Origin of the sequence: Bacillus sp. USDA818B3_A, from assembly GCF_009928415.1 — a bacterium.
Classification (GTDB): Bacteria; Bacillota; Bacilli; order Bacillales; family Cytobacillaceae; genus Neobacillus.
The window spans coordinates 35512-93182 of record NZ_JAABNN010000017.1 but is presented as its reverse complement, the minus strand read 5'-3'; the positions used below and the strand labels follow the sequence as shown (position 1 = coordinate 93182).

47 protein-coding genes and 1 riboswitch (1 of these 48 running past the window's edge) are annotated in these 57671 nt (G+C 39.6%); of the genes, 8 read left to right on the top strand and 39 right to left on the bottom strand.

Annotated features, from left to right (window positions below):
- The 6 genes from GXK58_RS20775 to GXK58_RS20750 all read right to left on the bottom strand — a co-directional run.
- Window positions 1–201, bottom strand: partial view of a UxaA family hydrolase gene (locus GXK58_RS20775; RefSeq protein ID WP_160725094.1) — the beginning only. It extends 924 nt beyond the left edge of the window; only the first 201 of its 1125 coding nucleotides appear in the window; its start codon is at window positions 199–201; its stop codon lies off the left edge, out of view.
- A gap of 53 nt (window positions 202–254) precedes the next feature.
- Window positions 255–1385, bottom strand: a complete 1131-nt coding sequence (locus GXK58_RS20770) for a 2-keto-3-deoxygluconate permease (protein WP_160725093.1) — start codon at window positions 1383–1385, stop codon at window positions 255–257.
- Between the two features lie 195 nt (window positions 1386–1580).
- On the bottom strand, window positions 1581–2540 hold the full coding sequence (locus tag GXK58_RS20765) for a fumarylacetoacetate hydrolase family protein (RefSeq protein ID WP_160725092.1): 960 nt from the start codon (window positions 2538–2540) through the stop codon (window positions 1581–1583).
- A gap of 36 nt (window positions 2541–2576) precedes the next feature.
- On the bottom strand, window positions 2577–3527 hold the full coding sequence (locus GXK58_RS20760; protein WP_160725091.1) for a U32 family peptidase: 951 nt from the start codon (window positions 3525–3527) through the stop codon (window positions 2577–2579).
- Window positions 3528–3721: 194 nt separating this feature from the next.
- Window positions 3722–5188: an alpha-ketoglutaric semialdehyde dehydrogenase GucD gene (gene gucD / locus GXK58_RS20755; protein WP_160725090.1), complete on the bottom strand. Its 1467-nt coding sequence runs from the start codon at window positions 5186–5188 to the stop codon at window positions 3722–3724.
- Between the two features lie 122 nt (window positions 5189–5310).
- On the bottom strand, window positions 5311–6093 hold the full coding sequence (locus GXK58_RS20750; RefSeq protein WP_160725089.1) for an IclR family transcriptional regulator: 783 nt from the start codon (window positions 6091–6093) through the stop codon (window positions 5311–5313).
- A gap of 777 nt (window positions 6094–6870) precedes the next feature.
- Here GXK58_RS20750 and GXK58_RS20745 point away from each other — a divergent pair.
- Window positions 6871–7377, top strand: coding sequence for a hypothetical protein (locus GXK58_RS20745; RefSeq protein ID WP_160725088.1), 507 nt, complete (start codon window positions 6871–6873; stop codon window positions 7375–7377).
- A 921-nt stretch (window positions 7378–8298) separates the two neighbouring features.
- Here the strand turns inward: GXK58_RS20745 and GXK58_RS20740 are convergent.
- The 7 genes from GXK58_RS20740 to GXK58_RS20710 form a co-directional block, all read right to left on the bottom strand.
- On the bottom strand, window positions 8299–9078 hold the full coding sequence (locus tag GXK58_RS20740; RefSeq protein ID WP_160725087.1) for an acetoin reductase: 780 nt from the start codon (window positions 9076–9078) through the stop codon (window positions 8299–8301).
- A 191-nt stretch (window positions 9079–9269) separates the two neighbouring features.
- Window positions 9270–10517 (bottom strand): dihydrolipoamide acetyltransferase family protein, encoded by a 1248-nt coding sequence (locus GXK58_RS20735; protein WP_160725086.1) that lies wholly within the window; start codon window positions 10515–10517, stop codon window positions 9270–9272.
- 13 nt (window positions 10518–10530) lie between these two features.
- A complete protein-coding gene (locus tag GXK58_RS20730) occupies window positions 10531–11589 on the bottom strand; it encodes an alpha-ketoacid dehydrogenase subunit beta (RefSeq protein ID WP_160725085.1) in 1059 nt (352 codons plus the stop codon).
- Window positions 11590–11607: 18 nt separating this feature from the next.
- A complete protein-coding gene (locus GXK58_RS20725) occupies window positions 11608–12555 on the bottom strand; it encodes a thiamine pyrophosphate-dependent dehydrogenase E1 component subunit alpha (protein ID WP_160725084.1) in 948 nt (315 codons plus the stop codon).
- Between the two features lie 23 nt (window positions 12556–12578).
- Window positions 12579–13931 (bottom strand): dihydrolipoyl dehydrogenase, encoded by a 1353-nt coding sequence (gene lpdA, locus GXK58_RS20720; protein ID WP_160725083.1) that lies wholly within the window; start codon window positions 13929–13931, stop codon window positions 12579–12581.
- A 267-nt stretch (window positions 13932–14198) separates the two neighbouring features.
- Window positions 14199–16178, bottom strand: coding sequence for a sigma-54-dependent Fis family transcriptional regulator (locus GXK58_RS20715; protein WP_160725082.1), 1980 nt, complete (start codon window positions 16176–16178; stop codon window positions 14199–14201).
- A gap of 342 nt (window positions 16179–16520) precedes the next feature.
- Window positions 16521–17186 carry a DNA-binding response regulator gene (locus GXK58_RS20710; protein ID WP_160725081.1) on the bottom strand — a complete coding sequence of 222 codons (666 nt, stop codon included), beginning with the start codon at window positions 17184–17186 and terminating at the stop codon, window positions 16521–16523.
- A 409-nt stretch (window positions 17187–17595) separates the two neighbouring features.
- Between GXK58_RS20710 and GXK58_RS20705 the strand changes: the two genes are divergently transcribed.
- Window positions 17596–18753: an N-acetylmuramoyl-L-alanine amidase gene (locus GXK58_RS20705; protein ID WP_160725080.1), complete on the top strand. Its 1158-nt coding sequence runs from the start codon at window positions 17596–17598 to the stop codon at window positions 18751–18753.
- A gap of 227 nt (window positions 18754–18980) precedes the next feature.
- Here GXK58_RS20705 and GXK58_RS20700 read toward each other — a convergent pair whose 3' ends face one another.
- The gene (locus tag GXK58_RS20700; RefSeq protein WP_160725079.1) at window positions 18981–20243 is read right to left on the bottom strand and encodes an oligosaccharide MFS transporter; all 1263 of its coding nucleotides are present in this window, start codon (window positions 20241–20243) and stop codon (window positions 18981–18983) included.
- A gap of 15 nt (window positions 20244–20258) precedes the next feature.
- On the bottom strand, window positions 20259–21251 hold the full coding sequence (locus tag GXK58_RS20695; RefSeq protein ID WP_160725078.1) for a glycoside hydrolase family 43 protein: 993 nt from the start codon (window positions 21249–21251) through the stop codon (window positions 20259–20261).
- 662 nt (window positions 21252–21913) lie between these two features.
- On the opposite strand from GXK58_RS20695, the gene GXK58_RS20690 reads away from it, so the two are divergent.
- The gene (locus tag GXK58_RS20690; RefSeq protein ID WP_160725077.1) at window positions 21914–22996 is read left to right on the top strand and encodes a GntR family transcriptional regulator; all 1083 of its coding nucleotides are present in this window, start codon (window positions 21914–21916) and stop codon (window positions 22994–22996) included.
- A gap of 125 nt (window positions 22997–23121) precedes the next feature.
- On the opposite strand, the gene GXK58_RS20685 is transcribed toward GXK58_RS20690, so the two are convergent.
- From GXK58_RS20685 to GXK58_RS20675, 3 genes are all read right to left on the bottom strand, one after another.
- Window positions 23122–23934, bottom strand: a complete 813-nt coding sequence (locus GXK58_RS20685; RefSeq protein ID WP_160725076.1) for an SDR family oxidoreductase — start codon at window positions 23932–23934, stop codon at window positions 23122–23124.
- Window positions 23935–23951: 17 nt separating this feature from the next.
- Window positions 23952–24791 (bottom strand): aldo/keto reductase, encoded by an 840-nt coding sequence (locus GXK58_RS20680; protein ID WP_160725075.1) that lies wholly within the window; start codon window positions 24789–24791, stop codon window positions 23952–23954.
- A 64-nt stretch (window positions 24792–24855) separates the two neighbouring features.
- Window positions 24856–25782, bottom strand: coding sequence for an aldo/keto reductase (locus GXK58_RS20675; protein WP_160725074.1), 927 nt, complete (start codon window positions 25780–25782; stop codon window positions 24856–24858).
- Window positions 25783–25945: 163 nt separating this feature from the next.
- Between GXK58_RS20675 and GXK58_RS20670 the strand changes: the two genes are divergently transcribed.
- Window positions 25946–26272, top strand: coding sequence for a winged helix-turn-helix transcriptional regulator (locus GXK58_RS20670; protein WP_160725073.1), 327 nt, complete (start codon window positions 25946–25948; stop codon window positions 26270–26272).
- A gap of 479 nt (window positions 26273–26751) precedes the next feature.
- Here the strand turns inward: GXK58_RS20670 and GXK58_RS20665 are convergent, their stop codons facing one another.
- Together GXK58_RS20665 and nagZ are read right to left on the bottom strand one after the other, a co-directional pair.
- Window positions 26752–26940, bottom strand: coding sequence for a hypothetical protein (locus GXK58_RS20665; protein ID WP_160725072.1), 189 nt, complete (start codon window positions 26938–26940; stop codon window positions 26752–26754).
- A 904-nt stretch (window positions 26941–27844) separates the two neighbouring features.
- Window positions 27845–29245 (bottom strand): beta-N-acetylhexosaminidase, encoded by a 1401-nt coding sequence (gene nagZ / locus GXK58_RS20655; RefSeq protein WP_160725071.1) that lies wholly within the window; start codon window positions 29243–29245, stop codon window positions 27845–27847.
- A 312-nt stretch (window positions 29246–29557) separates the two neighbouring features.
- Here nagZ and GXK58_RS20650 point away from each other — a divergent pair, with 312 nt between their 5' ends.
- A complete protein-coding gene (locus tag GXK58_RS20650) occupies window positions 29558–30541 on the top strand; it encodes a hypothetical protein (protein WP_160725070.1) in 984 nt (327 codons plus the stop codon).
- Window positions 30542–30829: 288 nt separating this feature from the next.
- Here GXK58_RS20650 and GXK58_RS20645 read toward each other — a convergent pair whose 3' ends face one another.
- Together GXK58_RS20645 and GXK58_RS20640 are read right to left on the bottom strand one after the other, a co-directional pair.
- Window positions 30830–32443, bottom strand: coding sequence for a DUF1593 domain-containing protein (locus tag GXK58_RS20645; RefSeq protein ID WP_160725069.1), 1614 nt, complete (start codon window positions 32441–32443; stop codon window positions 30830–30832).
- A gap of 228 nt (window positions 32444–32671) precedes the next feature.
- On the bottom strand, window positions 32672–32881 hold the full coding sequence (locus tag GXK58_RS20640) for a spore germination protein GerPB (protein WP_160725068.1): 210 nt from the start codon (window positions 32879–32881) through the stop codon (window positions 32672–32674).
- Between the two features lie 743 nt (window positions 32882–33624).
- Here GXK58_RS20640 and GXK58_RS20635 point away from each other — a divergent pair.
- Window positions 33625–34581 carry a hypothetical protein gene (locus GXK58_RS20635; RefSeq protein WP_160725067.1) on the top strand — a complete coding sequence of 319 codons (957 nt, stop codon included), beginning with the start codon at window positions 33625–33627 and terminating at the stop codon, window positions 34579–34581.
- Window positions 34582–34932: 351 nt separating this feature from the next.
- Here the strand turns inward: GXK58_RS20635 and GXK58_RS20630 are convergent, their stop codons facing one another.
- The 10 genes from GXK58_RS20630 to GXK58_RS20585 all read right to left on the bottom strand — a co-directional run bounded on the left by GXK58_RS20630 (window position 34933) and on the right by GXK58_RS20585 (window position 46412).
- Complete coding sequence (locus tag GXK58_RS20630) at window positions 34933–35466, bottom strand: D-lyxose/D-mannose family sugar isomerase (protein ID WP_160725066.1); 534 nt, start codon at window positions 35464–35466, stop codon at window positions 34933–34935.
- 48 nt (window positions 35467–35514) lie between these two features.
- Entirely contained in the window at window positions 35515–36399 is an 885-nt protein-coding gene (locus GXK58_RS20625) for a class II fructose-bisphosphate aldolase (protein WP_160725065.1), read from the bottom strand.
- Window positions 36400–36414: 15 nt separating this feature from the next.
- Entirely contained in the window at window positions 36415–37431 is a 1017-nt protein-coding gene (locus GXK58_RS20620; RefSeq protein ID WP_160725064.1) for a carbohydrate kinase family protein, read from the bottom strand.
- Between the two features lie 84 nt (window positions 37432–37515).
- Window positions 37516–38514 (bottom strand): ABC transporter permease, encoded by a 999-nt coding sequence (locus GXK58_RS20615; RefSeq protein WP_160725063.1) that lies wholly within the window; start codon window positions 38512–38514, stop codon window positions 37516–37518.
- Window position 38515: 1 nt separating this feature from the next.
- Window positions 38516–40006, bottom strand: a complete 1491-nt coding sequence (locus tag GXK58_RS20610) for a sugar ABC transporter ATP-binding protein (protein ID WP_160725062.1) — start codon at window positions 40004–40006, stop codon at window positions 38516–38518.
- A 165-nt stretch (window positions 40007–40171) separates the two neighbouring features.
- Window positions 40172–41128, bottom strand: coding sequence for a sugar ABC transporter substrate-binding protein (locus GXK58_RS20605; protein ID WP_160725061.1), 957 nt, complete (start codon window positions 41126–41128; stop codon window positions 40172–40174).
- A 312-nt stretch (window positions 41129–41440) separates the two neighbouring features.
- A complete protein-coding gene (locus tag GXK58_RS20600; protein WP_160725060.1) occupies window positions 41441–42670 on the bottom strand; it encodes a response regulator transcription factor in 1230 nt (409 codons plus the stop codon).
- 37 nt (window positions 42671–42707) lie between these two features.
- A complete protein-coding gene (locus tag GXK58_RS20595; protein WP_337248203.1) occupies window positions 42708–44495 on the bottom strand; it encodes a cache domain-containing sensor histidine kinase in 1788 nt (595 codons plus the stop codon).
- Window positions 44496–44514: 19 nt separating this feature from the next.
- Window positions 44515–45519: a substrate-binding domain-containing protein gene (locus GXK58_RS20590; protein WP_160725059.1), complete on the bottom strand. Its 1005-nt coding sequence runs from the start codon at window positions 45517–45519 to the stop codon at window positions 44515–44517.
- Window positions 45520–45902: 383 nt separating this feature from the next.
- Complete coding sequence (locus tag GXK58_RS20585; protein ID WP_160725058.1) at window positions 45903–46412, bottom strand: DUF6241 domain-containing protein; 510 nt, start codon at window positions 46410–46412, stop codon at window positions 45903–45905.
- A 454-nt stretch (window positions 46413–46866) separates the two neighbouring features.
- Here GXK58_RS20585 and GXK58_RS20580 point away from each other — a divergent pair, with 454 nt between their 5' ends.
- A complete protein-coding gene (locus tag GXK58_RS20580; protein ID WP_160725057.1) occupies window positions 46867–47730 on the top strand; it encodes an ROK family protein in 864 nt (287 codons plus the stop codon).
- Between the two features lie 247 nt (window positions 47731–47977).
- On the opposite strand, the gene GXK58_RS20575 is transcribed toward GXK58_RS20580, so the two are convergent.
- A complete protein-coding gene (locus GXK58_RS20575) occupies window positions 47978–49195 on the bottom strand; it encodes a hypothetical protein (protein ID WP_160725056.1) in 1218 nt (405 codons plus the stop codon).
- A 595-nt stretch (window positions 49196–49790) separates the two neighbouring features.
- Window positions 49791–49874, top strand: a riboswitch (cyclic di-GMP riboswitch).
- Window positions 49875–49910: 36 nt separating this feature from the next.
- Here GXK58_RS20575 and GXK58_RS20570 point away from each other — a divergent pair.
- Window positions 49911–50054 carry a hypothetical protein gene (locus GXK58_RS20570; protein WP_160725055.1) on the top strand — a complete coding sequence of 48 codons (144 nt, stop codon included), beginning with the start codon at window positions 49911–49913 and terminating at the stop codon, window positions 50052–50054.
- 186 nt (window positions 50055–50240) lie between these two features.
- Here GXK58_RS20570 and GXK58_RS20565 read toward each other — a convergent pair whose 3' ends face one another.
- The 6 genes from GXK58_RS20565 to iolE all read right to left on the bottom strand — a co-directional run bounded on the left by GXK58_RS20565 (window position 50241) and on the right by iolE (window position 57299).
- A complete protein-coding gene (locus GXK58_RS20565; RefSeq protein ID WP_160725054.1) occupies window positions 50241–52025 on the bottom strand; it encodes an acid phosphatase in 1785 nt (594 codons plus the stop codon).
- Between the two features lie 131 nt (window positions 52026–52156).
- The gene (gene kduD, locus GXK58_RS20560) at window positions 52157–52912 is read right to left on the bottom strand and encodes a 2-dehydro-3-deoxy-D-gluconate 5-dehydrogenase KduD (RefSeq protein WP_160725053.1); all 756 of its coding nucleotides are present in this window, start codon (window positions 52910–52912) and stop codon (window positions 52157–52159) included.
- A gap of 23 nt (window positions 52913–52935) precedes the next feature.
- Window positions 52936–53769 (bottom strand): sugar phosphate isomerase/epimerase family protein, encoded by an 834-nt coding sequence (locus GXK58_RS20555; protein ID WP_160725052.1) that lies wholly within the window; start codon window positions 53767–53769, stop codon window positions 52936–52938.
- Window positions 53770–53803: 34 nt separating this feature from the next.
- Window positions 53804–54634 carry a 5-dehydro-4-deoxy-D-glucuronate isomerase gene (kduI, locus tag GXK58_RS20550; protein ID WP_160725051.1) on the bottom strand — a complete coding sequence of 277 codons (831 nt, stop codon included), beginning with the start codon at window positions 54632–54634 and terminating at the stop codon, window positions 53804–53806.
- 87 nt (window positions 54635–54721) lie between these two features.
- Window positions 54722–56233, bottom strand: a complete 1512-nt coding sequence (gene arfA, locus GXK58_RS20545; protein WP_160725050.1) for an arabinosylfuranosidase ArfA — start codon at window positions 56231–56233, stop codon at window positions 54722–54724.
- Between the two features lie 175 nt (window positions 56234–56408).
- Complete coding sequence (gene iolE, locus GXK58_RS20540; protein ID WP_160725114.1) at window positions 56409–57299, bottom strand: myo-inosose-2 dehydratase; 891 nt, start codon at window positions 57297–57299, stop codon at window positions 56409–56411.
- Window positions 57300–57671 lie beyond the last annotated feature (372 nt).

The window sequence follows — 57671 nt, the reverse complement described above, 5'->3', positions numbered from 1 at the left end:
TACCATATTTTTCGTTAATTTAAAGTCATCACCTAGCTGCGCACAGCCATTGCCATGAACAAAAGGAACCGCTCCCGGAACCTTTTCGGCAATTTCCCGTGCCACCACACTAGAACAGACCACAGAACAGATCACTCCAATATGATTCCTGATTCCTGCCTTCCCATCATTTCGCTTGTACCCATTAAAAGAATAGTCCAACGATATCGCTCCCTTCATTTTCATCAAATAGATAGTAGAAATACTGCAAAAAATCAACCCAGATTTTCTTCGATACTAGTTTTCATTCCGGTTGTTTGCACCTCATCGTGGAACTCTACTTTCCCATCGATGCCGCGTCTCCTTTGATACTTATCAGCCAAGATAACCGCAATCGGAACTAGAAAGGCCGTCGTAATCGTCGAAATGGAGATTTGTGCCGATGCTACTGCCACAAGACCATGATATACTTCAGCATCAGCAGCAGACATTAATCCTGAACCGCTGGCAACCGTTGCAGCCGCTGCAATCGCTGCAGGTGTGGCCACGGCATTTCCGGCCGTAGAAGCTTCCGCCCAAGGGGCAATAATACTTTTTTCACGGAACAACTTGAAGGTAAGAGCCATCGTACCACCAGAAAATAGAACAGTCATCAGTGCAAGAACCACCCCAGCTCCAACTACCTCAGGGTTAAAGAAGCTTGCCAAATTCATACCGGCCCCTAATGCAAAAGCAAAAAATGGAATAACCAACGTTTCTCCAGCCGCTAGAAAGCTGCGGATTTCGTTATCTAAATTTCCTAACAACATTCCGATTAAAATCGGCAATAAGACAGCGATAAAAGCAATAAGCGGGAAGTTGGCACCCATCATACCAAGCGCCATCAAGGTAAAGAACGGCCCGTCATTCAGGGAGAGAATAGCCGTTGCTCCGACATCCGAACGATTTCCGTATTGTCCCGTCAACGCCGCAAACATTCCCCCATTTCCATTTGTCATTGCGGCAATAATCGCCATCGTCGATAGACCAAGGAAGCCATGAACGGGGTCGGACAGTATTCCCCAAATCATCCCGATGGCAAACCCAGCTAAATACTTGGAGGTCGTCAATAACACACCCTTCTTAAGTGCTTTTCCGCCGACACGGAGATTCATTTGGCTCCCAGCGCAAAACAAAAATAAGGCACACAGGGTGGAAGCACCATCCTTAAATAACGCCTGTGTAAAACCTCCAATTTTCATAAACTCATAGTTTCCATCCTCATTAGGGGCAACTCCCAGTGATTTGAGAAGATCCATTATAAAGGGAAGATGCAGTTGATCAACCGTATTAAACAAGGCTCCTGCTAGTAAAGGGACAACCATGAGGCCGCCAGGGACTCTATCAATTATTTGCTTGATTTTCATTCTTTCACTCTCCTGTTTATATTTATAGATTTGAAAAAACAGCAATGTAACCGTTTGCAAATAATCTATAGGATTTCTGTTCATTCTTAGAAGAGAGTGGAGGCTGACTCGTAAGCAGGTTCACCTCACAACTCCATCGTATGGGGTCTAAATGCTTATTCTGAGCCAGCCGGTTTAAAAAAATCTAGAAGAAATTCACTTAGAGGTTAAAAGGGTCTTGTCTGATGAATGTTGGATGTTTTTTGAATCATTTTTTACATGATTAGTCAGTGTGCCAATTTTTTCAATGGAAATCGATACTCTGTCCCCTTCCTTCAACCACACTTGCGGATTTCTGCCCATTCCTACTCCAGGGGGTGTTCCAGTTGCAATCAGATCACCCGGTTTTAATGTCATGCTCTGAGATAAATAGGAAATGATAGTAGGTATCTTAAAAATTAAATTCAAGGTGTTGGATTGCTGCATGATTTCATCATTCAGTGTGAGCGAAATATCCAGCTGATGCGGATCTCCGACCTCTTCTTTTGTGACAATCACTGGTCCTATCGGTGCAAAGGTATCCGCAGACTTTCCACGAGACCATTGGCCGTCTGCAAATTGAAGATCTCTAGCACTGACGTCATTCATAATCGTGTAACCAAACACATAGTCCTCCGCTTCCGCTTCTGACACACACTTTGCTTCTTTTCCGATTACAATCGCCAATTCTGCTTCATAATCGACTTGCTGGGAATTAACAGGCAGGATAATGGCGTCCTTTTCGCCAACAATGGTATTGGCATACTTTGAAAAAATAACCGGTGAGGTCGGCGGCTCCATATTGGTTTCTTTGCAGTGGTCTATGTAGTTTAGGCCGACACAAATGATTTTTTCCGGCTGCGAGATCGGAGGCAAAACTTCGACATCAGCCAAAGATCCGATAGAAAGGTCCACCTTTTCTGAATCATTCACATAACTTGTAAGAAGGGCTTCTATATAAGGAAGCATGGTTTCACTTTGTTCAATAAACTGCTTCATATCATTGGGAATCGTACAGCCTTGTGTGATCTGCCCCTTGTAACGTTCATTCAATTCCACTACAGATAACACTTGATCTCCTGCTATTACGACGCCAAGCTGTGAACCCGATTCACTACGGTAAGTTACGAATTTCATCTTCCATTCCTCCTAGTAATTTTTCAAGAAATGCAGTTATACACTAGCCGTTGCAGATACAATCTTTGGAATCCCTAGTCCTTCGGCACCTAGTTTGGATGTTTTGGCCTCAGGATAATATCGTTCAATCATTTGGACGCCTAGCGCCGCACGGCGGACACGTTCTTTCACCAGTGAAATGTTGGTACTCTCCCATTGTTTTCCGGATGGGTACACATCTGGATGATTCCGCAGACCGAATTTGATGTACACCGGTGCTAATACACGAATAATTTCCGGAATTTCATAATAGCGGAGGAAACCGCCTAAATTGTCCGGCACTTCTACATATAAATCGATTGGGATATCGATCGACTGGCGGATAGCCGCAAGCTTATGTAGCGTTAAGGCAGTAGGAACATTGTAAGTGCCTGCCCCGAGGTCCTGCATTAACTTGACTGACACTGGATTGGCGGCGCCCATTTGTACCGATACCTTTACCACAAAGTCCTCCGGAAGCTGGCCCTGTTTTTTCATTTCCTTTGTCAGCAGCAAGAGGCCTTCATCCGCCACAAGTGCTCCCCGCAGTCCGAGTCTGGCACCTCTTTTTAAATCCTCCATCGCATAAACCAGCTGATCGGCCCCCTCGTGACGCAAGGCAATTGATTTTCCACCATCCGTCAGCGGCTGGGCACTAATATCCCAAGTGCCCCTTGGTCCCACAAACAAACTAAGTTCCATTCCTCTTTCGGCTGTCAGACGGCACATCTCTAAAATTTCTTCGTCTGTTTGGAGCATAATTCCGCTTCCCTGCGATACCCGGTGAATCGTTAAACCATAGTGGTCGATTTCATCTAACATCTCTGTTAATGCGATTGGTCCTTCTACACTAGGAAGTTCAATCCGGTATTGCGCCCCATCTGGAAATGTTTTGGTGGAAGTGGGCAGGTCTCTTAAATCAGTTGATGGATAACCAAGTTTTTCTAAAAGTTCTCTGGATTCTCTCATTTCTTTACCTTCTTTCGCGATAGTTTAATAGTGAAGCGCTTTCTTTATTGTTCTATTAAATACTAAGAGATTTCTATATTCCTTTGCCCCAGATCTGGTCAACTGAATATAGTAGAAACCCCTTAGCCAAAGACTCCCGAAAAAAAGATTATGTCTGCACGGCTACACTGGAACCGCTAACTTTCTTGCTTTTCTTACCCTTTAATAAAGACAGTTTTAATTGCCGTGAAAAATTCTTTTGCCGCCTCTCCTTGTTCGCGGGAGCCTGTGCTGGATGCTTTCATCCCGCCAAACGGCGCCTGCAGCTCGACCCCTGCGCTCTCCGCATTGATTCGGACAAGACCCGCTTCGATTTCATCAATAAATTCCAGTAGCGTTGCAATATTAGTTGTAAAAATAGATGCACTCAATCCATATTTCGTATCATTGGCAAATTCAATCGCTTCTTGTAAATCAGCTGCTTTGATAAGAGCCGCAACCGGACCAAAAATTTCCTCTTGGGCGATGGCCATTTCAGGTTTCACATGTTCAAAAATGGCAGGTGTAACATAAAATCCTTGACTATACTCCCCGCCGGTCAACGTTTCTCCACCGTAAATAAGTGAAGCGCCCTCTGCCTTTCCCTTTTCAATATAGCTTCGCACTGTATGGAACTGACTTTCACTGGCACATGGCCCCATCCATATTCCTTCTAGCAAACCATTGCCGACGGTTATTTTTTTCGTGGCTTCTATTAATTTCTCTTTAAAGTCTTCGTAAACGGCACTTTCCACAATGACCCGACTAGAAGCGGTACATTTTTGACCGGTGGAACGGAATCCCCCGCTGATGACAGCTTCAACCGCGGCATCTAAATCGGCATCCTTTGTCACAATCACAGGATTTTTGCCGCCCATCTCCAACTGGAATTTAATCCCCCTTGCAGCCGCTGATTTTGCCACTCCTGCACCAACCGTTTCCGATCCGGTGAAGGTAATAGCATTTAGCAGTGGATGATCAATCAAGCCCTGGCCGATGATGGCCCCGGAACCGGTGATAAAATTTAACACACCAGCTGGAAAGCCTGCTTTTACAAAGCATTCAACTACCTTTGCGGCCGTTACAGCCGCCTCTGTTGCCGGTTTGAAAACGACGGTATTTCCATATACAAGAGCGGGTGCAATTTTCCAGATTGGAATGGCAACAGGGAAATTCCATGGAGTGATGACGCCAACAACTCCAAGTGGAGCTCTCTTCGTGAACATTAATGCCTCCGAATCAGAAGATGGAATCACATCCCCCTCCTTCCTCATACCTTCCCCAGCATAATAACGAAGTATGGCCACGCCACGGGCGGTTTCGCCTTTAGCCTCCGGAAGGGTTTTACCCATTTCTCTTGTTAATGTTTCAGCAATCTCATCCAAGTTCTCTTCTAAAATATTTGCAGCCTTAAATAAAAGCTGGCCGCGGGCAGCCTGCCCCAGTTTGCGCCAGTTTTTTTTCGCCTGATGGGCGGCAAGGACAGCTTTTTCAAGGTCTGCAATGGTAGAATTTTGCACAAAGCCTACGATTTCTTCTTTGTTTGCCGGATTAATACTGGGGATGACTTTCTCAGATGCTGATTCCTGCCATTCATTGTTAATAAAATTTTTAAACGCTTTCAAATTTGTGTCAATTAGCATTAAAATCCCACTCCCTTTGGCAATAATGTATTTGGATCTTTTGCTTTATATATGCCGGCCTAAGCCGGTTTTAAATGTATTCGTTTTTTTGCGGCCTGGACTTGGACATAGCCTAATTAGAACTATTTATTCGGTTCTTTACTTTGGGAGGCGGCATAGCCGGCAAGCTGTGATAAGCGGCTGGCTAGCTGGAGGATTTCCTCTTTTGCCGCCTCTCTCTTCTGTTCCCAGCTATTGGTCATCATCGTAAAACTAACACTAGCGATCATTTTATTCTCAAAGTTATAGACCGGCGCTGCTACACAATGAAATCCTAAAGAAGCCTCCTGATTCTCGATGGCATAACCATTTTTCTTCGCCTCTTGCAGGTTCTCATAAAGCGTATCGATGTCTGAAATCGTGAACTCCGTTTTTTTCTTCAACGGTTCTTGAAGAATTTCTTTCAGATCTGCTTTAGAAAATCCCGTTAATTGCATTTTTCCAATGGCGGAGGCATGGGCAGGAAAACGCATACCAGGGTCTGTAACCAAACGGACGCGTGAATCCCCTTCCATTTTTCCCAAATAAATGACATCGCCTTCCTCTAAAATCCCTAATTGGATATGTTCATTTATTATATGAACCGAACGAGCAGCCTCTTTATAGAAGGACTGAACAATATTAAACTGTTGAAAATAAGCTGAACCAATCCCCGCCAAGGCAGGACCTAAAGAGTAAGTATCACCTTCCCCCTTGGTGACCCACTTTAATGTTTCCAACGTATTCAGCAGGGAAAATAGAGAGCTTTTATTCATTTCCAGTCTTTTGGACAACTCAATCAACCGCAGCTGATTGGGAAACTCTCCAATAAGCCTTAACACCTTATCAGCACGCTCAATCGCTGGAACCCAATACTTTTCCTTCATAAACTATCACTTCACTTCGAAAGGTTTATTATAGTAAACCAGGTTTTAAATATTAAACTACTAAAGTCATTCTATCATACTAATATGAATTTTCAAATAATTTTTAGAAAAAAACTTAGGTTGCAGTCAAATACTTACAACAAATAACCCCTCCTGCTTTTCACGAACGACAATGTTTCGACCAATCCCCCCTATTTACTAAACTACTCAAACGTTTAATTAAAACAGCCGAAAGGTTTGTAGTGTATGGTTTTCTCTTAGAAACCAGAAAAAAGATTGTCGATAAAAGTTGGCGTATTTCACAGAAAAAAACTTAATTTCCCGGAAAATTCTATTGTTTTCGATTGAACTAACTTTATACTTGAATTTCTCCAATAATTCGCCATTAATCAAACATTTGTTTAAAAATGAAATAATCACCGCTAACTCTGAATTCCTCTCTCTAGCTGTATGAAAGAAATGTCGAGAGCTGATAAAAGAACGATGGCAAATCGCCTCCCGATATAAAGTCATATCGGTTGTATTGAGGATTGTTTTTCAAATAAAAGTACTTTGGAAATGCCCAACGAAGGGTTCCCATGGTTTTCCAAACACCACCAGAACCGTGCCTTCTCCTTCCCATGCCTCCGCTTAATCAAATAGAAACTAAATATGTACATTTACTTTGAAAATGGTTTCAAAAAAATATTCTCTGGGTACCCCTATATCGACACTCTTTTTAATTTAATTGCAATATATTTTAACTAGAAGACAAAGTGATAAGAGGGGGAATTTTGCATGAAATTACAAGGATTAATGAAGGTATTCTTTTCTGTATTAATGATTTTTACATTACTGCTACTGCCCTCACAGTTTTCACAGGCAACTGCAAAAACAAACATTACAAACCCTCCCAAAACGGAAAAGGCAACCACCTATATTACTTCCTTCAAGCAGGTTAATGGGAAATGGGTGGGAAAATTTGATTACATACAATGGTATTTCGGTAAGTCTGCTAATAAGGAATTTTTCAAGGATTGTAAATGCCAGAAAGAAATGGATGGTGCCCCAGATGGGTACTGGATTCGAAACGTTAATCCAAAGATACGTACCTTTACCATTTCAAATAATGCCCAATATATCTTACAGACACGTAGTTTATACGAAATTAAATGGAATGAAAAAGTAACTAAAAGTCAGTTTATTACCTTTTTGAAACAGAGGGATAAGCAACATCAAATTCCTTTCCATCTAGAGATAAAAAATGGGGTTGTAACAAAAATTACGGAACAATATATACCTTAAAAGAATAAGCTCATTATTTCTGATACTACAGAGATAATGGGCTTTTTTTAATAAAATAAAAAGAGACCAAACTAGGCCCCTTCTGCTCTAACCGATATCTTCAAATATTTTTTCAAATTCACAAGAAAAGGGCCAACTTTCTGTTTAGCTTGGACTTAGAAAGTTAACAAAGATAATGGTAGTTTCAATATCATGAAGAAGACCTTCACAAAGTGTTCTTAACGGCATTTTTAATATTTAAACATTATTAAAATAGTCAATGGATGGGACCTTTCATACTTTGAATTTTATAGAAGATTAGGTGAAGGGGTAGAATGTTCATAGTAAGGTTCAACATGATTAATCCTAAGTTCAGTTACTGTATTAAACTTAAAATAATAATTAATAGGATGGATATAAAAATACCAACCAATTTTAGTGGTTTAGGCAGCTTTTTAACAGTATCCTTGCATCCAATATTGGATCTATTTCCTTCGAATTATTTGTGATTTAATAAGAAGTCTTATCCTTAATTGAGTGACCAGCGGTAGTTAAAATAAGCGGAGGTTTTCCGGTTATACTGTAGAATAGGGCTCAATTCGGGGTATATAAGCGGAAGTTTTCCGATTAAACAAAGGAATATGAACCATTTTCATGTTTTTCGAGTCAATAGTCGGAATCTCTCCGTCTATTTAGGCTATTTTCAGCGATATTTCAAAATTAAGAGAAATTTCTCCGCTTATTATCAAGCTCGCATTAGCGTCAAATAAACTTGTACATCTTACGGGTGCTGGTTTAGTAAAATAAAGAATTTCAAAAAAGGGCTTAAAGATATTTGCAACTTTAAGCCTTTTTAACTGTGAAGTTTATGTGATTTGCTATTTGATTTCGTCTTTCTTTCTTTTAGTAAAGCCTCGAAACCTTCTTCGATTACTGTAAGAATTAATTGAAAACCATGCCACCATCAGTTAAAATATTTTGCCCCGTAATATAATTAGAATCGGATGATGCCAAGAAGGAAACTAAATTCGCCACATCATCAGGAGTTTGAGTACGCCCAATTGCAATTCCCTCTGCAAATTTTTGGAATGCCTCACCTTTTTTTGTACCCATATGCTCCATCATTTTCTCATCGAGACGTTCCCACATAGATGTCCCTACAATTCCAGGACAATAAGAATTAACGGTGATTTTATCTTTTGCGAGTTCCTTAGCAGCAGCTTGTGTTAAGCCTTTAACAGCAAATTTCGATGCCGAGTATACACCTAACATTTCAAAACCTTCCTGACCAGCTATGCTGCAGGCATTAATAATTTTGCCGCCAGTTCCTTGCTTTTTCATTTGATTCGCGGCTGCTTGAATGCCGTATATGACACCTTTAACATTTATATCAAGAACACGATCTACAGCATTTGGATCTGCTTGAGAAAGTGGGGCCACCTGTCCTTCAATACCAGCATTATTAATAAACACATCAACACTGCCAAATGTATCTACTGCTTTTTGAACTAGCGCTACTTGATCTTCTAATTTAGAAACGTTTCCTATAAATGAAGTTACATTAACACCTTTTTCTTCAAATTCTTTAACCGCTTCACTTAAGATTGCTTCATTAATATCGCTAAGTACAATCGAAAAGCCATCTTTTGCCAGGCGTTCTGCTAACCCTTTACCAATTCCTTGACCTGCACCAGTAATTACTGCAACTTTTTGTTTAGTCATTATGATTCCCTCCAAAAATGTTCTTATGATTTCATAAAAAAATCTATTAAATCTCAATAGATTAAACCCTATTGATATAAGATTTTTCTCTTGCCATTGCGCTACCCTTTTTAGCTTAAAATGATCCTATGTAAAGAGAGATTAACAGTAGATGGCTATTCATTAACTGTTAATCTCTTTTAATACTTTTACTAGAGAACCAGTAAATAAGGTGTCTCAATATATTTAACTAGGGCATTTAGGAATTCTGCTGCTAGAGCCCCATCAGCTATTTGATGATCGAAGGTGAGACTAAATGGAATTTTCTTAACCGATTTCACTTTGCCCTCTTCATCTAAGACTAATTCATCCTGGAAGGCCCCTACTCCTAAAATACCTGTTTCTGGTGTATTCAATATAGGTGTAAAGTACTCAATTCCACTGGCCCCAAGGTTGGTAATCGTGAATGTTGAGCCAGTTAGTAAGTCTCCTCCTGCCTGACCATTTCTTGCTTTCCCCGATAGTTCTTTTATTTCTTTTGCCAGCGTGCCGATTGTTTTCTGATGGGCATTCTTAACGACAGGGACTAACAAGCCATCGTCTAAAGAAGTGGCAATACCTAGATGAACCTCATCAAACTCTGTCAATTTGCCATCCTGGTAGTGGGAATTCATTTTCTTCAAATCTTGTAAAGCTAGAATCGTTGCTCTAGCAACCAATACAGTCAAAGTAAGTTTGACATCTAAATCAGCAGACGCAATTTCTTTCCTTAAAACTTGTTGGAAATCAATTAATCGATCAGCATTTGCCTTTCGATGTAAAGTCAATTGAGCGGTTTGTCCCAAACTTCTACGCATATTGCGAGCAATCGCTTTTCGCATCGGACGAAGACCTTCACCTGCGGATTCATAAGCGGTTTCATAATTGACAGCAGGTGCAGCTAGGGCTGCGGCAACTTGTGACTCTGCTTGATAATCGTAACCGCCCGCTAAAACACGTTGGATATCTTGTTTAGTAATCCTAGCGTTTCCACCAGTACCCTTAATGAAATCAATATCCAGATTATTTTCTTTAATCATTTTTCTCGCTAATGGAGTAATGAATATCCGGTTACCTTTTACTTTCTTTCCTTCGGCTGCCTTCACTTTAGCAGGTGGATCAACCTCTAAAGTGGCTGTTGCTAATTGCTCTACTTGTAATTCATTCGTTACAGCCACTTCGCCCTCTTCTCCAATCACAGCTATTGGAGCGCCGACTTCTAGCTGTTCTTCGACCTCCGCATTTTTAACAAGTAAAGTACCCGATATTGGAGATTCAACTTCTTGGTTTAATTTTTCTGAACTGATCATTAAAACCGCTTCGCCTTCGTTAACAGGATCTCCCACTTCTTTATACCATTCAACAATGGTACCTTCAGTCATCGTCATTCCTAATTTAGGCATTACGATTGTTTCACTCATTCCGCTTCACCTCCTATTTCATTACAAGTTGTTTTTTCAAGTCAGAAATTAATTCTTCTGCAACAGTCAATACCTTGTTTGCATCCGGAATATAGGCCTGCTCCAAATTATATGCAAACGGTACCGGCGTATTTGGTGCACAGACCGTTTTAATCGGACCATCTAAATAATCAAAGGCTTTATCCGCGACTACTGAGGCAATATCTGTAGCTGTGTTGTTATGTGGATTGGACTCATCCATAACGATTAATCTTCCCGTTTTCTTCACCGATTCCAACACAGTTTCTTGATCCCAAGGGGCAACCGTCCTTAAATCAATGACTTCCACTGAGATTCCATCTTTATCTAGTGTATCTGCCACTTCATGGGCTACCCGAACCATTTTACCAATCGCCACAATTGTAAGGTCCGTTCCTTCTCTTGTCACATTGGCCTTACCAATTTCAATGGTATAATATTCTTCAGGTACCTCCCCTTTCATGCCATAAAGGGTCTTGTCTTCTGAAAAAACAACTACGTTATCTTCCTCAATAGCTGCTAACATCAATCCTTTTGCATCATATGGATTAGAAGGAACAACCACTTTAACACCTGGAATCGCACCAAACATCCCATACAAAGTTTGAGAGTGCTGCGCAGCTGCACCAGCGCCCGCACCATGGACCGTCCGAACTGTAAGAGGGATTTTTGCTTTTCCACCAAACATATAGCGCATCTTGGCTGCTTGATTTAAAATTGGGTCCAAAGCGAATCCAACAAAATCATTAAACATTAATTCAGCAATTGGGCGTAAACCTGTGGCAGCAGCTCCGACTGCCGCACCAAAATATCCATGCTCTGCGATGGGTGTGTCGATGACACGTCCTCTACCGAACTCTGTTACCATCCCCTTCGATAATCCGAAAACCCCGCCGAATGCATCATCATGACGTCCATCGTCTTTGACTAAATGGTCGACTTCAGCACCGCCAGCAACATCCGTACCAATTAAGATAACAGTTTCGTCTTCTCGCATTGCCTGTGTCATCGCTTCAGTAATAGCAGTCATAAAAGTTACTTGTCTTTTTGTCATTTTTCATTCCCCCTCTTCTTATGCAAAAATATCCGTATATAAAGTTTCTAAATCTGGCAGTGGGCTTGCTTCAGCAAAAGCTACTGCCTCTTTGATCGTTTCTTTAGCTTGTACTTCAATACCATCCGCTTCTTCTGCAGTCATCCAACCATTCTGAAGCGCCTTTTCTCTGAATTCGAGAATGGGATCGCGGTCTTTATTTGGATCATTATCCGTTTTATATTTTTGTTCATCCCCTTCAAAGTGACCATATTTCCGGTATGTATCACATTCAATTAGGGTAGGGCCGTTACCTGACTTTGCCCTTTCGATGGCTTCTTTTGTAGCATTGTAAACAGCCTCAACATCCATGCCATCCACACGTACACCTGGCATATTATAAGAGGATGCTCGTTCATAAACGGTTTCAGATGCACTTGCATATCTAAATGGCGTACCCTCACCAAATTGGTTATTTTCACAGACAAAGATGACCGGTAAGCTTAAAATAGAAGCTAGATTTAGACCTTCATGGAATGTCCCTTCATTTGACGCTCCATCACCAAAGAAGCAGACCGCGACATTGTCTTTTCCTAAAGTCTTAATGCTAAGAGCGGCACCAGCTGCTAAGCCGAAACCACCCCCGACAATTCCATTGGCACCCAGCATTCCTTTACCAACGTCAGCAACATGCATGGATCCACCTTTTCCTCCACCTAAGCCATCTTTTTTACCCATAATCTCTGCCATCATGCCTTTGATATCGCAACCCTTTGCAATCGCATGTCCATGTCCACGATGGGTACTGGTAATATAATCTTCATCATCTAATAGTGCCATGACTCCTGTTGCAACAGCCTCTTCCCCTGCATACAAATGGACAAATCCTGGAATTAAACCTTTTCCGAAAGTACGATGCACATCCTCTTCAAAAAACCTAATCTCATTCATCTTTTGATAAATCCAAAGGACTTCTTTCTTTTCCATTAATTATTCCTCCCTTTATTTGTTTACATATGAATTGCTTGTTTGAGTAAAGCGTTTGCATTTTCTCCGATCGCTTCAGAAATGGCAGGATGGGCATGCACCATGCTTGCTAGTTCATTCATCGTGCCTTCTGAGTGCTTCATGGCCAAAATTTCTCCAATTAACTCTGTTGCATTCGCCCCCACAATAACGGCACCTAGTATTTCCTCATATTGATGATCCGAGATAATTTTGATAAATCCTTCCGTTTCTCCCATCGCAATGGCTTTCGCGTTTCCGGAAAGGTTAGATGTGGTTATTTTCACATCATATCCGGCATTCCTGGCTTGTTCTTCATTGAGCCCGAATGAGGCGATTTCAGGATGGGTATAGACACATCTAGGAATTTCCGTTTGATCTAGGGGTTGAGGATAATCGCCATTCATGGCCTGAACCGCAATCAGACCTTCGGCACTTGCTGCATGTGCCAATTGATAGCCTCCTACCAAATCCCCCACTGCATAAACGTGTTTTTTGCTAGTTTCATAATCACCATTAACTGCCACAAACTTGTTCGATGCATCCATTTGTAGGTTAAGTCCTTGTGCTACTTCAATATTTGGTTTTCTTCCAGTTGCCACCAAAAGAGTGTCAAATGGAATTTCTTGATCCGCTAATATGATCTTCCCTTTTTGTACTTCCTGGATTTTGGCCTTTATAATGGTTTGTATATTTTTCTTTTGCAAGTGCTTTTTAATGATTTTTCGTGCGTCAAGGTCTTCGGTTAATAGAATGTCAGGAGCTACTTCGATAATGGTCACCTTTGTTCCTAGTGGAGCCATGGCGAAAGCTAACTCTATGGAAATGACCCCGCCCCCAATGATCGCCATGGACTTTGGCAGTTCCTTCAAGTCAAAGAATGTATCGGTAGTGTGATAGTTTATTTTATCCAAACCATTAATAGGAGGGATAAACGGTGTGCTTCCTGTTGCTAATAAAATATCTTTACCTCTGATTTTGACGTCTCCAATGGAAACAACTAAAGCATCCGAAATTGACGCTTCTCCTTGAAAAAGGGTAATGTCGTTTTTCTTTAACAGATGATGAACACCACCGGTTAACGTCTGTACGACTTGATCTTTACGTTTCATCAATTTTGGAAAATCAATCGATATTTCGCCGGTTTTAATGCCCCAGCTATTTGCCTTTTGAATTTCTTCAACCATTTCACTATGTTTCAAAAGGGCTTTTGATGGTATGCAACCGACATTCAGACAGGTTCCACCTATTTTCTTTCTTTCGACGATCGCTACCTTTTTGCCTAATTGAGCAGCCCGGATGGCGGAAACATATCCCCCAGGTCCTGCACCAATGACAACTAGATCAAACTCTTTCATTCCTGTTCATCACCTTCATTCGTTTTAAATGGAATGTTTTCTTTACACTCATATATAATGCAAGTACCGTGCCAACTTTTAAAAAGTGTTGAAAATGTTGTCATAACAACGCCGTTCCTCTGCCTTTGTACTTTCCTTCATCTAAAAGTATTGTATCAATGAGACGGATTGTGTCTCAGGTGTCTCATTGTCTCATTTTCTTGAGACACAAAAAAACTCCATTTGATCCTTCCCATCTGAGAGAGGTATAAATGGAGGTTTTTTATTTTATATTTTCGCTTTCCAATCTTCCGCGGTCAGCTGATACTGTTTGATTTTTCGGTACATGGTGGCGCGAGAGATATCAAGGACTTTTGCAGCGCTCGTAACATTTCCATCCTCCTTAATCATCGCTTCAATAAGTCTTTCCTTTTCGTCTAGTTTTACCGGGCCTTCAAGCAATTCCGGAGGAAGGTAGAATGGCAAGAGACTATTTCCTTCCATATTAAAAAGAGATTGTTGAATCACATTTTTTAATTCCCTGATATTCCCTGGCCAATGATAGTGTGTCAGGTAATGCATGGTATCTGCTTGTACGACAATATCACGTTTCCCAAATTCCCCACTCATTTTTTTTAGGAAGTGATGGACCAATGCAGGGATATCTCCGCTTCTTTCACGTAAAGCAGGAATTCTCAAGCTTATCACGTTAAGACGATACAATAGATCCTCTCGAAATTCACCTTTTTGGACAGCTTCCTTTAAATTTTTATGAGTAGCCGCAATGACACGTACATCCAGCGGAATCGGTTTGTCCCCGCCCAGTCTAGTGACCACCCTTTCTTCCAATAACCGAAGCAGGTGGACTTGTAAATCTAACGGCATATCTCCAATTTCATCAAGGAAGATCGTACCTCCCTGAGCCAATTCAAACTTTCCAGGACTTCCTTTCGATTTCGCTCCCGTAAAGGCACCTGATTCATAACCAAATAATTCACTTTCTAACAATCCATGTGGAACAGCCCCACAGTTAATGGCTACAAAGGGTTTATCAGTCCGCTTACTGGCCTGATGGATGGATTGGGCAAAAAGCTCTTTTCCTGTCCCCGTCTCACCTGACAGAAAGACAGTGGAATCAATCATCGTCGCTTTCCGCGCCTTTTTTACGATATCTGTAAACTCCTTTGAAGAACCGATCATGTCATCAAAGCTATATCGTGTTGATCGAGAAATTCTAGAAGGGATTAAGTTAGGTTTTTGCGGTTTTGAGATAGGATTTTCTGTGTTTTTCCTAAAAAAGATAACGGCTCCGAAAATCTCGTCTTGGAAAGTGACAGGATAGATGGAGCATATAAATTTTTGCTTGTTTTTATGATTAACACTTACCTCTTCTCTTAAAATCTGTTGTCCATTATGTAAAACAAACTCTACGAAACTATTTAACTTAGGTATGCTATTTAACGTTTTTACTTCATTTAGAAGGGAGTGTGATTTGGCAGCAGCATTTTTTTCGACAATACTCTTTCCACCATCCACTATAAAAACAGCATCTTCCACACCTTCCAATGCCGTATTTAAAAATAAATGATTACGTAAAGCATATTTGAAAAAATATTGATTGATAGACTTGGAGATCTGATTAGCTTCCGAAAAGATAAACTTAATGTTTTGCTGATTCAACTGTTTATTGCATCCTGCAATATTAATCACGCCTAGCAGGTCATTTGTAAACGGATACAAAATAGGGAAAGCTGCACAAAACCATTCATGGTTCTTTTCGCAATAATGTTCCGAAAACAAAACTTGCGAGGACTGTTTGGTTTTCAGAGCAAGCCCCACTGCGTTTGTTCCTGCTGATTTCTCAGTCCAAGTTCCCCCAGTGAGTATATTAATTTTCTCCGCTTTCTTCAAGATATTCTTTTCACCCTCAGAATACAAGACTGTACCATGATTATCTGCAATGGAAAACATCGTTCTAGATTCATCTAATATACCAGATAAATTTTTAATCTGCGGAGTAGCAACCGTAATCAATTCCTTATTTTTCTCCAGCCGGTTCTCTAAATCAGTTTGAGTAATAATTTCATTAATTTTTTTTTGAAAAGGACTAATACCAAGCTTCTTTGAATTTTCCCATGAATTGATGATGTCCATACGAATCTCTTCGCCCGTATATTGTCCCATTTCTAGATATTGCTTCCAAATTTTATTAATAGAAAGGTTAAATTCCATGGATCCAACTTTATCATTTGTAAGTGTCGGTATCATAAAATGCCTCCCGAAATATCTAAAATATTAAGAATATTATAACACAAACTAGTAATAATTAGGAGGCGTTCGTTGGTTTAGGAGATTTTTAGAGGGATACACTGGTTAGCGCTGCTTTTTCATCTCACTTCCTTTTAAGCAGCCAGCGGAAGTAAAATAAGCGTAGATTTTTCCGTTATATGGAGAATGGAGCCCATTTCGGGGTAAATAAGGGGAGGTTTTCCGACTATGCAAAGAAAAATCCGACATTTTCGCGTTTTTCGAGTCAATAGGCGGAATCTCTCCGTCTATTTCAGCTATTTTTAATGATAATTACTTAATAAGCGGAATTCTTACGTTTATTTATCTGATCGGGTGCTTAACATGATCCCCCACCCGGTAAGAGCGAATCCGCTTGATCCCAGATGCGGTAATCAACATCTTTTTGTCGACTAGTTGAGAAAGTACTTTTTTTACCGTCTTGTCACTTAGCTTCAAATATTCCTCGACTTCTTTAGGGGATATGGCTTCTCCTTTTCGAATCGCCAGCCGAACCACTTCCTTTTCGACAAAGGACAGAGATGTCTGGTCCAATTCATCTCCCAGCCATTGGCCAATCACTTGCTGAACAATCTGTTGACATCGACGAGGCTTTTCTTTAACTTGGTCATAACAAAAGCGGATTACGGTCCATCCGTCAATCACCAGCTGGTTTTGACGTTCAAGGTTGTCGGAAAATTGCCATCTGCTTATGTTCTTTAGGTGAGGGCCATACCCGTCGACCTCAAGGCAAATCCGGATGCCGGGACGAATATAAGCAAAATCCAAATACCTTTTGCCATCCTTGAAATCATTGACTTCATATTCTGGATGAAGATATCGGAAATGGTAAAATAAAGGCCACCACACTTTCTCCAAAAACAACCTTTCAGCCTGGGTGTGACCCTCTTGTAAGCGTCGCAACCGTTCACCGGTTCTTGCCTGTAAGTGAGCATTCAAAAAGGCCTGATATTCTTCTTCAAATCCCATAGAATCCCTCTCCTGTTATCTAATGTTCATATCTATTACAGTACTTATTATTCAATTATTTATTTATTTGAAATTCGGATAGATTTTTAAAATCACTGATTTTCAATGCGCATGAAAAAAAGAGGTTAGTGTAGTGGTTTCAGTTTTTAGAGAAAGTAAAAGGCAAATAAGGACTTGCGGGGCAGCTAATATAAATTGAATATCTAGAGAAGAATTTGAGGCTAGAGCTATTTTCAGTTTAATAGAATTCCTACATTTGTCAATCTATTATCTTGATATTTCTGTCAATACCATACTACTTACTTACCATTTCTATTTTCGTTAAGAAAACTTTTAAAGATTTGATTATTATTTAACAAAAATCTGTCCATGCTAGTTTTAGAGTCTTAAAAACAGGGAGGTTGCTAACATGCTAACACCTAAAATTCGGAACAACGGACTAATTAAAATTCTGACAATCCTTAGTGCTATTACAGTCCCTTTTTTGAATAATCAGGAGCCGGCTAATGCGGATAAAGCTTCTTCTGAGGTTACCGTTACTGTACCTACGCTAAATGTCAGGGAATCTGCTGATATGTCAAGTAAGGTCATTAGCCGTGTTCATCAAGGAGATACGTTGGAAATCATACAGAAGCGGAATGATTGGGATCAAATTAAACTAGCAAACAATCAAACTGGCTGGGTATACGATGCTTACATAACGCCGGCTAAAACGACCGTTGGAACCATAGACACCTATTCTTTAAACGTCCGGGAACATCCAAGTGTATCTAGTAAAGTCGTGGGTTATTTGAAATTGGGATCAAAAATAACCATCCATGCGGAACAAGCTGGATGGGCCAACATTGTTTCCTCATCCGGTGTGAGCGGGTGGGTGAACGAAAAATATATCTCTAAAGATACATCTAGCAGTCAGCTCACACAACCTGCACCCACAGCAAAGAAGAAGTCTGGTACTACAACAGAATTGAAAACAGCTAAGGCTTCAGATGTCCCCACCGCGCTTACGCCAAATAGCCAAAAACCGTTGAAGGGAAAAACCATTGTACTTGACCCGGGACATGGCGGGAAGGATAGAGGCACAACCAGTATCACTGGGACACCTGAAAAATCATTAAATTTACCAACAGTTGAAGCGGTGAAACAAAAGCTTGAAAATGCAGGGGCCCAAGTGATATTGACACGAACCAACGATACCTTTATTTCCCTAGAGCAGCGTGCCAATGTGTCCAATCAAAACCACGCGGATGCTTTTATCAGTTTTCATTACAATTGGTCCAATAACCCATCGGTAAGCGGCATAACTAATTTTTACTATCAAAAATCTAGTAACCCATTAGCCACAGCTATTTTGAACCAAGTTGCCAAAGAAACAAAATTAACGAACCTTGGAACAAGATTCAACAACTTAGATGTTCTGCGTAACAATAAACAACCAGCTACTTTAATTGAACTCGGCTTCCTCTCCAATCAACAAGATGATTCGACCGTTGAGAGCTCTAATTACCGTAATAGCGTTGCTCAAGGAATCTATCTAGGACTAATTAATTTTTTCCAATCAAACTAAGAAGCATAAACTAAATATCTATAACTAAAGTTTGCGATTCTTCATTAACGAAGGATCGCTATTTCCTGATTAAAGATTATTCGGCAAGGACAACAGAAAAAAAGAAGCATCCATTAGACACTTCCCTTTTCTTAAGAAAAAATAGATTACCAAGTTAAAAAATTTTATAAATAAGGCTGTCTCATTTAAGGTGACAGGCACCCGATGAGACAGCATATGATCATTGCTTAACTTGCTAATTCCTGTCCTAGTTGTTTCGCTTTTTGGCTGTGAGTTTTTTCACTTGCCATAATCAATCCGCCTGCGATGACAAATGCTAGAATGATGATGGACATCACCACATAGGAACTTTGGAATCCGATGGCACCATATAAGACTCCCATTAAAGAGGAGAAAATCGTAATACCAATCTGTTTTGCAAAGTTAAAAGCAAGCATATATACGGTTGCTGACAAACGAACATCAAAGACGCTTGTAATATATTTCATAATAGAGATGAGCATTAATGGCATTTCAATCGCTGCTAATAATCTCCAGAATGAGAGCATCCAAACCTCAGTAAGGAAGGCAGAGCCTAGTACACGGACAAATAAAATGATACCTGCGATGATTAACCCATTTTTTGCACCAATTTTATTGATGAACCATGGTGTGATAACCATAAAGCCTGCTTCCATAAAAATCTGAACAGAGGTAATCCGGCTGAAGACAAGTTCTCCTTCTGATTGATCACCGAAAAAGCTTGCAAAATAGTTCGGGAATTGCTGATCGAATACATCAAACATCGTTGCAGAACCGATGATAATTAAACAAAGTCCCCAGAAACTTTTATTTTTAAAGACATTCATCATACTTTTCTTAGTTACAGGGGGTTCTTCTACTTTTGCAGCAGCTGATTTTACTCCGCCATCATCCTCTTTGTTCACGCGAAGCGCCCATAATAATACACCAAGTAAAATCGCGGAGCACGTAGAAGCCCAGAAAATACTGAATGGGTTTTGAACAAACATGATTCCGCCGATAAATGCCGCTGTACCGCCTGCAATGGATCCGAATAAGCGAACATGTCCATATTCATAGTTGTTCACACGAGTGGAACGCTCAATATAGGCCTCAACCACCCCTACGCCTCCATTTAGACACAGGCTTAAGTAAGCACCGCCAACAATGGCACCAAATATAGCATTCATCTGAAGAAGTGGAATAAAGGCAAATTGGACAAATGGTCCTACAAACAATAGACATAATACAACAAAACCAAATAAGTACTTTTTCAATCCCAGTTTATCTTGAACCACACCATAGATTGGCTCCAGAACTAAAGCGGTTACCGCCATAGCTGAGAATACAAGCCCGGAAATACTGGTATCCAAATGGGCTGTTTTATGCAGCCAAAAGGGCAAGAAGCCGAAAATTAATGCCCATATCATAAAGTAGAAGAAGTACATTCCTCCAAAGTTCCAAAACTTTAACTGTTTTAAGTTGTTCATTTCTTTCACTCCCTTTTATTTTAAGACTTCTGTTGTTTTTGGTGTCCACCTAGTATCTGAAACCGGAACGCCGAAAACAGGATTTCCCTCTTCATCCCAATCAATTTTTTGAGCTCTGGCATGACGATTTGGTTCATAAAGCGGATCTCCGACAAGCTCCGTGTAATTGCGCGCATGATAGACCAAAATAGTCTCTTTCCCATCCTCTGATTCAGTAAAGCTATTATGCCCTGGCCCGTATTGGCCATTTTGCGGACAGCTTTGGAAGACTGGTTCCTGACATTTTGTCCAGGCTGCCGGGTTTAATAGATCATCCTCTTCATTGGCAGTTAATATTCCCATGCAGTAATCTACACCAGTGGCACTGCCCGAATAGGTAATAAATACTTTTCCATTTTTAATTAAAACTGCCGGACCTTCATTTACCCAAAACCCTTGAATTTCCCAATCCAGTTCAGGTTTAGTGAGCATAACTGGCTCAGTAGCCAGTGTCCATGGGTTTTCCATCTTTGCGATATAGAGATTGGAGTGACCCATAATCTCCACATCCTGCTGTGCCCAAACGTAGTACTGTTCTCCTTTATGGAAAAAAGTTGTGGCGTCTAGTGAGAACGTTGACATTCCAGTCTTCACTTCACCCTTTTCTTCCCAAGTTCCTTCCAATGGGTTATCGGATGCGTTTTCAAGAACGTACATTCTGTGGTTAAAGGTATCATCATCAATATTGGTGTCAGGAGCAGCCGCAAAATAGATATACCACTTTCCATTTGCGCGATGAATTTCTGGTGCCCAGATTAATTGGCTCAGTGCCCCGCTATCGTGTTTTCGCCAAACAACAAATTCTTCCGCTTCCTGCAGATCATTTAGATGTTTTGCTCTTCTTAACACAATGCGATCGTATAGCGGATAGGAACCTGTAAAATAGTAGTACCCATCTGAATGTTTATAAACAAAAGGATCTGCCCGTTGTAAAACAATTGGATTCATGATTTCTCGTGTCATTTTCATACATCCCTTCAATTATTTTCAAGGAAGGCGTTTGCATATTTTCATTTACTAGACTGATAGACTTCCAAAGTCTTCTCTCATTAAGATTATTGAAAATTAACCCTTTTCAAAGAAATATGGCGCCTGGTTTATTTTTTAATATTTAGATAATGGGAAACGTTTCCTTACAGATAGATAGTATCAGTTGAACGTACAAGTGTCAACAAAATAGTCAATAAACATAATTTGTACGTATAAGGATTAAAAGATTATAGCACGTTACTATTTCTCCCATAAAATTCATACATTTTAATGAACGAATAACCCGTCATTTTAAAGGGACTACTGCCTATTTTTTATCTGATTAGCCCTGTCTTTGCTTCCATGGCATCATCTTATTATTAATTAACAGCTGATAAAGTTTGCAAATATATTTTTTACTAGAATATTAATCGAAAGGATAGGTAATCTTATTAATTTATACGTACAACTTATTAGAAAATCCATTTTTCAAAACAACTTGTACATACCACACTATGATAGATATTGATTTATAATTAACTTTGAGGCAGAATAATATGAAAAGGCTTTATTTCTAAATGACTAATTTGGTACGAACCTATTGATTTATTTAAGGATATAATTTTAACAAATCTATGTTTATAAAAGGCAGATGAAAACGGTTGATACCTAAATATATACAAATTAAAAAAGGAATCCATTCTTGGATTCTGGAGGGACGGGTAAAATCAAACGAAAAATTACCCACAGAATCAGAACTCATGAAGGAATTCGAAGTAAGCCGCCATACAGTAAGAAAAGCCATTGGAGAACTGGTTTCAGAAGGATTACTTTATAGTAGACAAGGCGGAGGTACCTTTGTAGCTGAGCCCACCGAGCGGCCAAATAGGAGACCACTTAAAACCATTGCAGTCATGACTACCTATATTTCAAGTTATATATTCCCGGCCATTATTTCAGGCATTGAAAACACACTCTCTAATGCAGGTTATTCATTATTGTTAACAAGTACCAATAATGACGTACAAAAGGAACGGATCGGACTTGAAAACTTCCTATCCAATCACATTGATGGCTTAATTATTGAGCCTACTAAAAGTGCCTTCCATAACCCCAATATTGGGTATTACTTAAATTTAGAAAAAAATAAAATCCCCTTTATTATGATTAATGCTTCCTATGAAGGCATTCATGCACCTACAATGAAACTGGATGATTTCAAAGGGGGATGTTTGGCGGCAAACCATTTGATTGAATTAGAACATAAAAGAATTTTAGGGGTTTTTAAAACAGATGATAATCAGGGAGTCAGCAGGCTGAATGGTTTTATACATGCCCATCGTGAAAAAGGACTTTTTCCTGAGCCAAGTATGTTAGTCACCTATACTTCCGAGAACAGCAGGGATTTACTAGGAGAAAAAATAAAAAGTCTGTTAGAAAATAAATTAGGACGTCCATCAGGAATTGTTTGCTATAATGATGAAATCGCCCTTTTTGTATTAAACGTGATGAGAGAACTCGGGCTAAAAGTTCCTGTCGATATTTCTCTAGTTAGTTTTGATAACTCAGACTTAGCTCTGCTTTCTGAAGTAAAATTAACCTCCATCGATCACCCAAAAGAAGAAATGGGGAGTGTGGCAGCTCAAAACTTAATTGATTTAATAGAAAAAAGAAAAAAGTGTATGGAGCCCATTATATTTGAACCTAAACTTATCGTAAGAAGTTCAACAAAAAAGGTAGAATAATCAAAATAAATGCATCCGCTTACAAAGAGCGGATGCATTTATTTTTTTTATCACTGCCTTCTTTAATTAATCTCTCTCCCCACTCTATCGACCTAATAGCTAATATGTTTTTTTATTACTTGAACTTATTTCTTTAACCGCAGTTTATAGAAGTCGGAATCACTTGCGTTAGCAGCAACTGTTTTTAATTGCTCTAAATCATCATAAACAGACACGACGCGACCGACATACTCATCTAGTTCCCCTGCCGCCATATAATAAGCAAACTGGGGTGCTTGATGCGGCGGTACATCTATGTTTTGCTCGAATAATGACTCGATTCCAGTTAAATACGTTTGTCCTACTCCTGTATATCGCTGGTAACGTGTCATGTCTGTATCGTTTAAACCTGGATCTAATGCAAATACTTTGACCGGAGTTTCTGCTAATTCTTCCACTAGGTTTTCAGTTAATCTGGCAATTGCTGTTTTGGAGGTTCCATAGCCATTACCATATTTAAATGCACCAATCGTTCCGCCGCCAACTAGATTAATCATCCTTCCAAATCCTTGATTTAACAAAACAGGAACCACCGCTTGGACACAGTGAAACGTTCCAAATAGATTCGTAGAGACATCATTAATCCAATCTTCTTGTTTCACTTCCCAAGTAGGACCAATGGCCATGAAAGCACCGGCATTATTAATCCAAACATCAATTCGACCATATTTATCGATAACATTTTCAACTACTTGTTGGATCTCCGCAGGCTTTGTGACATCCATAGAGAACATCGAATGATCGGAAGAAAATTTCTCGAGCTCTGTTTGAACTTCTTTTAATTTTTCGGAATCTCTGCCCATTCCAACCACGAAAAATCCTTTTTCTGCAAAAAATAAAGCGGTATTACGACCGATTCCTCTTGTTGCACCTGTTATAACGACTACTTTCTTTTCCACTTTGAGTTTCCCTCCTATTAATCTCTGCCAACCACTTCAGGGTCACCGAACTGACGCTTATTCTGGTTAAGCGTGCTGATTTGCTCTAAATCTTCTTGAGTAAGTTCAAAATCAAAGATATCCGCATTTTCAGTAATACGATGCGGTTTGATTGATTTTGGAATCGTCACGACACCTGTTTGGATATCCCAGCGCAGGATCACTTGGGCAGTAGACTTATTGTACTTGTTTGCAATCTCAACTAAGACTGGGTCGTTAAGAAGACCGCCTTGCATAAGAGGGGACCATGCTTCAAGCTGGATTTCATTCTTTTTACAAAAATCATGTAATTCCTGTTGATTAAAGACTGGATGGTACTCCACTTGGTTGACCATCGGTTTAATTTCACAGTTTGCAAGAAGGTCTTCGAGATGGTTAACATTAAAATTACTTACTCCAATGGCACGGACGCGCCCATCTTTATAAAGTTTCTCAAGTGCCTTCCATGTTTCAAGATATAATCCTTTAGAAGGTACTGGCCAGTGAATTAAATAAAGGTCTAAATAGTCTAAACCTAATTTGTTCAAGCTAGTTTCAAAAGCTGCCAAGGAAGATTCATAGCCTTGATCGCCGTTCCAGACCTTCGTTGTCACAAATAACTCTTCACGAGGTACGTTCGATTCAGCTATAGCTTTACCTACTCCCTCTTCATTTCGATAAATTGCTGCAGTATCAATGCTTCTATACCCGACCTCAAGGGCAGTCTTGACGGAATTAACGACTTCCTCTCCTTCTTGTACTTTGAAAACACCAAACCCCAGCCAAGGCATTTTTACACCATTATTTAACGTAGTAGTACTTAGTAAATTGTTTGTCATAATTCCATTCTCCTCACATTTATAAAAAATGATTATTTTCTGCACCTAAATTCTATTACTCTATTTAAACTTCCACCGCTTGTGGATGCTGATCGGATACCAATTCCAAGTCTGCAGCCAGTGCATTTAATTCAACTTGTTCTACATTTTTACAGCCTGGGATTACACTAGTAACAGCTGAATGCTGTAGGCACCAGGCAAGTGCCCATTGAGCCATATTGACTCCTTCTGGGACTTCATTCCGCCCAATTTCTTCAACTAGTTTAAGCTGTTTGAACACTTCACTTTGTTCATGGTTATTCCGAACATCTTTTTGATCAAACACTGCACCCGGCTTATACTTTCTGCTTAAATAACCGCTTGCTAATGGAACCCGTGCCAGGACCCCAAGATTTTGCCGTTCACAGGAAGGAAAAACTTGTTCCTCTGGTTTACGGTCTAACCGGTTATATACAACCTGAATCACACTGGCATTGACTTCCGTTGCCAAGTCCGTTTGATAGATATTTTCGTTCGAACCGATGGAAATTCCTAGATGACGGATTTTTCCTGCCTTCATCTGCTTGTCCAAAATAGTCCATAATTCTTCATTTTGAAAGACGTCATCACTGCCGGAATGAAATTGATAGATGTCTACATAGTCTGTTTGAAGAGCTTTTAACGAATCATCTAACTGCTTCACTACTTCACTAGCAGACCAATGATTGGTACGGGTAAAGGATTCATGGAAATGGTGGCCGAATTTTGTTGCGACGATCCAATCCTCCCTTTTTTGATTTTTTAAGTAACTGCCGATAAATTTTTCAGAAAGGTGATCACCGTAACATTCGGCTGTATCAATCAAATTAATTCCCATTTCCTTGGCCTTGTCTAAGATTTCATCTACTTCTTTTTGTGTGAAATCTTTTCCCCATTCGCCGCCATATTGCCAAGTACCGATTCCTACAACAGAAACGTTTAAATCTGTTTTCCCAAGCTTACGGTATTTCATTTGGTTCATCTCCCTCTCTTTCCATATGTATAAAAAAACGTTTACAAAAAAAGTATACGTTTTCTTTTTTTGAACAACAACCACTGAAATATTTTTGATATACTATCCTTAATGTTAATTACTATTAAATTTATAGTTACTATAAATGAGAAAGAGGTAGTCTATGAGTGAAGTAAAAGAAACGGCATCCTTAGAGATTGAATGTTCCATTGAAAAAGCACTTAGTGTCATTGGCGGAAAGTGGTCCTTTCTCGTATTAAAAGAGTTATTCGAAGGAAAAAAACGGTTCGGGGAATTACAAAAAGCTATTTCAAAGATCAGTCCAAAGGCCTTAACTGATACGCTAAGACATCTAGAATCCAACGGTGTTTTAATTCGCACTGTTCACGCGACAGTACCAGTCACAGTCGAATATACACTTACTGAAAAGGGACAATCCTTACATACCATCATAAAAGAAATGAAATACTGGGGTTCATACTGGGCATAGTATAAAAGCTTCATTTCTCGGTGAGTGGCAGGGAGTGAACAGGAAAGAGAATAATTTTTTTAAGGCTGCCTAGGCAGCCTTTTTCTTCAAATTCTCATTTTTAAATTGCTTAAGGACGATGATTGTCTGCCAAATCCAGAAGATTTTCACCTGAGTCCTAAAGGATATGAACTTTTAGCAAATAGAATTTTTGAAACGTTAAAGTGATTACGAAAATAGCATAAACTTTTTACATTCTGGTAAACTTGAACTTTAGAAGTATATATAAAAGAGATAAATAATTTCTACAATTAAAACTGACCTCTAAAGGTCAAGCTTTTCCTGGCCATTTTTTCAATCGCAATGTTTCTAAAAAAGTCCCCTTTAGGCAGAATAAAATATATGTATTCCTTTAAGGGAATGAAAAAGACCACATAACTTCTATCATCTTCAAAGCTTTCATTAACGGCATGCTGGGCACGCATACAAAAAGGAGAGGTTTACTCTCCTTCTTCTACTACGATTTTATATCTGTGTGACACTAACTGGGCATCATAAACCTCACGTTCCACGATATAGAACGTCTCACCGTTTTCGGTTACCACCACTTCACTAGGGCTCTTATCAACCTGTGCATCTACCAAGCTTTCATATGGTGCCCCAAGGAGTTCAATTACATTATTAGACATACATATCACCGCCTTTTTGCTATCTTATCAAAATATTGCAAAAAGTAAAGTGAAATTAACAGTTAAATCCCCTTTAGGTAGACGGTTAGAACATATATATATTTGTTGATTTTTTGCTGCAGCGGCAATCTGCTTTAATACTGGTGTTGGAATTAGCCATGATCATCATAATTCTCTCACATATGGCTAGACTAACAAAAGCGCAAACCAATATTTAGCAAAGTTCCATGAGCTCGGCTTCCTCTCGAATCAACATGATGATTCGACAGTTGAAAGCTCTAATTACCGTAATAGCGTTGCTCAAGGAATCTATCTAGGACTAATTGATTTTTTCCAAGCAAAGGAAGCAGCATGGTGACATTCATCCTGATTTTTTTATCTAATAGAGTCCTCATAGTTATCAATTGTTCTTAGGAAATAGCCGGTCTTCTATAAAACCAAACAAAGCTCGGGAAATCTTAATGGGTTTACTTAAAGGTGCAAACATTGTAAAAAATAAGCGGAGATAATTCGGTTAGTCTACAGAATTGAGCTCGATTGGAGGTATATAAGCGGAAGTTTTCCGATTAAGCAAAGCAAAATTAACCATTTTCACGTTTTTCGAGTCAATAGTCGGAATTCTTCCGTCTATTTAAGCTATTTCAGTCCTATCTTATAAATAAGAGGAATTTCTCCCCTTATTTATAAAATTCTGCTTTAGCTTCTAATGAACTTGTACAACTTACGTGTTGTTTTGTGAAAAAAAGAAAATTTTAAAAAGGCGTGGGATATTTCATCTCTACGCCTTTTTTAATGTGCATTATACTGTGAATTGTGTTGAGAAAATTTATGCTTTAGATTAGGTTGCGTGCTTAACCCCTTTGCACCTCACAAGTAAACCCGTTGGGGGAATCTACCCCTTGTATTATTTTAGCTTTTCAATTTTCTCCAAATGTTCGGGACTCCTAACTACCTGGTCTGCCTTTGTGATGGAGACAGGCTTGTTTGTTAGATGCTCCAATTTATATGTGAGAATTCGCTTAACCGATTGATTGATTCGTTCTTCACTAAGTTTCCCCGTTTGGACCGCTTTGATAATGCCGTTATATAATTCCACCTGATGGTCATATTCATGGCAGACTAACAGAAGATCTGCTCCTGCATTGACTGCCATATATCCTAATTGCTCATAGGAATAATACTTGCTGACAGCCCCCATATCCAAATCATCAGTAACCACGATCCCTTGAAATCCTAGACTTTTCCGCAGCAAATCTTCAATAATTATCTTTGATATGCTCGCCGGATATTCCGTATCAAAAGCTGGATACTTTACATGAGTCACCATGACAAAAAACTGATTTTCCTTTTGCTGGGCAATCAATTGCTTGAACGGAACCATATCCACGTTTTCGAGCGTGCTTTTATCCACCTTTACGATAGATTCGTCCAGATGTGGATCAACAACCACCCGGCCGTTTCCAGGAAAGTGCTTAACTGTTGCCGTTACCTGAGAATCATTCAATCCTTTAACTTCCTCTAATCCATAACGCGCGGCTTTATCAGGGCTGCTGCCGAATGACCGTTCATCCTGGTCGGATAAATCAAGAACCGGAGCAAAGTCAACTTGAATTCCCATAGCAGCCAGTTCCTCACCGTTGAGCTTGGCAATATCATACACATCTTCAAGCGACGCATTTTGACCCAGCTTTTGCTCGGACGGGATGGGTGAAACTTGATCTCTCATTCTGAGAACGGGTCCACCTTCCTGGTCAAGCCCTATCATCATCGGAATCGAATTTTCATTACTCTCTGCATCCTGCTTCAGCTTATTCGTTAGCTCGGCCACTTGTCTTGGCGATTGCATATTTCGGTCAAACAGAATCACGCCGCCAACCTTTTGCTCACGTATTAGATTGATAATATGATCATCCTCTTGTTTTCCATAAAAACCGACCATCAACATCTGCCCGACTTTTTCAGATAGAGTCATCTTTTCAATCAACGCATTCACTTTATCCTCTGTAGTTTGCTGATCTTTCCTCTCAGTCGGTTTCGTGTTAGATACCGTACCGTTCCCTTTGGATGAATTAGAATCTTTCTTCCCAGAATCCTGACTAGAGACTTCCCTTATATCATTAGGCACTACTACCTTTGTCTCTTGGCCCCTTTTTAAAAACTGCGCCGTACCGAAACCAGCCAAAAAAAGCAATACAACAATCAGCCAAAAAACATATCTTTTGTTTTTCTTTCTTCTATTCATTCTAGTCATCATTTTAGTATATGAATCTAATTTTTTATGTCTGCCTTCAAAAATTAGATTCATTTTCCTTCCTACACCTGTACCAATGTTTCTCGATTTTCCTTTTCGTCATAACAGGTTCGTTAAAATGAAAAATACAGCACTGGTGGCATTTATTTTTTGAATATCTGAGATCTCAACATCACTTCGGTAATTGGCTTTCAAACCACTTTCCCAGTTAGTAAAATTATATTTGCTCCTTCCGACAGTTGACAATAAGCCAAAAGCAGCAAACGTCACGTTATACCTTGTATGCTTTACTAATAATATATTTAATATTAAAAATTGTGGTAAAATAAATCACAGTAAGTTAGATATAGAAAAGGGGGGTTTGTTATGAAAATACATAGAAAGTATTTTGAGTTTTCTCTGTTTCTTATTGTAGTTTTATCTATTACTATATTTGCGTATTCAAAAATGTTTGAAGATCAATCTTCGAAAACAGTGAATGCCTCTATTGAAAAGAAAACCACATCTACAAATCCTGAGATAAAAGAATCTAGTTTAATAATTGAAACTGCCACTGCTACCCAAGAGGAGCAGATGATCTCAATAGATCTCAAAATCAAAAATAAAAACGAATCTGCCCAGGTTCTTAAGCCTGAATTATTTTCCCTGATTAGCAACACGACTGTCCTTTCCCCGAAAGAGACATCTGATATACCTAAACAAATACCGGCTCAGACCGAAGTTGAGTTTAAATTAATTTTTGATGTGAAAAATATGGAAGGGACGGTTCCGATTAAGTTAGGATTTCAAGCTATAGGATCCTCCGAACCTCAGCAATTCTACCCATTAGGAACCATTAATATTAAAAGAAGCGTGAGCACCCGTCCGACTTCATCTAAACCGAACAGTACAACGACGAAAAGTCCGCAGAAAAAACCTAACACCGAAATTACCTTGCATTCTCAATCCATTGGACCCATACAGGTATTAGTCCCTGATGGCTGGATTAAAAGTCCTCATGAAGGCGGTGACTTTGGAGGTTTCCAGTTTATGAATCCTAAAGATAAAAATCAGCAAATGTTGGTTGTTTATTCGGCTTGTGCTGGATGTGGGTACCCTAAAGCGGATTCGTCTCAAAAACCAGACCCAGTTAGTTTAATTCCTGAAACACCTCTTGACTCTTTTGTCTTTAATAATGGCCTGGCAGCTGGATACTCCTATAAAGTAAACGGGAAGCCCTATACAGGAAATGGGGTTGTTAGGATGAAGCGTTTGAAAGGCTATGCTTTTGTTGAAATCATGCTGCCTGATTCAAAGAAAACCACTGCTGCAAAAATATTAAATAGCTTTAAATTTAATGGGGTACATTAAATAGGATTATCATGAGATAAAATAAGTGATGAGAAAATTACGAACAACCACAAATGAGAAAGTTAATCCTTCATCTAATTTGTAGTTTCTTACGGACACATGCGATTCTTCATTACCGAGGGATCGCTTTTCCTTTATTAAAGAGCATTTGGCAAGGACGAAAGAAAAAAAGAAGCATCGATTAGACACTTCCTTGTGTAAGTTTTTATTAAGTTTTCTTCGAATGACTACAGTGACGGTTCTCCTGCTTCCAAAGGAAGCATAAGAACCGTCCCCCATGACTCTCAATTATTTCACAGTTAAAATAACCCGTTGATAATGTTTTAGATTGTGTGCTCCGTCATCTTGTACTTCCGCAACAATGTGAATCGTATCTCCTGATTTTGCATCTTTTGGTACGGTAAATGTCACAGTGTCTGTGTTACTACCTTTCAACGAGATGCTGTCGGTAATTTCCCCCTCTGCCAAATCGCGGTGAATTCCAAGCTGCAAGGTTCCGGCCATATCTTTCGTTGTCTCTTCCTGTGATCCCTTCCAATCCTGGTAAGTATCGGCTTCAAAGTATCTCCACCAACGATAAGTCAACTTATCTCCATCCGAATCTTTCCCTTTCGCATGAAGGGTTATGGTTTGTCCCTTTTTAACATTTAGATCTAACCCCTCTTTAACTGTAAGGGTAGGATTATGGTTTGCATCTTTGTACTTGGTTGCTGTCACCCAATCTGCCCGAGCGGCAAAATCATCTTGGATATCGTCAAAAAAGCGCAGTAAGGAATATTCTGCTTCATATCGGTTTGTATACACATCATAATCAAGGACGGTATTTTGGTACAATTTATTATTTACCGCGCCAAACCGGCCGCCCCATCCACCATAAGATGGATCTTCCAAGCTTCTTAATCCATTGTCGATTAGATAAAAGAACGATGGCGAATCGCCTTCCGATATAAAGTCATATCGTTTGTATTGTGGATTGTTCTTCAAATATTCTTCACTACCGCGTTGTTCCTCCGGTAATTCACCCGGAATCATCTTACCGTCGCCCATTAAAGCATATAAATCCATCAAAGTACCATGCCCATGTTGGATATTTTCATAATTCCATGCACCCTGCAACTTACTGTTAACTTCGTCCGTATGGTACTTCCACGCATAGGCGAAATGCCAGAAATTTGACTGGTCATTGATAATTCGGATATCCGGCCAGTTCTTCGCAATATACGAGGTGTAGCTGTCATCCTGATCTAGAATGATATAAAGAACCAATTTATCGCTGACTCTTTTCTTGATATCCGCCCATTGCGGGGTATTTTCATATTCTTCTTGGATTGATTTTAATGCCCTGGCAGTCGTGTTTGTGCCGCCCCATGTCTGGACATATAAATCAGAATCATCATTATCTAAAAATAGGTTCTTTAAAAATTCGGATCCTTCCGTTACTTTTTCCATCTCACCAGCAGCAGAAATATTCCCGACCTTCGTCACACTGCTAAGATAATCAGGTGTTGGAAATCCTTTCGCCTGCTTGGTTAAATTCGGATAAGCTTCACCATAGGCATTCAACATATTCGTTAACCAGTCAGTCCCTGTCCATCTATACGGTTTAATACCGCTTTCTTCATCACCCGCATAATGATACACAGAGCTCGTCAGGACAATCCCCTTGATATCCATCTCATTGGAATACAAAAGGGCCCGAAGCATCGAGTTCATATCATCGACTTCACCGTCAGTTGTAATGACTGTTCTCGCTTTAGAAGATTGCTTCTTTTGTTTGGCTTCAGTACTGTTGGTGTTACTCTTTCCCTGACTGGCCCCTCCTTGATTTTGATTCGAAAAACCAGTTGCAAAAAACACACTACATAACAACAAAATACTAAACAACAAAGACCTCTTTTTCATGCTTCCCATCCTTCTATTTTATTTATTATGTAAAATAGGAAAAAAAATAACCTAGACAAATGCAAATACATGCATTTGTCTAGGTTATGCCCGTTAGGTAACATTCCTATTTCATAAATTTAATTAATCCTACCATGATATAAAAACGCTTGCAATAGTACTTTTGAAATGCCAAAAGGACGGTTCTCAAGGTTTATCCAAAAACCACCAGAACCTTCCCTTTGGTCCTCATTTCTGCCGAATGGCTGCTTGTAATGGGACAGAAAATTGTAAAGGACCTGATATACCCACTAATGAAGATCCTACTGTAGTATAAGCAATTGGAGTTTTTCGTGGCACTTTCCCTGCTCCACTACCAATTTGCAAAACTCCCGCATTGACCATCGCACCGATCTTTAAAAAACGGATATCAAATGTTTGTTGTAGATATTTATCCATTTCCATCACCTCTTATAACTATATGCTTAAGAGTTAGGTTCCATTCAGGTATTGAATGTTTACCTCTATATCCACAAAAACGACACCCCTACGACTAGATTCCCTATGTGCTATACTATTCAATCGTTTGATTGAAATCTCTGTAAGCACTGCCCTATTCATCATCAGCCTGCCAAGGATGAAAAAAATTGTAGAAACTCAAAAGGGTTTTTCCTACCTAAAAACCTCTCCTTCCACAATATTAGACTGATTTCTCTTGAACTTACACGTATCTACACACTTCCCCCATTTTCCACATTACACAAATGTTTGATTAAAAATGGATTCACCACGCTATAATCCTGATTTTTGACTTCCAAAGCTCTAAAAAGAATGTCATTAGCTGTCTACGATAGAACCCTAAAATTAGGATATGAAATTTATTCATTTGTTAAAAGAATTTATGTACCAGTAAAAAGTAATCGATCTTATGTAAGGATACACAGTAAGCACAGGGAAGGCTCTCATGCTTCGGAAGCATGAGAACCATACCCCGTGCATGGCCCTCTCCGAACCTCTAAATATATCAATTCAATTCCATTCGCATAATATACCCCTTCCTAATTTTATTTTGTTACCTTGTAAGATTACTTTGTATCCAATAATTATCATTTAAATAGGTTGTTTTGCCTACTACTCCCTATCCATATTTAGCAAAATCAGGTATAAAGGAATAAGGTATAAACTCTAAGGGGGTATATAAATTGAATAAAAAACTATTACCGATTCTATGTTTAAGTATTCTAATCCTAGTATCCTGTACGTCTAAGGAATTTACCGGAAAACTGGAATCCGGTAAAACAGCATTAGAGAACCAAAAATATGAAGTTGCACTAGCTGATTTAAGTAAAGCAAATGAACTGGAGCCGCAAGATATAGAAACAAAGGAGCTCCTAGAAATCTCTAAAAATATGATAGATATAAACGATGCAGTAGCCAAAGGTGAATCGGAAGCAGCATTGTTCCTAGTAAAAAAAGTATTAGATCATAGTCAAATTAGTAAGAAGGTTACTGTCCATGTGAATAAGATTCAAACAGATTTAGAGGATACCATTCAACAAACAATTGGTTTAAAAGATATCATTACTAATGGAAAAGCACTAATAGAACAAAAGAAGTATGATGATGCCCTTGTCATCCTTCAAAATGCGAAGTTAACTAATTCCACAAATGGGGCCATAACAAATTTAGAAAATGAGATAAAACTTCTACAAGCGGAGGCAGAAAAAGCAAAGGAGCTTGCCATTGCCCAACAAAAGCTTGAAGAGGAAAAAAAGGCTGCTGAAGCTGCAAGGAAGTTAGCTGAAGAAAATAGATTAAAAGCATACGGTGGCAATTGGGGAGATGCGAACTTTTATTCAGAGGGTGGTAACGGTTTATCCATAACGTTTAAGAACTCATATACAGCTGCCGTTGCAATCCAGTCCGTTTCTTCCCCACCTGCAAATAGAATAGCCGACATTGAGTTTACAGCAAAGTTCTCAAAAGATGGTACAGCAACTTTTACTTTTGATGATGATGGCTGGTTCTCTAAAGGTAGAGGAACCATTAAACTAGCCAATAATTTAGTCATTGTATCCATTACCATTACAGAATCCTTAGGCGATAATTGGAGTATTTTTGAAGGAACCAAGACTTTTTCCCGGGATAAATCTAAATAGTTTACATAGTAAACAAAAAAGAAACAGAAAAGAGTGGGTTTTTAAGAAATTGGAAAGAGTGTTAAGGTGTTATTTTTAAATATAATGCAAATCCTGACTTGAAGGATAGCTCCGGGCAAAATGCGTTGATGTATGTAACGATTTCAAATGCCACTTTTTGTTACCTATATGTTAAAGGCCGGTGCTGAGCTTTATAGTGAATAGTGAATAGTAATAGTGAAGGCAATTCCACTCTGGATATTGCAAATACTTGGTCAGAGATAAAATCGTTACTTCATTATTAAAATATGGAGCTAAATAGAAGACGTACAAAAGCCGCTAATTGGAAGCGGCTTTTAGTTTGCTGTTTTATCATTCTGGTATTCTTTTTATTCTCGGGTCTGTAAATACATCACTTTCATCTGTACTTCTTGTCGAGAATTCAGACACTACCGCCCCTTCGCTTCCTGCTTTAAACCAATGAAGTGTATTAGGATAAATCGTATATTGCTCTCCTGGCTGTAAAATGATTTCATTGAATACGGTATAGTACTCCTCATCCCCTTGCGGAGGATTCATTGTACGATTTTTTGCTTCTTCCCCTTCTACATATAGATATACTGTTCCATATCGACATCTAAACGTCTCTTCTTTTCCTTCATCAAAATCCCTTTTAGGATGCTTGTGTTCAGGACAAGTTTGATATGGCAGCAAGGCCAGTTCTTTCGCGCAAACCAGATCGGTATTAACATATGTAATCAACTGTAATCCTGTATCCTCAATTTTATTTAATCCAAAGTCAGCTACCTCTAAGCCATTCTTCTCTTCTTCTGTCAAAATGATATTGGCTTTGTCGAACAATTCTAAAGACTTGTCTTTTACTCTTTCAAGTTCTTGTAGATTCATGCTTCATTCCTCCTTGGACGGATGATCATTATCAAAACTGATAACACTCTAATTTCCTACAAACTGACTCCTATTTGAAAATATCCCCATAGCTCTTTTTACATCTTTTTTGATAGCCTCTTTGGCAGCGACCGTAAAGTCATGATAGAAAAGATTTTTGTGATGATCGATATAGTCTTTTACAGCTAGTGCACCTGCGTTTGCAGCATAACTATAGTAGTTAATCTTTCTTACACCGGAATGAATGACGGCTGTATAGTCTTCTTCGCTTAATCCGGAACCGCCATGCATCACAACTGGTCTTTTAATATTCTCTGAAATCAATTTTAGTCGTTCTACATCAAGATTTGGCTCCTTGATATACATTCCATGAACGGTTCCAAAGGAGGCAGCCAATGCATCAATTTCTGTTCTCTCAACAAAATCTTTTGCCACTTGCGGGTCTGTATAATAATCCACTGAGTCACCTTCACTAAGATGCTCTTCCCCTTGGGTTTCTTCACCGCCAATACCGGATGAAGTCATCATTCCAAGCTCCGCTTCGACTGAGACGTTATGTTCATGTGCATATTTAACGACTTCGTCCACCGTTCTGATATTCTCCTCATAACTCATATGTGAAGCATCAATCATCACGGAGCTAAAACCGATGTCGATCGCTTTTTTGACATTTTCGAAATTTGAGCCATGATCAAGGTGTACGACTACCGGAACACTTGCTTTTTTGGCAAATTCCACGAGAATCGGACCCATGATTTCGAGCGGGGTAATTTCAAAATGCACCTCAGCATGTGACATGATAATCGGAACCTGTAATTCTTCTGCCGCTTCAATGACAGCCCTTGCAGATTCCAACGTCGGGCAGTTAAACGCACCAACCGCATAATTACCTTCTTCCGCATTTGCTAGAACTTCTTTTAATGTAACGAGCATAATTAAAATCCCTCCTTAAAGTTCTCTAAGTTCTCTTTTCGGAAATTCCTTATACATGTTGACAAGCTGTTCGTAGCTTCTAACTCCGGACGTACTGTCCTCCTCAGATAAGGAAGAGGCTGCAGCCGCGGTGCCTAATTTCATAGAATCAGGGAGGTCCAACCCTTTTAATGCTCCGTATAATACTCCAGTCACATAAGCATCCCCTGCACCCACTGTTCCTTTGATCCAGTGCCGGTCCAGCAACAGGGAAGGGATACTATAGGTAATGGACCCGTCATATCCAAAGCTGCCTTCCGGAGTATGAATGACAACCCAGTCTTTGACTCCTAGTTCCATCAATTTAAAAAGAGTCTTTTTTATATTTTTAATGATTAATGCACCCGATGAATCTCGTAAACTGATACCCACACTTTTGCCTGCTTCGAGTTCATTGATTACACAGTAATTTGTATACTTTAAAGCTGGCGGGACAAGTGTTTCATACCGGTTACTATTTTCACTGACAATATCAATCGACGTTTTAATGCCCAGATCTTGTGCTTGTTTCAAGACCTTTGCCATCTTTGTCCCAAACTCAAGATCCTCTTGATCTAATGATTCTAATAAAAGAATGTAGGCTATATGGAGAATCTTCGAGTTCAGCATTTCCAACTCGATCATCTTCTCATCAAATAAACTTGAATTCCCTCGGTAGGTAAAAAAGGTCCTGGTATGGTCATTCTCATCTTGAATCACATCTGTAAAGGGAGTATCTCCAATCACCTTCACATGGCTCATATCGATGTTTTTATAGTTTCCTAGTTTGTCTTTTAGAAAATGACCCTTATCATCGTCTCCAAGAAGTGCGATGATCTCAATCGGCAGGCTGTGATCCATTTTTGCCAACGTAATCGCACAGTTGGAGACTGCCCCTCCATTTGACCTTGAAATGCTTCTGATCGTTGTCAATTCAGATTTATTGGGATAACTTTCAATTTTCTTAATTTCATCTACAGCAATTGTTCCTGCAAATGCAATTCCCTCATTCAATTGATCACCCTCTTAGTGATCATAGCCCTAAAATCATTTGCCCATTGATAACTTCGTTTCATCCATAGGCTATAGAATGATAGACTATGCTCTTCTTTTTTTAATGACATCCGCATAAACAGCCACTAATATGACAATCCCTTTAACAATATATTGCCAAAACGAACTTACTCCCATCAGGTTTAATCCATTGCTTAGTACACCAATAATGAGAGCACCGATTACAGTGCCGCCAATCCTGCCGTAGCCGCCTGTCATACTCGTTCCACCTAGAACAACTGCGGCAATCGCGTCAAGTTCTGCTCCAGTTCCTGATGTAGGCTGCCCTGAGAACATACGGGAAGCCAGAACAATCCCCGCTACAGCAGCCATTAAACCACTGAATGTATACGCAAAGAACTTTACTTTTTTGATATTAATACCGGCAAATTTAGCCGCTTCTGCATTTCCGCCGACTGCATACATATAGCGGCCAAGCTTGGTTTTATTCATGATTAGATAACATACGACTAATAGAATAATTAAATATAATACCGGCATAGGTAATACTCCGCCAATATAACCGGAACCAATGGAGTTAAACGATTCTGACATGACCCTGATTGGTTTTCCATCAGTGATTACATATGCGGCTCCCCTCGCGATATTCATGGTTGCAAGGGTGACAATGAACGGAGGGATGACAGTGGTAGCTGAAACATAACCATTCACAGCACCAATTAACATTCCCACTAATAGACCCACAGCCACTGCGACAATAACCGGTGCTCCTAATAAGGCAATCAGTCCAGTTGTTACCACTCCTACTACCGCCATGATGGATCCTACCGAAAGGTCAATACCGCCTATGATAATGATCATGGTCATGGCTAAAGCCAAATATAGATTAGTAGATGTTTGTCTTAATACATTAAGGAGGTTATTAGAATTTAGAAAGTTGGGATTGACCATCGATATGACGATGCATAAGACTAGTAAACCTATGATGATTCCCATATTATTTCGAAAAAAGTTTATGATCCCACCCCCGACATTTGGAGCGGAGTGGGCTTTCTTATTAACATTGATAGACACTTGAGACATGTCAATTACCCCCAGTCGCGTAATGCATAATGGTTTCTTGGTTAAAACGATCTTTATTCAATATCGTTTGGATTTTGCCTTTGCACATGACGGCAACTCGATCACTCATATTAATCACTTCAGGCAGTTCAGAGGAAATCATGATAATAGAAACGCCCTCTTTGACTAACTGGTTCATGATAGAATAGATCTCCGCTTTTGCCCCTACATCGACACCTCTAGTAGGTTCGTCCAGAATTAAAACTTGCGGTTTAGTGGCCAGCCATCTCGAAATTAAAACCTTTTGCTGATTTCCACCGCTTAGATTCTTTACTTCCTGGTCCGGGCTTGGCGTCTTAATCTTTAAGTCCCTTATATAGTTATTTGTTTCATTGCTTTCATAATTAGAATTAACCTTGAAGAATTTCATGAATTCATCCAGTATCTTGATGGTTAAATTGTATTGAACTGACTGCGTTAGGAATAACCCTTCTTCTTTACGGTTTTCCGTTACATACGCAATTCTGTTCTTTATGGCATCATTTGGATTTTTAATTGTTACTTTATTTCCTTTTACAAATATTTCGCCCTGTTCGAAAGGATCCAAGCCGAATATGCATTTCATAAGTTCTGATCTGCCGGCGCCTACTAATCCGGAAAAACCTAGGATTTCACCTTTCCTGAGTTCAAAACTGGCATTTTCTACAACGCCCTTTTTCGTTAAGTTATTAACTTTTAAGACACATTCACTTGATGCTGAAAAGTCCCTGACGTAGTAATTGGTCAGTTCCCGGCCTACCATCATAGCGATTAATTTATCATTTGTTGTATCTTTTGTTATAACTGTGCCTATATAAGTACCATCACGCATGACAGTGATTCTATCAGTGATCTCAAATAATTCATTCATTCTATGAGAAATATAGACCATTCCAACGCCTTGCTCTTTTAAATTTCTAATCGTTTTAAATAAGAATTCCACCTCTTTTTCCGTCAATGATGAGGTTGGTTCATCCATTACAATGATTTTTGAATTAAAGGATACCGCTTTTATGATTTCAATCATTTGCTGTTGAGCCACATTTAATTTATTCACCGCTGTATCTGCAGATAATCCCAAGTCAAAATCGTCTAAAAATTTTTGAGCATTCTCATACATGGTCTTCTGATCGATAAACCCCGTTTTTGTTAGCGGTTCACGACCTAAGTAGATATTTTCAGCTATCGATAAATAAGGGACTAAGCTGATTTCTTGGTGAATAATGCTTATGCCATATTTTTGGGCATCTTTTACACCACTAATCTGAACTTCATCCCCATTTATAAAGATTTGGCCTTCGTCAATGCTATAGATGCCATTCAATATTTTCATTAGCGTTGATTTACCTGCACCATTTTCCCCAAGAAGTGCATGAACTTCGCCCAATTCCAGGTCGAAGTTTGCGCCCTTTAAAGCATAAACCCCAGGAAACCGCTTTGTTACACCTTTCATTTCCAACAGTTTAGCGCCCATATTTTCCACCTCGTTAAATTAGAAGGGGTGACCCATACGCTCAATCCTAGTCAAACTAGTACAAAATAAAGCTATTTCAGCTTGTATTCAATATACTTGTATGAAGAAGGCCGGCACTTAAGTTTTCTTAGTCACCCATTCATCTAAATCATTATTTACTGCTGCTTACTGCCATCCATCTATACCGTATTTATCGACATTATCTTTGTTGATTAAGAATGTTTCTACTGGATTTCTCTTCTCAAACTTTTTACCTTTTAGCACTTTGTATGCTACATCAACTGATTCTTTTCCGATTGAAATTGGTGATTGTGCACCTGTTCCAACAAGTGGTCCGCCTTCTTTAATTGCTGCTTTGGCATCAGGAGAACCATCTACCCCATAAATGGCAATATCGGATTTATTCGCGGCTTTTGCTGCTGCTAAAGCACCTAACGCGGTTGGATCATTTCCGCCCATGATTGCAACAATATCAGGATGAGCTTGTAGGATATCTTCGGTGATACCTAGAGCTGTTTGTAAATCTCCTTTAGCATCTTGCTGTGCTACAATTTCAAAATTTTTCCCTTTAATGGCTTCCATAAACCCTGCAATTCTATCATTGATAGAATTCATTGTAGGACTGTCAAGGACCGCAATCTTTCCGCCATTTGGAAACCTTTTTACAAGATCTTCTCCGTCTACTCTACCTGCATTTTTGTTATCAGAACCAACGTAAGCGGTAACATATTTAAAGTCCTTAACTTCTGTATCATAGTTGATAATCGGAATATTGGCTTCTTCGAGCATCACTAATGCAGGTCTAATACCTTCCCAATCCACAGGATTTAAGAAGATCCCATCAATTCCCTGAGCAATCATGTCTTCAATTTGATTAATTTGAAGTTCCACGTTCATTGCTGGATTGGTGGTAATTAGCTTGTCGCCATTCGCCTCTACCTTTTCGCGGATGGACTTTTCAAGCACTTGGAAGAACGGATTGTTCTGTGTCATAGATGTGTAACCAAAAACGTAATGTTCTTTAGACTTTCCAGCAGATCCACTAGATTGATCGCTTTTGTTACATGCAACTAACCCAAAAGCCAGCAATGCAACTAAGAAAATGGAAACTAATTTTTTCATTGGTATGCCCCCTCTTTACTATGTAAATAAATTTTTCTGAGACAGGATGTAAGCCCTTTCTCTTAAAAACATCATAACAAGGGCAGCCGAACACGTCTTTTCGATTAATTAACAATTTTTATAAAAATTTAACTTTTATTAAGCGCTTACGTTTTCTTTATAAAAATATAAACATAAAAAGGGCGGCACACTGCTGCTGGCAGGTGCTCACCCTTTTTATGTTTATCGAACTTTTGCAGTACACTTTTTATTCATTGTTTTGGCTCTGTTAAATGGGGCTGTTTATTTCCGCTTCTGGAACTGACAACTTTTTTAGCTGTTAGTATTCAGCATTGACGGCAGTGCAGCACCTTTTCGATATTGATTGGGAGAAACACCAACAACCTTCTTAAAAGCAGTGCTAAAATAATGCTGAGATTCATACCCGACTTGTTCAGCTATTTCATATACCTGCAAATTGGTAGAATTCAGCAGCTTGATCGCTTTTTTTATTCTCATTTCGGTAACCAAACCTGTAAAGGAAGTTCCCAATCCTTGTTTAATCATCCGGCTTAAATAGACAGATGAAACTTGTAATTGCTGGGCAATGGATTCCAGGGTCAGCTCAGGATTCGTATATTGCTGGCATATATAATTTTTTGCCCGTCTTACCATAGGAGAAATGTGTGACCCCTCATGAACCTTCGTTTTACAATTCTCGTAAACGGAAGGAACCACAGCAAAATCTCCTGAGATGGATTCTGAATAAAGAGTCGGGGACACCTGTAAATAGGACTCGATACTCGTTTCTATCTCTGAAAATGATTCTTCTTGAACTTGTCCCCACAATAGGATGAAAAGCAGATCGGATGGGTCAGTAAAAACCAGCTTTTGCTGTTTTTCCAACACTTCTAAAATAACGTTTTTCATCCCGAATAAAAACAATTCCTTATCCGCCCCTTGTATAAAGGGTTGATTCATCTCCAATTCCTTACTGCGAACGACGGCCATTAAATCAGGCACTTCCACCGGGAGCCCCCAAAACTGAAGCTGCTCCTTAATTTCATCGGCTGCCAGATTTCCGTCCACCCAATTCCGACAAAATTGTTCTTGAATGAACGATGTATTCTCCGAAATGTGGCTCGAGGCTATTTCTAAATACTTCCTTTGGGCCCTCATCGTCTGTAGATTACTCGCCACTTTTTTAAGGACCTCCGTTAAACTATCCGGTTTGATTGGCTTTAAAATATAATCCTCCACCTGTAACCGTAGAGCTTCCTGGGCATAACTGAACTCATCATAGCCTGAAATGACCACAACCTTACATTTAGGAAGGCTGTCCCGGATATTTTTAATCAACGTCAGTCCATTCATAATTGGCATGTTTAAGTCCGCCAAAAGAATATCTACTTCATATTTCAGCGCCAATTCTAATGCTTCTTCACCATCTTCCGCTTCAGCTGCCACTTCCATCCCAATATAATTCCAGTCGATGGAATACCGGATCCCTTCTCGAATATTTGGCTCGTCATCTGCAATTAATACCTTTAATAGCTGCTTCAAGCATAACCCCCCATTACGTATAGGATTTATATATATATCAATTCAATGGAAGAAGAATTTTCACGGTTGTTCCTTTTCCTTTTACACTATCAATGTATAAACCATATGGATCCCCATGCGTCAGCTTTATCCTGGCTTGAACATTCATAACACCATAGCCAATCGTAGTCATCTTCTTCGTTTCTTCCAAACTATCAAAGTTAAAGGCCAGACTTTCACGTAATGCAGCTAATCTTTCCCCTTCGATTCCCACTCCATCATCCATTACAGAAAGGGCTAAATTCCCCTCATGTTCTTCCCCGCTAATGGAAATATGCCCCGGCCCCCTCCTCTCTTTAATTCCATGATAGATGGCATTTTCAACGATTGGCTGCAATACAATTTTTATAACTGATATATTGGCAAGTTTCGGGTCTATGGAAATACTATAATTTAACTTTTCTTTATATCTGGCCTTTTGGATTTTCAAATAACTTTCAATATGCTCTATTTCATTCGCCAATGGGATCAAGTCGTTGCCTTTACTTAGACCAATCCGGAAAAGCTGTGATAGGGAGTCCACGACTTCGGCCACATCCAACGCCCCTTTTCTCCGGGCCATCCAATTAATGGTGTCAAGCGTATTGTATAAAAAGTGCGGCTTGATATGGGATTGCAATGCCCGTAATTCTGCTTCCTGCTTTTGCCTCCCCTGAATTTCGATGAGTGAAATCAGCTTGTTGATCTGCTCCAACATCGTGTTAAAACTGCGCCCCAGCTTCCCAATTTCATCTGCCCGATCGCCTTTATAGCGAATGGATAAATCACCTGACTCAACTTGATTCATAAAAGCATTTAATTGATTAATCGGCTTTGACATTGAAAAAGATATGTAATAAGATGCACCAATTCCAAATGCAAAAACGATAAATAAAAAGCTAATCACGTAAAAGTTAATCTTATGTACTTCCATTACCGACTCATTTGTCGGGAATACCCCGATGGTCGTCCAATTCGAAAATGGAGACTTTCTATAGATGAATTGCATGTTTTTCCCGTTTATCTTTTTCGAAAATGTGCCTGACGATCCCTTTTTTAACCAGCTAAGCTGTATTTTGTCGACCAAAGAGCCTTGTGGGGAATAAATGACTTCCCCCTCATCATCGATGACCATTAGATAACCTGTTTTCCCTAATTTTACATCTTCGATGACTTTTGATATCACCCGCGATTTTAAATCTATTAAGATGACTCCAACCACCGTCTGCGATTCGGGATCCAGGATTGCCCTAGCCCCCGATACAATTTCACTATTCTTATAATTTACATGGGTTCTGACACTTCTATCTGCCGGATGGCCGATAATCTTAAAAATACCATTATTCTCAATCGCTTCCCGATACCAATTTTCCTTTATTAGAGATTTAATATTACGAGTATACATCTCATTACTGAGATATTTACCTTTATCATTTATCACAAGGATTCCCGCGATTTCAGGATTAACTGTTGTAAACCCTTGCAAAAATTGCTGCATTTCGTACTGATCATTTTCATTTGCCGCTTTTCCATCCTGGAGAAATCGGATGATATCCGCATTGAATGAGACAAGATAGGAGGTATCCTGCATATTTTCCACGTACGATTCCAATGATTGGTTCGCCTGGCCGATTAGTTGCAGTGTATGTTTGGTTGCCTGCTTTTCAATAATTTTATCTACAGCCATACTGATCATCGAGCTAAAACCGATGGAGGGCAGGATGCTGATGATGAGCAATAAAGCTATGATTTTATAACGAATGGGTAAATCATTTATTTCTAATGAGGTCATTTTTTTCAACATCATCACTCAATTCCAATGCTGCCTATTTTGCATAATAGTTGTCTACATTTTTTTTGGTCACGACTGTTATGCCCGTATCCATTTTCGGTAGAATATCGTTCGTATACGGATCATTTGGAAGTTCAATCAGGTCATGTCTGACATGGAACAAATATTGCAGAGACCAATAGCCCATGTTCCAAGTTCCCTGTGCTAGGGTAGCCGATATCGTACCGTCTTTCACCATGTCAAGCATTTGTTTATCTGTATCAAAACCAATAATTTTTACTTGGCCAACTTTTCTTTGGAGAATAGCAGCTTCTCCTACCCCAACGCCGCCATTTGCCTCCGTTACAAAAATCCCTTTTAAATCCGGATGCTGTTTTAAAATATCAATTGCAACACGCTTAGAAACCAGCTGATTCCCTTTTCCATCTTTAACAGCCACCATTTTAATATCAGGATATTGCTTTTCAAGTGTCTCTTGGAACCCCGACAATCGGTCGATTTGATTTTGCTGATTAGATAACGTGATGACAGCTACCTTTCCTGTATAATCAAGCATATCCGCCATTTCATGGGCCGCTTTAACGCCCGCATTATAATTATCGGTCCCTATATAGGAATAAGCATTACTTTTGGGAGCATCCGAATCAAATAGTACAACAGGAATACCTGCATCTATGGCTTTATAGATGGTTACATCGAGTGCATCCGGATGAATGGCGGAAATCGCTATTCCTGATGGCTTTCTCGCAATGACCTGCTCAAGAACCGTGATTTGCTCTTTCACATCATATTGGGCTGCACCACGATATTCCACGGAGACATTATATGCCTGTGACGCATCCTCAAATCCTTTTAAAATATTTTTCCAATAATCGGCCCCTGCTTGGAAAGTAACCATGACATATTTCTCATCCATGTCCCCCTGCAGACCTTTTGATTTACCATCAATACTTGCGGTTGCCTCACGGGTTTGAAAATCTATTAAATATATTAGAAAGGCAATGATTAATAAAGCGTATACAGATAAAAGCTTTTTCACTTGAAACCCCTCTCAATAATTTGAAATATGAATCTATTATAAAAAAACAATCAGAATATATCCAGCCATTAAGGAACCATTCCAAGAACCCAGTGTGGAAACATGCTGGGTTCTCTTTTCGCAAGTGCTTTGAGCCATCTTTCGTTATACATCCTTATCCATGACTCTTTTGTGTGCTTTTGAACAGCTCGCATTAATAATTCATGATTAATATTATCAAACAATCTTTTAATAACGAACCAATGACATAGTCATATTTCCAGCACCTTTTTCCTGCCGGTCTATTTGTTCATCTTCGATTGTTTACTACAAATAAAAGAGTAAGGACCCACTAAGTAGGGTCCTTACTCTTTTACATTTCACCAAACCTTTCCGCCCGATTCTTATCGAAAGTTTTGATCGATGAATTCTTGTTCTTCCTCGGGTGTCAACAGCCGTGTCGCAACTCCGATGGTACCGTCTTGAAGGGAAAGAATTTCATTGTGTGCGTCGACCGCGTTTTCAAAATATCCTTTATCCCACTCATTCAAGATTCCTAGATAAACGTCCTTGTAGACATAATCAGTTTCAACTAATGTTTTAAGTAATTGGTCAATTCTTTCGGGAGTCATTTCCGTCGCTCCGTCCTTTTCATCTGCAGCAACTTTTTGGTGTGTCATACGATGAACAATCCATTGGAATTCACGTTCGGTAGGAATATAACTTCCTTCAGTGATAGTTTTTTCTAATTTGGCATCGTTTTCTGCTTTTGTACCGAGCGAAGACTCCGCACCGGCTACTGTTTTTTCACTCTCATTGTTTGTCACTTGATAGATTAGGACACCGACAATAATGGCCCCCAACACAGCAACCCCCGAAAGACCAATCAAAAGTCCTTTTAAGAATTTCTCCATAACCCAACCGCCCTTTTTATACTTATAACTATTTTAATTCTTATAAATACGGATTTCAAAACAATTAGTTTCAATACACGGGGGATATTCTGTTTTTCCCTGACTGGGCATCATACCTTTCCGCCCAAAAATATGGTTTTAATGGAATCATGAGTATCCCTATGGAACTAAGAATTAAAATGAAGATTTAGTTCAACAAACTGCGATCGACGTAGAATCGCTATTTCAACCAATAGTGCTGCATGAAAACATTCAACTAGATGGCAGGAAAATCGAGATAGATGGAAACAGAACAGGTTATTTTCAACTGACTGTTGACCCGACTAAGTGTAAAGGCTTTATAATAGAATTAGTAGTGGACACAGAGCACAATAATTAGGGAGTCAGATTACGGGCATCAAGATGTGATAGAAATGACCGCTTGTGGTGTTAATTTTAATAGAGGAGGAACGAAATGTACTACGGAGCTATAGAAGCAGGAGGAACAAAATTTGTTTGTGCGGTAAGTGATGAAAACTTTGACATTGTTGACCGTATCAGTATTCCAACCACTTTACCAAATGAAACGATGCAACACGTATATCAATTTTTTAATAAATACAACTTAATCTCCATTGGGATTGGTTCATTTGGGCCTATTGATGTCAACAAGGAATCCGGCACCTATGGTTACATCACCACCACCCCAAAGATGGGCTGGGGACATTTTAATTTGGTTGGCGCACTGGAGGAAAAATACCAAAAACCAGTAGCCTTTACAACCGATGTCAATGCAGCAGCGTATGGAGAATATAAAAAAGGAAGCGCCAAAGGTGCGAACAGCTGCCTATACCTGACAATTGGAACAGGTATCGGTGGCGGAGCCGTCATAAATGGAAAGATTTTAGAAGGATTTTCCCATCCTGAGATGGGGCATGTCTTAATAAGGAAACACCAAGAAGATTCATACGAGGGAAATTGTCCGTTCCACAAGACTTGTTTAGAAGGGTTAGCCGCTGGACCAGCGATTGAGGGGCGATATAGCAAGAAAGGACATGAGTTAGAACACGATGACCATGTTTGGAAATTAGAGGCCTATTATATCGCTCAGGCACTAATAAGTTATACGCTTATTCTTCGCCCTGAGAAAATCATTTTAGGCGGGGGTGTAATGAAACAAAGACAATTGTTCCCACTTATCCGTGCTGAATTCAAGCGCCTTTTAAACGACTATGTACAGACTCCAAATCTTGATGAGTATATTGTCCCGCCAGAACTTGAAGATAATGCTGGTATAACGGGATGTCTACTCCTTGCAAAAGAAGTCAGCTCTAATTAACCTAATTTTAAGAGTCATTTCCCCTTTAGATATTTATGGGGATATGACTCTTAAAATTTGACCCATCAGAAGATCGCAAATAAAAAGAGGTACATGAACGTCCCCGTACTTTCAACCAATTGTTCAACTGTTATAACCGCTTAATCATAACAAACAGCCAATGGCACTCTCCATATCATCTTTTAAACAGGATGTACTAATAACTTTTTGCCCTTCAGCTATACCTTAAAACAGTCTATTTATATAATTATTTATATTTACTTTTTAAGAACCCACTTTGTTTACTTAAACGTTCCCTAAATAGATTCATTTCTGTTTCTGAGACAAATTTCCCCAATTCAAGTAAATTATATTCTTGAACCATTAACCATACTTCAACATCATCTTCTACTACTGCGTTGTTTAATGAACTGCGAATACGTTCTCTATCCTGATCATTAAAATCCTCCAACAATTGTACAAGTTTTTCAAGAAGACTTACTGACTCTTCATTTAGCCCCGCAAATTTTTCACTGAGTTCTTCTTGAATAATGTCTAGTTTTGCCTCTAAAATTTTCAAATCAAATTTAGCAACTTCTTCTTCATTTTTAGAAAAAATGTAGTTAGGATCCTCCTCATCCAAGTCGTAACCTTCAAGTACTTTGATTTGCTCTTCCTTATCTGATATACGATCCTCAAGTTCTTCCACATCATCGATAAGTAAATCTCTTCTATTAATCTCCAGTTCAAGTAATCTTTCTAAACCACTAGAAATATCAGAATCAATTTCCCATGTTCTTTCATCATATTCTACGATATTTGCAACTACATCCCTAATATAATTAATAAAATATAATAGTGAATTTTCTTTATCCAGTAAATTCTCTAATTCATCAATACTCTCTTTAATCTCGTGTATGGAATTTTCAATATTGCCCCAGACTCTCTTCGTAACCTCTTCTTCTAACATTTCATCATTAATAATTGGTTTCATAACAGTTTCATATTCTAAAACTAGTTTAGGTCCCTTAATATATGTGGAATACTTCATTAAGTTGTCTAGATAACTATATAATTTTTCAGACAATAGTGAATTTGTTTCTAATACTATCCCTGCTTCAAATTTAAAATATGATCCAAAGTTTGCAGATCCAATATAGCAAAGCTTATCTGTTGCTATTATTTTAGAATGGTTTATTGGACAAAGATATAAGGTCATTTGGAATTTAAATTCTTCAGGTAAAATTTTCTTCAATAATTCTAGATTCAAGGTTAAATTATTAACAACTAAATGAACCTCGGCCGTTGAAGGTATCTGTTTAAGATAACTTAACATCTCATCTGTCATACTATATGTAAAAATATAGATTTTGTTAGAATCCTTAAAAGTAGATAATACCTTCTCTATATTTTTAAAATTTTGAGTGAATATTAGATTTCCATTTATCCCTTCTAGCGTAAGGCTTTCATTAATCTGTTTTAACATGTTATCCCCCCATATAAATTTATACATGCGTGTCCGATAAAGGTAAATTCCGTTCTCTTTTGCCATTTTAGAAACAGATTTTCTAGTTCATCTATTAACTACCTCCTAGTACTCAAACATTTTACTAAAATTTCCTTATATTTAAAACACCCCCAAAACATTCCTTTTTTTGTTTTTTAGAATGATATCAATTAGATATAAAGCCTTAAGTACTGACGTAAAGCATTTAATAATTTAGTCAACTGACCTATAATTTTAAAAGCGATCTCAATATAGTTAATTAAACAATAAAAAACATAAAGGCAATCTATAACTGGAATAGGAGTGGCTGGTTATGGACAAGCAGTAGTATTATTTTGGGGGAGATCTCTTAGTGTTCCATTTATGGATTGCGTTTTACGGTTGGCTGAAACTATGGATTCACTTTGTTATATAGGGCTATGTATGTATAAAAAAATCTAAGGGTAAGTTCCAATCTACTATGGATTCTTACCCTTTACTAATTACTTCTAGGACTATTCGACAGAAATCGATAAATAGAGACAGATTCCTTCCCATCCTAATTGGACTATTTTATACTATTCATATCATCAATCGTACGAAAGGGCAGCACCATTGAAAGATGGTTACGCAAAACTATAGGGGCTAAGGTCATTGACTATGCTAGCCAGTTACCGAAACAATTGACCTCCGTACGATCACTTAGGAGGAAAAAATGAATAAAAGTAACATGAGAAAAAATGCACTTAGTATTAAATCCTGTTATTTAACCGCTAAAGAACGAAAGATTGTGGAATGGTACGAGAGCAAAAGATTACAGGCAAAGATAGGGAACGATGAAATTAATGCAGCCAAATGATAAAAAAGGTTCCTTTGCCGAAGGATGCTTTTGGGGGACATTGTTTTCAGCTATTCTATGGGGGATTTTAATAGTCACTATTAAAAAATAATTGGTTACCGTTTGTCATTATGGTAACTTCATATCGCATTACACGCAAAAACCCCATTCCGGTCAAGGTGACTGGAATGGGGTTTTTTGAACTAACTATTTTTTAATGACTTTTAACAGGATTTCATCTGATTTATAGATAACTTTGACTTTATACTGGCTTGGTAAACCTACTGTCTCAACGGAAGTAAATTTTCCTCTATGTTGATTCTTATTATAGCTTATGAGCGTTATTTCTTTATCAAGTACAATGTTATCTGAAAAATCCAAGAGTAATGTGCCGTTAATGCTGGCTTTTCCTTCAATATCAACCACATTATTTGGATGATCAAGAGTAAGCTTAAGCGTTCCCTCGCTAGATTGTGTGTAATTTCCGCCTATGACTAATTTTCCGGAAACATTTTCTTCGAGTGTGCCTCCGTTATTCACAACATCCCCGCTGCCAAAAGCCGTCTCAGAATCACCTTCTAGTGTACCTTGGTCGATCACTGTACCACCAGTGTAAGTATTCTGGCCTTGCAGTACTAACGTACCTGTCCCCTCTTTATTCAGCTTTCCTGTACCGGAGATATCGTTGCGCCAGCGGTCAAATGCATTGTAACCACCTTTCGAAGCATCCATCGCCACCGTTACGTCTTGGGCGAAAGCACCATAGCCATCTGCTGCTGCGAATAGATTTAACCGTCCCCATCCCTCAGGATCGTCAAGTACAGGATAGCCGGAAGGAAGGCCAGTCGTGGCTAAAACCCAGCGGCGCTGAGTGCTGTCAAGATACGGAAGGCGTGTTTCCAGCAAGACTTCTGCTCCCTTAGGAACAACCATTGGTTTGGCAGTTGAGTTAATCTGGTCAAATCCATAGGTTAATCGTTGTGTAAAATCTTTTTTGTTCTTGTCGTAATCTGCAAAGCGATCTACCGCTGTACCCGTTTGGGTTAACAATTTTGTTTGAGCTTCGTCATAAGCCGCCTTTTTCAGGCCCTCATTGGCCGGATCGGACAGAATCGACGCTGCCAGTGCGGTCGCCATCACACGTCCGCCAATGACGTCAAGGGTAGAGTGCATACCGGCAACAATCCGGTTGTTACCAAGCTCCGAAGCACGAGTAAGCATTTCCTGATAGCGTTCCGGAACGGCATAGGCCATCGCAAGAGAAGCAAGATAAGCCGCGTTAGTATGGCCGCTCGGGAAGCCGCCATTTTTGCTTGGATCCGGGTCTATAGAAGAACGAATGGACGGAACGACAATGTCAGGGCTGGCCCAGCGAAACGGGCGCATATAACTATAGTAATTCTTAGCCGGTGTTGTGGATGAAAAGTTGCCTCGCAAAGTCTTAACCAAATTTACGATGTTGCCAAGATTAGAATCAGTTAGTCCTGCATCGGTCCCGCCATCATTATATTTTACAGTCTCAGCATCTGTCGGTACACTGCTGATGGTGGTTGTCGCCCCGGCGTTTTCACGATAAACATCAGTTAGCGAACCAAGCCCATCGATGACGCTGTAGCTTTGGCCCCTGCGCTCATCGAAATAGGCGGCTTCCTCTTGGTTGGAAGTACGGCTGCTTGTAATGTCCAGTACCTTTTGAATGTTGGCATCCAGTACAGCGCTGTTAAGTTTGGTCCCAGTATCCCAAGTAGGACCGGGAGCCCATAACTTATTAAATTCAGAAAGCACCCCAATGGTCGGGTTTGAATTCACCGTCATATTGGCGGTATTGTTATTTTTGTATGTATCTACAAAATACCCCCAAGCTGGCTGTTCCGCAGGATTTACGTTCGTTGGAAGATTTGCAGACGCACTCACTTTGCTTCCATTAAAGGAAGTTAGAAGTAACGGCAGAGACAATGCGGCAATGGAAAGATGTTTCGTTATTTTTTTCACTTTGGTCCTCTCCCCTATTAAACTAGTTTTTTTATTACTTTAAAAAAAGGCTTACCTAACAAATGAATCTATTTAACGGAATTTTCAATCTAAGAATAGCTAAAAAAAGGGACCAACTCCCTTTTTTAGTGTCAGGAGCTCATCCATCCGCCATCCACGCATAAAATATGGCCATTTACATAGTTTGACGCTTCCGAAGCAAGAAACACCACAGCGCCTTTTAAATCCTCCGGTCTGCCCCAGCGCCCTTGAGGGATCCTAGCGGTAATGGAAGCATGGCGATCAGCATTTCCCCGAATTGGCGCGGTATTATCGGTTTCAAAATAACCAGGTGCGATTGCATTTACATTTACCCCTTTACCTGCCCACTCATTGGCAAATGATTTCGTTAAACCAGCAACAGCATGTTTACTTGCCGTATAGGCAGGAACACGCAATCCACCTTGGAACGATAGCATCGAGGCAATATTGATGATTTTCCCAGAACCTTTTTCAATCATATGCTTCCCGATTTCCCGGCATAGTTGAAAAACTGCATGCTGGTTGACATTGATGACATCATACCAGTCTTCATCCTGAGTATTTACCGCTTCAGCACGGCGGATAATTCCAGCATTGTTTACTAAAATATCAATTTGCCCCAAAACGGAAAGGGCATCCACTGTGAGTTGGGAAGCAGCACCTTGCTTAGACAAATCGGCCTTTATTTCATGAAAAACTCCACCAACAGCCTCTATTTGATTACGGGTTTCCGTCATATCACTCATTCCTGCCCCAATAACAGATGCGCCTGCCTCCGCAAGCCCAACGGCAATTCCCTGCCCCAAGCCCCGGCTGGCTCCCGTAACAAGCGCTACTTTTCCTTTCAATGTAAATAATGATTGCATATTTGCCCCAACTCCTATCCTATTCATGCCTGTTCATATTTTTTTCGTAAATACATTAAACTATCTTCAATAAACGGCTCTTCTGTCTCTTCCATTATAATTTGAATAAATGGCTTCTTAGCTTTAATTAAAGGGAATATGAAATCATAGTTTAATAGACCTTTACCAACAGCTGTCGTTACCAGCCTGCCGCCCTCTACGATAAAATCCTTTGCATGCAAGACAGCAATTCTGTCCCCCAATAGCTCCAGTGCCTCTAGAAAAACATTTTCTTGATCTTGATAGTTATCGATTGTTAAAAAATTGACTGGATCCAAAACGACTTGAAGATTATTGGAAGGAACACTGTCTAACAGCCTTCTCAATGTCTTTGGGGAATAGATTGGATGGTTCACCCCGGCCTCTACTCCTACAATAACTCCAAATTTTTCAGCCTCTTCAACTAATTCGCGTACAGTTGTTACTACCTCTTGGAATGGTTCTTCTCTGAAATTTTCTTCTGTATAAATAATCTCAGCATTTACATTGCCCGTTTCGCTAGCAACAATACTGCAGCCAAAATCTCTGGCATACCTTATATGCTCCTTGAATCGCTCGATTCCATATCTTCTTTCCATTGGATCGGGATGAATCATATTAAAATAGCAGCCAAGCACGGCAATTTCGATATTTTCTGAAGAAAATGCCTTTCGGATATGCTGGGCATAGCCTGGACTTAAACTTCCCAAATCTGAATTTACATCAAGAGATTTTTTTAAGACTAGCTGAACACAGTTTAACCCTTTATCAGCCATTACTCTTGTTAACTCATTTAACGGGCGTTTCTCAAAGTCATGGCCTCTTACACCTAGATTCATTATGTCTATCACCTCTTTCCAATTAAGAAATCTATTATTTTAAATCTTCCATCTTCACATGATCCATGTCGTCATACGTGATGTTTTCACCGCACATCCCCCAAATAAACGTGTAGTTACTTGTTGCGGTACCCGTATGAATCGACCAGCTCGGCGAAATGGCAGCTTGTTCATTTTTAAGCACTAAATGTCTTGTTTCCTCAGGTTTGCCCATAAAGTGGAAAACACGTGTGTCTGGTTCCATATCAAAATATAAATATACTTCCATCCTGCGTTCATGAGTATGGCAAGGCATGGTATTCCAAACACTGCCAGGAGACAGCATCGTCAAACCCATTTGGAGCTGGCAGCTTTCACAGACATTCGGATGGATATATTGATGGATTTTACGTTCATTTAATGTCCCATTTGCCCCTGCTTCAAGCGGTTTAATTTCGTTTATATCAATTTTCACCGTTGGATATTTATGATGGGCAGGAGTTGAGTTAATATAAAATTTTGCTGGATTAGCAGCGTCCTTTGAACGGAATAACACTTCCTCCGTTCCTTTCCCCACATATAGGCCGTCATAGCGGACCATATCATAATCCACACCGTCAAGGGTGACAACCCCTTCTCCGCCGATGTTAATAATCCCCATCTCACGCCGTTCCAAGAAATAATTAACCCCTAACTCTTTATCCAGTTTAATCGTTAATTCTTGTTTAGCAGGAGTGACCCCGCCAAAGATCATTCGGTCAACATGTGTATAAGTTAAATGCACTTGATCAGCTTCAAAAAGTGTTTCCACCAAAAAGTGTGATCTCAATTCGTCTGTTGTATATCTTTTAATTTCCTCAGGATGGTTTGCATAACGTGTTTCCATTTTCATAATCTCCTTTATTGAACTAGATTGAAGAAAATATATCTCCCTATTCCAATCTAATGCTTGAAAGGATAGGGAGACAACTTTTTACTTGCGCTTCGCCAGTCGGATTACATTCCACGATAACTTTGGAAGCACGGTTGAAACTCGGCCATTTTCTGACCTCGCATCCCCATTGGAATGTGGCGCGACAGGAGTCCCATTTGCTGAGTTGGTAAGCTTTATGTCATCATTTTCAAGAACGATATGTTCCATTACTTCATAGCCTTCGAAGTTACGAATATCCACTTCTAATTCCAAGCCTTCCTGTAAATGGCGGTTTACGGCAAAGATCGTCAACTGTTCATTCTCCTCGTTATAAACAGCAGTGGATTCTAGGTACGGAACATCGGTGAAATCTTTGCTATCATATTTAGGGCTTGAAATAATAGGATTTAATGCCACACCTCTACCATAAACAGAAGCATGCATATATGGATAGAAAATGGTTTGTTTCCACGCCTTCCCCCCATTATCAGTCATAATCGGAGCAATGACGTTCACTAATTGAGCAAGGCAAGCGATCTTTAATCGGTCTGCATGCTTTAACATGGTAATCAGCATACAACCAACTAATAAAGCATCTTCAAAAGTATAAATATCTTCAAGCTGCGGAGGAGCAATACTCCATGGTTGAATCTTCTGATCTGCTTCATTACTGTGGTACCAAACATTCCATTCATCAAATGCAAGATTAATATTCTTTTTGCCGCGCTTTTTCGCTTTAATATAGTCAGCGATTGAAATGACAGAACGAATAAAATCATCCATTTCAAGGGAAAGAGCTAAATAGTTAGAGAGATCATTGTCGCGATTCCCATAATATTGATGAAGGGAGATATATTCAACATGGTCATACGTATGATCAAGTACAGTGGCCTCCCAATCTGCAAAAGTAGGCATCGTGCGGCTTGAGCTTCCACAGGCAACTAGCTCAATCGTTGGGTCGACCCATTTCATTACTTTTGCCGCTTCTTGGGCAATCCGGCCATATTCAGCAGCGGTCTTGTGGCCAATTTGCCATGGGCCGTCCATTTCGTTGCCTAGACACCAAGTTTTTATCCCATAAGGATCCTTTACGCCATGAGAGATACGTAAATCACTATAGTATGAACCGCCTGGATGATTACAATACTCGACTAGATTTCTAGCCGCATCAATGCCGCGGGTTCCAAGGTTTACAGCCATGTTCACCTCTGCATTTACTAGATTAGCCCATTTCATAAACTCATTCGTTCCAATTTCATTGGTTTCAACTGTACGCCATGCCAATTCTAATCGGCGCGGACGGTTTTCCACCGGGCCTACCCCATCCTCCCAGTTATAACCGGAAACAAAGTTTCCACCAGGATAACGGACTAACGGGACTTGAAGTTCTTTAACCATTTCCATAACATCCTGGCGGAAGCCATTTTCATCAGCCTGAGGATGTCCTGGCTCATAAATACCGCCATAAACAGCTCTGCCTAAATGCTCAATGAAAGAACCATAAATACGGTTATCAATCTCAGAAACTTTAAAATCTTTTTCCAAAATCATTTTTGCTTTATTATTGGTCATATTTACTCATCCTTTTATCATCTGTCAGTTAGTATCTCTTAAATCAAATGGCCATGTTAATCACTAGATTAATCGAGTCCACTAGCGCCACTCTAACATTTGTCCCGCCTAAATCAATTCCAATCGTATGCCCCAATTCCATGTTCACACCTACCAATGGCATGTTAGTTCTCCTTTATAGCCCGCTTTGCTCACGGATATAGTTGCGCGCTTTTAAAGCATACTCCAAAGGATTGGCGATGGCTGGATCCTGTTCGGCTTCAACCACAAACCAGCCTTTATAGCCAGCCGCAGCTAATGCTTCGAAAACTGGCTTAAAGTCAATCACTCCATCGCCAGGAACAGTAAACACTCCTTGTTTTACTGCTTGGAGGAAACTCCACTTCCCTTCACGGACCTTGTTAGCTACATCTATACGGACGTCCTTTAAATGCACATGTTCAATACGGTCCATATGTTTCGTCAGTACCTGCAAATGATTTTCTCCTGAAAAAACAAGATGGCCTGTATCATAAAGCAGTGAGACCTTATCTGGGTCCGTTTCTGCCATCAACCGGTCTATTTCCGCAGCGGTTTGGATGCCTGTTCCCATATGATGATGATAGACAATTTTCATCCCTTTTTCGGCTGCAATGCCGCCAAGAAGGTGCAGACCTTCGACTAAACGCTTCCACTCGTCTTCAGTAAAAACAGGTTTCTGATCAAATAGTGGGGTCTCCATCTGGCCTTGAATGCTGTTGCCTTGTTCAGAAACCACTATGACCTTCGCACCCATTTCATGTAAAAAGTCTCGATGTTCGATAAATGCTTTGGTGTTCTCTTCAAATGGCTTCGAGGTTAAAAAGGCACTAAACCAGGCACTGGCAATTTCAAGCCCCCGCAATCCTAAGGCCTTTTTTAGAACTTCCGTGTCCCGGGGGTATTTATTCCCTACCTCACTGCCGGAAAATCCTGCAAGTGCCATTTCACTCACACATTGCTCGAAGGTAATTTCCCCGCCTAACTCTGGCATGTCGTCGTTGGTCCAACCGATTGGTGCAATTGCCAGTTTCACATCTTGAAACATCTCACTTCCCCCTCCGTACTTTTTAGTAGAATCATTGATCCTGGGGTTTCTCGTAATTCCGCCGGTTTTCTGAATAATCCCGCCTGTTTTCCCGCTTTTCCCGCCGAATCTAACGTTAATTCCGCCTACTTCTATCGTAATTCCGCCGATTTCTCTATTATTTCCGCCAACCCCATGATTCCACCGCAATTTTTCCCTTTTAGTAGAATCATTGATCCTGGGGTTTCTCGTAATTCCGCCGATTTTCTGAATAATCCCGCCGGTTTTCCTGCTTTTTCCGCCGAATCTAACGGTAATTCCGCCTACTTCCGTCGTATTTCCGCCGATTTCTCTATTATTTCCGCCAACCCCATGATTCCACCGCAATTTTTC

Bases quoted from the DNA above. Each gene is read 5' to 3' on its own strand.
- GXK58_RS20770 (WP_160725093.1), bottom strand. From the start codon at position 1,385: ATGAAAATCAAGCAAATAATTGATAGAGTCCCTGGCGGCCTCATGGTT.
- GXK58_RS20765 (WP_160725092.1), bottom strand. From the start codon at position 2,540: ATGAAATTCGTAACTTACCGTAGTGAATCGGGTTCACAGCTTGGCGTC.
- GXK58_RS20760 (WP_160725091.1), bottom strand. From the start codon at position 3,527: ATGAGAGAATCCAGAGAACTTTTAGAAAAACTTGGTTATCCATCAACT.
- gucD (WP_160725090.1), bottom strand. From the start codon at position 5,188: ATGCTAATTGACACAAATTTGAAAGCGTTTAAAAATTTTATTAACAAT.
- GXK58_RS20750 (WP_160725089.1), bottom strand. From the start codon at position 6,093: ATGAAGGAAAAGTATTGGGTTCCAGCGATTGAGCGTGCTGATAAGGTG.
- GXK58_RS20745 (WP_160725088.1), top strand. From the start codon at position 6,871: ATGAAATTACAAGGATTAATGAAGGTATTCTTTTCTGTATTAATGATT.
- GXK58_RS20740 (WP_160725087.1), bottom strand. From the start codon at position 9,078: ATGACTAAACAAAAAGTTGCAGTAATTACTGGTGCAGGTCAAGGAATT.
- GXK58_RS20735 (WP_160725086.1), bottom strand. From the start codon at position 10,517: ATGAGTGAAACAATCGTAATGCCTAAATTAGGAATGACGATGACTGAA.
- GXK58_RS20730 (WP_160725085.1), bottom strand. From the start codon at position 11,589: ATGACAAAAAGACAAGTAACTTTTATGACTGCTATTACTGAAGCGATG.
- GXK58_RS20725 (WP_160725084.1), bottom strand. From the start codon at position 12,555: ATGGAAAAGAAAGAAGTCCTTTGGATTTATCAAAAGATGAATGAGATT.
- lpdA (WP_160725083.1), bottom strand. From the start codon at position 13,931: ATGAAAGAGTTTGATCTAGTTGTCATTGGTGCAGGACCTGGGGGATAT.
- GXK58_RS20715 (WP_160725082.1), bottom strand. From the start codon at position 16,178: ATGATACCGACACTTACAAATGATAAAGTTGGATCCATGGAATTTAAC.
- GXK58_RS20710 (WP_160725081.1), bottom strand. From the start codon at position 17,186: ATGGGATTTGAAGAAGAATATCAGGCCTTTTTGAATGCTCACTTACAG.
- GXK58_RS20705 (WP_160725080.1), top strand. From the start codon at position 17,596: ATGCTAACACCTAAAATTCGGAACAACGGACTAATTAAAATTCTGACA.
- GXK58_RS20700 (WP_160725079.1), bottom strand. From the start codon at position 20,243: ATGAACAACTTAAAACAGTTAAAGTTTTGGAACTTTGGAGGAATGTAC.
- GXK58_RS20695 (WP_160725078.1), bottom strand. From the start codon at position 21,251: ATGAAAATGACACGAGAAATCATGAATCCAATTGTTTTACAACGGGCA.
- GXK58_RS20680 (WP_160725075.1), bottom strand. From the start codon at position 24,791: ATGACAAACAATTTACTAAGTACTACTACGTTAAATAATGGTGTAAAA.
- GXK58_RS20675 (WP_160725074.1), bottom strand. From the start codon at position 25,782: ATGAAATACCGTAAGCTTGGGAAAACAGATTTAAACGTTTCTGTTGTA.
- GXK58_RS20670 (WP_160725073.1), top strand. From the start codon at position 25,946: ATGAGTGAAGTAAAAGAAACGGCATCCTTAGAGATTGAATGTTCCATT.
- GXK58_RS20665 (WP_160725072.1), bottom strand. From the start codon at position 26,940: ATGTCTAATAATGTAATTGAACTCCTTGGGGCACCATATGAAAGCTTG.
- nagZ (WP_160725071.1), bottom strand. From the start codon at position 29,245: ATGAATCTAATTTTTGAAGGCAGACATAAAAAATTAGATTCATATACT.
- GXK58_RS20650 (WP_160725070.1), top strand. From the start codon at position 29,558: ATGAAAATACATAGAAAGTATTTTGAGTTTTCTCTGTTTCTTATTGTA.
- GXK58_RS20645 (WP_160725069.1), bottom strand. From the start codon at position 32,443: ATGAAAAAGAGGTCTTTGTTGTTTAGTATTTTGTTGTTATGTAGTGTG.
- GXK58_RS20640 (WP_160725068.1), bottom strand. From the start codon at position 32,881: ATGGATAAATATCTACAACAAACATTTGATATCCGTTTTTTAAAGATC.
- GXK58_RS20630 (WP_160725066.1), bottom strand. From the start codon at position 35,466: ATGAATCTACAAGAACTTGAAAGAGTAAAAGACAAGTCTTTAGAATTG.
- GXK58_RS20625 (WP_160725065.1), bottom strand. From the start codon at position 36,399: ATGCTCGTTACATTAAAAGAAGTTCTAGCAAATGCGGAAGAAGGTAAT.
- GXK58_RS20615 (WP_160725063.1), bottom strand. From the start codon at position 38,514: ATGTCTCAAGTGTCTATCAATGTTAATAAGAAAGCCCACTCCGCTCCA.
- GXK58_RS20610 (WP_160725062.1), bottom strand. From the start codon at position 40,006: ATGGGCGCTAAACTGTTGGAAATGAAAGGTGTAACAAAGCGGTTTCCT.
- GXK58_RS20605 (WP_160725061.1), bottom strand. From the start codon at position 41,128: ATGAAAAAATTAGTTTCCATTTTCTTAGTTGCATTGCTGGCTTTTGGG.
- GXK58_RS20595 (WP_337248203.1), bottom strand. From the start codon at position 44,495: ATGATGTTGAAAAAAATGACCTCATTAGAAATAAATGATTTACCCATT.
- GXK58_RS20585 (WP_160725058.1), bottom strand. From the start codon at position 46,412: ATGGAGAAATTCTTAAAAGGACTTTTGATTGGTCTTTCGGGGGTTGCT.
- GXK58_RS20580 (WP_160725057.1), top strand. From the start codon at position 46,867: ATGTACTACGGAGCTATAGAAGCAGGAGGAACAAAATTTGTTTGTGCG.
- GXK58_RS20575 (WP_160725056.1), bottom strand. From the start codon at position 49,195: ATGTTAAAACAGATTAATGAAAGCCTTACGCTAGAAGGGATAAATGGA.
- GXK58_RS20570 (WP_160725055.1), top strand. From the start codon at position 49,911: ATGAATAAAAGTAACATGAGAAAAAATGCACTTAGTATTAAATCCTGT.
- kduD (WP_160725053.1), bottom strand. From the start codon at position 52,912: ATGCAATCATTATTTACATTGAAAGGAAAAGTAGCGCTTGTTACGGGA.
- GXK58_RS20555 (WP_160725052.1), bottom strand. From the start codon at position 53,769: ATGAATCTAGGTGTAAGAGGCCATGACTTTGAGAAACGCCCGTTAAAT.
- kduI (WP_160725051.1), bottom strand. From the start codon at position 54,634: ATGGAAACACGTTATGCAAACCATCCTGAGGAAATTAAAAGATATACA.
- arfA (WP_160725050.1), bottom strand. From the start codon at position 56,233: ATGACCAATAATAAAGCAAAAATGATTTTGGAAAAAGATTTTAAAGTT.
- iolE (WP_160725114.1), bottom strand. From the start codon at position 57,299: ATGTTTCAAGATGTGAAACTGGCAATTGCACCAATCGGTTGGACCAAC.